This is a genomic window from Nocardioides sp. PD653-B2, assembly GCF_002117935.1.
In the GTDB taxonomy this organism is placed as follows: domain Bacteria; phylum Actinomycetota; class Actinomycetes; order Propionibacteriales; family Nocardioidaceae; genus Nocardioides.
In genome coordinates this window covers 1-46,157 of record NZ_BDJE01000003.1, presented here as the reverse complement: position 1 = coordinate 46,157, position 46,157 = coordinate 1, and the positions used below count along the sequence as shown (strand labels likewise).

The following is a 46,157-nucleotide window of genomic DNA, read 5'->3' as shown; positions in this document are numbered from 1 at the left end:
ACGCGGGTACGGCGGGCGGGTGGGTGCGGTCGCTTCCCGGCCCACCGGTGGTTGAGGAAGGCGCCCTGGCGCCCGTCTCGAAACCCCCGGCCCACCGGTGGTTGAGGAAGGACGAAGTCCTGTCTCGAAACCCCGGGGACCCAGACAGGCGCGTGGGCTGCGGAAGTTTCGAGACGGTTGCTGCGCAACCTCCTCAACCACCGATGCTCTCTCCGAACCCCTGTGGACAAAGGCGAAACACTGTTACCAGACCGTGACCCCAGACCCCCGATATCCACAGGATTTCAGGGCCTGACTGTCGGTGGTCCCTGCTTGAGTGAACGGTATGGCGACCACCACGCACACCCCACCACGACACGTGATCTCCCGTGCCGTGGTGGGAATGCGCGCCCAGGTCGCCGACCTCGCCGACGCCAGCGTCTGGTCGATGGACCGCGACGAAACCGCCGCCACGCTGACCTCGCTCGCGGGTCTGAAAGCCAGCATCACCGAGCTCGAGCTCCGCGTCGCCGCCCACGCCGACGACGCCGCCGTGGGCGAGGCCTCCGGCGCGACCTCGACCGCGGTGTGGTGGGCGCACGCCACCAACCAGACCCGCCGTGAGGCGATCCGGCAGATGGGTCTCGCGACCGCGTTGAGTGCTGGTCATGAACCGGTCCGGGTCGCTCTCGCCGCCGGTGATCTCGTGGTGGAGCAGGCGCAGGTCATCGTGGCCGCGGTCGAGCAGCTCCCCGCCGACCTGGACACCGCTTTGGTCGAGCAAGCGGAGCGGCACCTGGTCGCCGAAGCCGCCCACCACGACGCGAAGACGCTGCGGATCCTCGGGCGGCGGCTGTTCGAGGTCATCGCCCCCGATCAGGCCGACGCCCGCGAAGCGAAACTGCTCGAACGCGAAGAACGTGCGGCCCAGGAGTCGTTGCGGTTCACGATGGCCGAGGACGGCCACGGCCGCGTGCACGGCCGGTTCACCCTCGACGCCCTGACCGGCGCCATGCTCAAGAAGGCACTCCTCGCCCTGGCCGCCCCCAAGCACCAAGCAGCCCAGGGCCCGCTCGGTGAGCGACGACCGGGACCCGAACGCATGGGCCGGGCGTTCGCCGAGCTCATCCAGCGCTACCCGGTCGACCAGCTCCCGAACGCCGGCGGGCTGAACGCCACCGTGGTCGTGACCATGACCCTCGACGCCCTGGAAGGCCGCCTCCAGGCAGCCCACCTGGACACCGGTGAGCGCATCTCCCCCGGACTCGCCCGCCGCCTGGCCTGCGAAGCCGGCATCATCCCCGCCGTCCTCGGCGGACCCTCCGAAGTCCTCGATGTCGGCCGCAAGACCCGCTTCCACACCACCCCCATGCGCATCGCCATGGCCCTCCGAGACCAGGGCTGCACCGCCACCGGCTGCGACTGGCCACCCGGACTCTGCCACGCCCACCACGACCACCCCTGGTCGAAGGGCGGAGGCACCAGCGCCAAGGACGGCAGGCTGCTGTGCCCCAAACACCACACCCGAGCCCACGACCCCAGCTACACCACCACCCAGCAACCAGACGGGAAGATCAGCTTCACCCGACGCATATAGGCCGGCGCCGTTGCCCGGTCCGTAGGGTTCGGGCATGAGCTCACCGACCAGCGGCCGGTTCACGTGGACGACCCTGGCCCCGATCCTGGCTGCCGTCGTCCTGGTCGCTGCCTGGGGCCGGCACCCGGGCCCCGTGGTCGCGGCGGTGATCGCGGTGTTCCTCGTCGCCGCCGTTCTGGCGGCGGTCCACCACGCGGAGGTGGTCGCGCACCGGGTGGGCGAACCGTTCGGGTCGCTGCTGCTGGCGGTCGCGGTGACGGTGATCGAGGTGGCGCTGATCGTCACGCTGATGGTCACCGGCGACAAGGACACCTCGACGCTGGCGCGGGACACGGTCTTCGCCGCAGTGATGATCAGCGTCAACGGCATCGTCGGCCTGGCGCTCGTCGTGGGCGCGATCAAGCACCACCTCGCCGTGTTCAACCCCGAGGGCACCGGGTCGGCGCTGGCCACGGTCATCGCGCTCGCAAGCGTGACGCTGGTGCTGCCCCGGTTCACGACCAGCTCGCCCGGTGCGGAGTTCACGGCGTCGCAGCTCGCGTTCGCGGCGGTGGCGTCGCTCGTGCTGTACGGGATGTTCGTCTTCACCCAGACCGTGCGGCACCGCGACTTCTTCCTGCCCGTCGACACCGGACCCGGACCACGCGACGACGACCACGACGGCCACGCCGATCCGCCGAGCAGCCGGGCGGCGCTCACCAGCCTGGGCCTGCTCGTGGTCGCGCTGGTCGCCGTCGTCGGCCTCGCGAAGGTCGAGTCGACGCCGATCGAGGACGCGGTCGCGGCGGTCGGCTTCCCGCACGCCTTCGTCGGTGTGGTGATCGCGCTGCTGGTGCTGCTGCCCGAGTCGATCGCCGCGGTGCGCGCGGCCGCGCGCAACGACGTCCAGATCAGCCTCAACCTCGCCTACGGGTCGGCGATGGCGTCCATCGGCCTGACGATCCCCACGATCGCGCTGGCATCGATCTGGCTCGACGGTCCCCTGGCGCTCGGCCTCGAGCCGATGCAGATCGTGCTGCTCTTCATCACCGTGATCGTCGCGGTGCTGACCGTCGTGCCCGGGCGCGCGAAGCCGCTGGCCGGTGGTGTGCACCTGGTGCTGCTCGCGTCGTACATCTTCTTGTCGATCCAGCCCTGAATCCGAAGTTATCGTTTATCGTTGTTATCGAACGTCGATAACAACGGGAGTGGTCATGGCCGTCGGCATCACCCGGACCCAGCGCGTCCTCCTGCGCGGAGCCCTGCGCTGCATGGTGCTCTTCGGCCTGCTCGTGGTGTTCCTCCAGATCGCGAACGCCGTGGGCGACGGAGTGCTCAGCCGCTCGATCGACGTGGCCGACGGGGACCGGGTGGGTCTCCGGCAACGCGGTGTGTACGTCTACGAGAGCGCCGTCCGGGTCGATCTGGACCACGCTTCCACCCAGCTCTGGGTGGAGTCCCTGCTCCCGACCGTGCTGCTCGCGCTCGCGGTGGCGGCCATCGGGTTCATGCTGCTGCGGGTCTTCCACGAGACCGACGCCGGACAGCCGTTCTTCGACTCGAGCGCACGCCGACTGCGCGTGGTCTCGGCGGTGATCGCGGTCGCCGCGATCGTCGTGCCCCTCGCGGCCGCCTTCGCGGACAGCGAGGTGCTCGCGGTCGCGCAGCCCCGCCTCGAGACCGGCGGACCCGACGTCGCCGCCGTCGCCCTCTGGCTCGTCATCGCGCTGGTCGTGCGGGTCATCGCCGAGGCGTTCCGCATCGGCACGCAGCTGCGCGACGACACCGAGGGCCTGGTCTGATGCCGGTCGAGGAGCCGCACCGCATCGTCTGTCGCCTCGACGAGCTCCTCGCCGCGCGCGGCATGACGCTGACCGCCCTCGCCGACCGGATCGGCGTGACGATCGTCAACCTCAGCATCCTGAAGAACCAGCGCGCCAAGGCGGTGCGCTTCTCGACGTTGACCGCGCTCTGTGAGGCCCTGGACTGCCAGCCGGGCGACCTGTTCGAGCTCGAGCAGCGCTAGCGCGAGGCGAGCACCCGCACCGGCATCGTGTAGCGGGTCGGGAGCGTCGCGGTCGAGCGCAGGTGGATGTTCTGCAGCAGGCCGATGGCGAGCATGCCGGCGAACATCGAGCTGCCGCCGTACGACACGAACGGCAGGGGTACGCCGGTCACCGGCATGATGCCCAGGCACATCCCGACGTTCTGGAAGGCCTGGAAGCCGAACCAGCAGGCGATGCCGGCCGCGGCGAGACGGCCGAAGACGTCGTCGGTGTGGGAGGCGATGGTCAGCGCACGCCAGATCACCACGGCCAGCAGGGCGATCAGCACGCCGGCGCCGAGCAGGCCGAGCTCCTCCCCCGCGACGGTGAAGACGAAGTCGGTGTGCTGTTCGGGCACGAAGCCCGCGCGAGTCTGGGAACCGTCGAAGAGGCCCTGCCCGAAGAGCCCGCCGTTGCCGACCGCGATCCGGGCCTGCTCGACGTTGTAACCGGCGCCGCGCGGGTCGAGGTCCGGGTTCGTGAAGGCGAGGAAGCGGTCGACCTGGTACTGCTTGAGCACGCCACCCGCGATGGCCGCCGCGGCCGCGGTCACGCCGCCGGCCGCGAGCAGCGCCAGCCAGCGACGGGGGGCTCCGGAGACCGCGAGCACGCCGAAGACGGTCGCGGACAGCACGAGCATGGTGCCCAGGTCGGGCTGGAGCAGGATCAGGGCCGCCGGCAGCCCCGCGATGGCGAGCATCCCGATCACGTCGCCGGCGCTGCCGCCTCCCCCAGATCCCGGGGAGCGCCCACGCCGTACGTCGGCGCGCTCGGCCACCCACAGCGCCATGCCGATGACGACCGCGAGCTTGGCGAACTCCGAGGGCTGGATCGACATGCCGCCGAGCTCCAGCCAGGAGCGGGACCCGTTGATCGTGGAGCCCATCATCAGCACCATCACCAGGCCGATGACCGAGCCGAGGTAGACGAACGGCGCGACGATCCGCACCCACCGGTGGTCGGTCGCCAGCACGATCACCATCAGCACCAGGCCGATGGCGACGTTGACCAGCTGCTTCTTGAGGTACGCCGTGGGGTCGCCGCCGGTGAGGTCGTCGCGGTGCGTGGTCGCCGACCAGACGAGCAGACTGCCGAGCGTGACCAGGCCGAGCACGGCCAGCAGCAGGATCCAGTCGATGCGAGGCGCCTTGGTCATCTCAGTCCTCCTCGGCCGGCGGCAGGATGGTGCCGTCCTTCATGAACGTGGGGAGACCGGCCGGCGGGGTGGTGCCCGGGATCGCGGCCTTGCTCGGCTCCACGTCCATCCCGTCGACGCCGTAGAGCGCCTCCCAGATCTTGCGCACCGCGGGGCCCGACGTCCCGGACCCGGTGCCGCCCTGGCTGACCATCATCACCACGACGTAGTCATCGGAGTAGGACGCGACCCACGAGGTCGACTGCTTGCCGTAGACCTCCGCGGAGCCGGTCTTGGATCGGATCACCACGTCGTCGAGGGGGAAGCCGCCCATCCGCCAGGCCATCGTGCCCTGGCGGGTGACCCCCTTCAGCGCGGTGTCGATGTAGCCGAGCACGCGCTTCGGGAGGTCGACGGTGCCGACCTTCTTGGGCTTGATCTCGCGGATCAGGGTGCCGTCGGCGGCCACGATCGCCTTGCCGACCCGCGGCGCGTAGAGCGTGCCGCCGTTGGCGAGGGCGGCGTACGCGCGGGTCAGCTGGAGCGGCGTGACGATGGTGTCGCCCTGGCCGATCGCGAAGTTGACGGCGTCACCCGCCCGGTAGGCGTAGCCCTCGACGCAGAACTCCCGCGAGAACTGGTAGACGAAGTCGCTGGTGTCGGCGTCCTGCGGCTTGTCGGCGATGCCGCAGTAGTAGTCCTTCATCGACGAGTAGTAGGCGCGCTTCCACTTCCGGTCCGCGATCCGGCCGGATGCCTCGCCGGGCAGGTCGATGCCGGTCTCGGAGCCGAACCCGAAGGTCTTGGCCTCGGACACGAGCGGGTCCTTGGCGTTGACGTCGGCGACGTCGGAGCCGTACTTCTGCCAGAACGAGTAGCCGACCCGGTAGAAGAAGGTGTTGCAGGAGACCTCGAGCGCCTTGTCGAAGCCGATGTAACCGTAGGCGCCGGACTCGTAGTTCTTGAAGTCGCGGTTGCCGACGCGGAACGACGAGGAGCAGTTGAGCCGGGTGTCCTCGGAGAAGCCGTGCGTGAGGGCGCCGGCGGTCATGAACGGCTTCCACGTCGAGCCGGGCGCGAACTGGCCCTGCGTCGCGCGGCCGAGCAGCGGCGTGCCGGCGGCCTCGGAGTAGAGCCGGGCCAGCTGCTTCTTGGTGATGCCGCCGACCCACACGCTCGGGTCGTACGTCGGCTGGCTCGCCATCGCGACGATGCGGCCGGTGTCGGCCTCCATCACGATCGCGGCGCCGGAGTCGGCGGCGTAGTTGCGGCCGGTGACGGTGTCGCGCGTGGCGCGGGCGGTCGCGATCGTCTCGGCGAGCTGCTTCTCGACGACGCCCTGCACCTTGGCGTCGATCGAGGTGACCAGGGTGTCACCGGGCTGGCCGGCGACCTCGCTGTCGTCGCCGAGCACCCGGCCCATCGAGTCGACCGCGACGCTCTTGTAGCCGGGCATGCCGCGCAGCCAGCGGTCGTACTCCTTCTCGACGCCGGCCCGGCCGACCGAGGAGGCACCGTTGACGGACTTGTCGCCGTCCTCGGTCGCCCGGTCGTACTCGGACTCGGTGATCGGGCTGAGGTAGCCGAGCACGTGCGCGAGGTTGATGCCGTACGGCGCGGGGTAGGCGCGCACGCTCTGCTGCTCGGCCAGGATCGCCGGGTAGTCCTCGGGCTGTTCGAGGATCCGCAGCGCGACGGCCTGCTTGACGTCGGACGCGACCGGGACGGGCTGGTACGGCGAGCCGTTCCAGCACGTGCCGGCCACGCTGCCCGGGTCGCCACAGGTCACCAGCTTCTCGAGGATCGCGCGGCGTGGGACGTCGACGACGTCGGACAGCCGGCCGACCAGCACCTCCTGCTGGTGCTCGGTCATCTTGGCGAGCATGGACCGGTCAACCGAGACGACCCACGAGGTGCGGTTGGCGACCAGCGGCCGGCCCAGGTCGTCGACGATCAGCCCGCGCTGGGGCTGCACGACGATCTCGCGGACGGACTGCGACGCGGCCTGCGCGTGGTACTCCTCGCCGCCGACGACCTGGAGGTAGTAGAGCCGCGCGAAGAGGGTCACGAACAGTGCGAACACGAGGGCCTGGATGACGACCAGGCGGAGCCGGCCGGAGCGCTTGACCATGACCGGGACCTAGGCCAGCGCCCGGTCGGGCTGGAGCCGCCGGAACATCGCCATCACCGATGGCAGCACGAACGGCGTGAGCAGGATGTCCCAGAGCAGGGCCACGCCGATCACCTGGAGCAGCTCACCGATGCTGAGTGACGGGTCGCGCAGCAGGATGCCGCTGATCGCGAAGACCGAGGTGCCGACGAACGACGAGGCCGCGACCGTGGCGACGACGGCCGTCGCGGTCGGCCGGACGTCCTGGCGGACCCGGCCGGCGACGTAGCCGACGACGACGAGGGCGAGCGCCCAGCGCCCGGCGATGTGGTCGGCGGGCGGCGCGAGATCGAGCGCGACACCGGCGACGAAGCCCAGCACCGCCGCGAACTGCGGACCCCGGGTGAGCGCGGCGCCGACGACGACGAGCAGGCAGAGGTTGGGGACGATGCCGTCCCACGCGAAGTGCGGGAACACCGACACCTGGAGCACCAGGGCCAGCGACACCGCGACGACCGCGACCAGCGCACGCACGGCACTCATCCCAGGCTCCCGTCGGCCTCGATGACAGCCCGTTCGCTCGTCGTGCCGGACGGGACGACGACGCCGACCAGGTCGAGAGCGCCGAAGTCGACGAACGGCCGGATCACCGCGCGCTGCGAGGTCTCGCGCAGGCTGCTGTAGACGCTGGTCACCTCGCCGACCGGCACCCCGGAGACGTAGGGCCCGCCGGCCTGGCTCCCCCAGGTGACGACCGTGTCGTGCTTGGCGGGCACGGCGGTGTCGTCGACCAGCTCGAGGTCGAGCCGGCCGTCGCTGCCGAGCACCCCGCGCCCGTGCAGGAAGCCGACCTCCATGCTCCGGCCGACCCGGCCGCCGACGACCGAGTCGGAGTCGACGATCAGCAGCACGGTGGCGGTGGTGCGGGTGACCCGGAGGACCCGGCCGACCAGCCCGTCGTTGTTGACCACGGTGAGGTCCGGGCGCAGCCCGGCGTCGGAGCCGGCGTCGATGGTGACCGTGCTCGAGAACGACTGCGACGAGCCGAGGCCGACCACGCGCGCCGGGACGAGCGAGTAGCCGAGGCTCTGCGCGGCGGCGGTGAGGCCGTCGTACTCCTCCAGGCGGTTGCGGTCGTAGTCCTGGCTGTTGACCTGGCCCTTCAGCCGGGAGTTCTCCGCCTGCAGGGCCATCAGGTCGTCCTGCATCGAGTCCTTCGAGCGGAACCAGTGGGGTACGGCGGTGAACGGCCGCACCGCGGCGGCCGTCGCGACCTCGACGGGCCCGAAGACCTCCCCCGCGGCCCGGCGGGCCGGCTCCAGCGGCGAGTCGGAGCCACCGCGGTAGTCGAGGGTGATCAGGGTCAGGCAGGCGAGCACCAGTGCGACCAGCAGCGCCGGCGACGGGCGGAAGCGGTCGTCGAGACTGCCGCGCCAGCGGCGTTCGCGTGCCATCAGGCGCGCCTCCGGTCGCTGACCAGGACCTGCTGCAGGGCCTCGAACTCCTCGACGCACTTGCCGGCACCGAGGGCCACGGAGGTGAGCGGGTTCTCGGCGACGTGCACGGGCATGCCGGTCTCGTGGCGCAGCCGCTCGTCGAGGCCGCGCAGGAGCGCACCGCCGCCGGTGAGCACGATGCCGCGGTCCATGATGTCGCCGGCCAGCTCGGGCGGCGTCTGGTCGAGGGTGCTGCGGACGGCGTCGACGATCGCGTGCAGCGGCTCCTCGATGGCCTGGCGGACCTCGGCGCTCGAGACGACGACCGTCCGCGGGAGACCGGAGACCATGTCGCGGCCGCGGATCTCGGCCTCGGGCTCGTCGGGCAGCGGGAACGCCGAGCCGAGGGTCATCTTGACCTCCTCGGCGGTGCGCTCGCCGAGCATGAGGGAGTACTCCTTCTTCATCCACGCGACGATCGCGGCGTCCAGGTCGTCGCCGGCGGTGCGGATCGACAGGCTGGTCACGATGCCGCCGAGCGAGATGACCGCGACCTCGGTCGTGCCCCCGCCGACGTCGACGACCATGTTGCCGGTGGCCTGGTGGACGGGCAGCCCGGCGCCGATCGCGGCGGCCATCGGCTCCTCGACGATGTAGACCCGGCGGGCGCCGGCCTGGTAGCCGGCCTCCTTGACCGCGCGCTGCTCGACGGCGGTGATGCCGCTCGGCACGCAGATGACCATCCGCGGCTTGGCGAAGTAGCGCCGGCGGTGCACCTGCTGGATGAAGTAGCGCAGCATCTGCTCGGTCGCCTCGAAGTCGGCGATCACGCCGTCCTTGAGCGGCCGGACGGCGGTGATGTTGTCGGGGGTGCGCCCGATCATCCGCTTCGCCTCGTGGCCGACGGCGAGGATCTCGCCGGTCGTGTCGTTCAGCGCGACGACGCTCGGCTCGTCGAGCAGGACGCCCTTGCCGCGGACGTAGACCAGCGTGTTGGCCGTGCCGAGGTCGACGGCCATGTCACGGCCGATGAAGCTGTTCGCCATGCTGTCGCCTTGTCACTGGGTGCACGGGTGGTGCTCGTGGGGAAGAAGTGACAACAGGCTACGAAGCCCGGGCGGGGCTCAGCGGCAGGACACGCGGCCCCACCTGCGGGAATTCACTCGGGCGGCGGGTCACCGAGGGCCGGCCCGGGGTCCTCGCGGCGCATCCAGTCCCGCCAGTCGTCCTCGGGGACGTCGACGCACGGGTCGGCGACCAGCTGGATCGCCACGTCCCCCCGGGTGTTCACCCGAGGGAGGTCCCACAGGCGCGCCGACACGTCGCCGTCGCGGACCAGCACGTCGTCGCCGCCGGTCCCGGTGATCTCGAGTCCGCTGGCCTCGGCGGCCGCCCGGAGCCGGTCGACCAGGCGCTCCGGTGCACCCGGCCGCGCCGTCAGCTGGACGCTCGCGACGTACTGGAAGTCGGCGTAGCCCTCCGGGAAGATCGAGGTGCACCCCTCCCAGCCGCCCTGCGTCTCCACGACCTCGCCACCCACGGCCTCCTGGGTGGCGGCGACCAGGCCCGCGGCGGTCGCGGCGACGTCGTCGCGCTGCGCGAGCAGCGCGGTCTCGGCCTCGTCGGGGTCGACGTCGTCGCCGAGGAACGGCGGCGTGCACGCGGCCACGAGCAGCACCACCGACCCGGCCAACGCCAGGGCCGGCCACCCCGGCCCGCGGCTCACGGCTTGCCGTCGGTGTCGGGTGCGGTGGGGTCGCGGTCCCACTCGGGGTCCTGCGGGCCGTCGTACCAGGGATCGGTGACCGGGTCGGCGGTGAGCACGTCGTCGTAGTTGCCGCTGACGATCTGGCTGAGGTTGTAGAGCGACTCGGTGTCGGGGTTGAAGTAGGTGGAGTGCTCGCCGAAGTCGAGGTGGTCGGGCCGGTCGATCGACTCGGCCTCGAAGCGGATCGCCCCGAAGTCGTCCTCGGCCGGGTCGTCGCCGAGCCCGGCGCCGTCGAGCACCGACTCGAGGTGGACCCAGCCGTGGTTGCCGAGGTCGGCGACCGGGTCGCGGCTGTTGGACCCCGCCCACACGTGGCCGGGATCGACGCCGGTGTCGGCCGCGCTGTCGGTGTCGCCACCGACGCCGGGGCTGCCGACGAAGACCAGGTCGTCGACGGGGATGCCGTGGTCGTGGGCGGCCAGACCGGTGGTCGTCGACCCGTAGCTGTGACCGATCACCGTGACGTGGGCCGGGTCGCCGTCGCGCGAGTCGCGGAGGCCGTCGAGCATGTCGGCGAGCCGGTCGCCGCCTGCCGAGGCCATGCCCTCACCGGCCACGCCGGCCGCGTCCCAGCCCTCGCCCGCCCAGGGCAGGTTGTCGGGAGCGTCGTACCCGATCCAGCACATGGTCGCGACGCTTCCGGTCCCGTCGACGTTGCGGGTCGCCTCGTAGAGGTCGAGGGTGCGGTCGGCATGGAAGGGCGCGCTCTCGCCGTCGGTTCCGAAGCCCGGCACGGTGATCGCCACGTCCTGGGCGGTGCCGAGGTCGCCGGCCGCGACCGCGACGGCCCCGTCACCGTCGAAGGCGCTCGGGTCGTAGACGTAGAGGGTCGTGGAGACCGGGAGGCCGGTGACCGGGTCCGTGCCGTCCTCGATGGTTGTGATCGCGTCCTGCGCGGCCCGGGCGTTGTCGAGCCACTGCCGCTCGTCGTCGGTGAGCAGCCCCTGGTCCTCGAGGTTGCCCCAGTCGGCGAGGTCGCGGTCGAGGGAGACGGTGTTGGCGGCGTCGCGCGCCCACGGCGGGATGCCGTCGCGGTTGCCGATCGAGCCGGGCGACGCGGCGATGATCGCGAGCTGCTGCTCGCGGGTCAGCCCGTCCCACCAGCTCTTGACCTCGCTCGGAGGAGCGCCGGACCCGGGCATCGAGTCGAGGGCGCCGTCCGCCGGGTCGGCGACCCCGCCGTACCGGCGCTCGACCTGGTCGAGCGTCTGCACCCGGGCGAAGGCCTCGCGCATGGCCTCCTCCTCGGCCATCAGGTCGGTCGCCCAGCGGTCGAGGTCGGTCTCGTAGGTCCGCACCCGCGCGGCGCAGTCGTCGCAGGCCGCCTGGATGGCGGCGGCGTCGGCCGCCGTGCCGGCGGCGACGCGGTCGCGCAGGCCGGCGATGGTGGTGACGAGGTGGTCGTGCTCGCCGGCGAGGGTGGTCCGGCGCTCGACGAGGGCCTGCATCGCGTCGGCGTGCTGGTCGACCCTGCGCGCGACGCCCCGCAAGGCGAGCGACATCGCGTCGGCCAACCGGCCGGTGGGCCGGATCGCGTCGTGGTACGCCGTGGCGCCCAGCCCGGTCCAGCCGGCGATCCGGGCACTACCGGCCGCGAACGTGCCGAGGTCGTCGACCTGGGCCGAGGCGGCGAGCAGGTCGGCGCCGTACGCGCGGATCCCGCCCGGGTCGACCTCGAGCTCGGGGACGGCCCGCGGTGCGGGCGGCAGGGTGACGACGACGGTCATCGGGCCTCCCGCAGCACGGCGTCGAGGAGGAAGCGGTTGTCCGAGGCCACGGCCTGGTCGGTGCGCACGTAGTCGGCGGCGCTGGTGCGCAGCCCGTCGGCGCGGGCCTCGGCGGTGTCGCCGAGCTCGGTCGCGTGCCGCTGCCACGCGCTCGCGAAACGGGCGGCCGCACCCGAGACGCCGGCCGTGAAGCCGCCGGTCGGGGCGTCGGCGATCTGGCCCGCGGCGGCCTGGAGGTCGAGGTGCTGCTCGTCCCACGACCGGGCAGTGGCGCCCATCGCGAACGGCACGACGTCCATCAGCGGCGAGCCAGCTCGCGGGCGCGCTCGGCGCCGACGGGCAGGGGGTCGGAGGTGACGGTCAGGACGAAGGTGCCGGTCTCGGGTGCGTACGACGCGACCAGCTGGCTCGGGCCGCGGCGGCCGAAGAGGACGTCGACCGCGCCGGACTCGTGCCCCAGCGCCCAACCGCCCTCGCTGAGCGCGGCGGCGAGCGGCACGAGCGGGGAGGTGTCGAGGACGGTGGAGGCCCGGGCCCGCGCGACCACGCTCGCCGGGTCGGGACCGAAGACGAACCGGCTCTCCGGCAGCTGGCCGTCGCCGACCGCGGAGGCCCACGCCCGGGTGGCGATCCCGGTGACCAGGTCGAGGGCGTCGGCCAGGATGCGGCCGGAGACGGGCTCGAGGAGAGGCGCCTCCGGAGGCGTCTCGTCCGGCAGCAGCACGATGTCGACGTCCGGGTGGCGGCGTCGTACGGCGGCGAAGAACGGCGGGAGCGGCGTGCCCCGAGTCTGGAGCTCCATGCCGGGAGGCTGCCCGCCCCGGGCCCCCCGAAACCGTCAGGGCCGGATCGGGCCCGATCGGCGGCCGGTCAGAGGTGCGGGAACCAGATCCCGATCTCGCGCTCGGCCGACTCCGGGGAGTCCGATCCGTGCACGAGGTTCTCGCGGTTGGAGAGCGAGAGGTCGCCGCGGATCGTGCCGGGCGCGGCCTTGCGACCGTCGGTGGCGCCGTTGAGGGCGCGCACCACGTCGATCGCCTCGTCACCCTCGAGCACCAGCGCCACGAGCGGACCACTGGTGACGAACGCGCGCAGCGGCGGGTAGAAGTCGCGTTCGACGTGCTCGGCGTAGTGCTCGTCGGCCTTCGCGGCATCGATCGTGCGGTGCTCCATCGCCACGATCGTGAGCCCCTTGGCCTCGAAGCGGGAGAGCACCTCCCCCACGAGTCCACGGCGGACCGTGTCGGGCTTGAGGAGGACGAGCGTGCGCTGGGTCATGCCTCGCACCCTACAAAGAGGCCGCCCGCCGTACGACGTCGGCCGGGGCGGGTCCGTTCGCGTCCTCCCCGGTGACCGGCTCCCCGGCCACCCGGTGGAGCGGGATGTGGCCGCCCCAGACACCGGCGTCGACGTCCTCGGGCTCGTCGACCGGACCACCGGCGCGGGCCTTCATCGACGCCTCGCGCAGGGGGACGGCGAGCACCGCGGTCGCGGCCAGCTCCTTGCGGGTGCTGGCTCGCAGCGTGGCCGAACGGCCCGGGATCATGTGGTCGACGACCAGGTCGAGCGCGTGCTGACGCTCGCCCGGGTCGTCGACGACCCGCGCCGGCCCGATCACGACCGCCGAGCGGTAGTTCATGGAGTGGTGGAAGGCCGAGCGCCCCGCGACCAGGCCGTCGAGCTCGGTCACGGTGACGCAGACGGTGGCGTCCTGGGCGGCGCGCAGCCAGCCCGCGGCGACCGAGCCGTGCACGTAGAGCGTGCCGTCGGGGTCGGGCCCGTCGAGGTCGATCGCGAACGCGGCGGGCAGCACGACCGGGTGGCTCTGCCCGTCCTCGGCCACGACGACGCCGATGTGGGCGACCAGGGCGTCGGCCAGGAAGGCGTGCAGCTGGTCGCGGTCGGCGACCGAACGGTTGCGGCCGCGGTTGACGGTCGTGCGGGCGGTGGGTTCCAGCGGCGTCGAGGTGGTCACCCCCCTAGGCTGACGCAGAAGTGGCCCGGCCACACGGGCCAATCCAGCACCATTTCGACAGGACACCCGATGACCACGCTGCCCGTCCGGCTGGACCGCTCGCGACCCGGCCCGCTCGGCGCCCAGCTCTCCGCTCAGATCCGCGAGCTGGTCACCACGGGCACGCTCGGGCGCGGCGACCGGCTCCCGAGCAGCCGGGCGCTGGCCGCCGAGCTCGCCGTCAGCCGCTCGGTCCCGGAGCAGGCCTACGAGCAGCTGGTCGCCGAGGGCTGGCTCGAGACCCGGCACGGCGCCGGCACCTTCGTCGCCTCCGGCAGCACCCGTCGTACGCCGGCTCCCCGGCGTCGCGGCGTCACCGCCCCCGCCGAGCTGGTCCGACTCGACGCCGGGACCCCCTGGATCGACCCCCGGCACGCGGCCGGCTGGCGGCGCGCCTGGCGCGACGTCTCGACGGCCCGGCCGCCCCGGGGCTACGACGACCCGCGCGGCATCCCGGAGCTGCGCGCGGCCCTCGCCGACCGACTGGCCCGCACCCGAGGCGTCGTGGTCGACCCGGACGAGGTGGTCGTCACCAGCGGCACCACCGACGGGCTGCGGCACGTCCTCACCGCGCTGCGCCCCGGACCGGTCGGCCTCGAGGACCCCGGCTACCGGGCCGCGGTCGAGACGGTCCGCGGCCTCGGCCGGGAGGTGCGCGACCTGCCTGCGGCCGCCACCATCAGCGACCTGACCGGCCTGGTGGCCGCCTACGTGACGCCGGCCCACCAGCACCCGCTCGGCCGGGTGATGCCGGCGGCGGACCGGCTGACCCTGCTCGAGGCCGCCCGCGCCGAGGACACGATCCTGGTCGAGGACGACTACGACTCGGAGTTCCGCTACGACGTCGCCCCCGTCCCGGCGCTGGCCACGCTCGACCCGGCCCGGGTCGCCTACCTCGGCACCGCCGCGAAGTCGGTCGCGCCCTCGCTGCGGCTCGGCTGGCTCGTCGCGCCCCCGGACCTGCTCGACAGGGTCAACGCGCGCCGTCTGGTCACCCACGACGGCGCCCCGTGGCCGGTGCAGCGCGCCTTCCTCTCCCTGCTGCGGGACGGGTACGTCGACAAGGTCGTCCGCACCGCCCGCCGGGTCTACGCCGAGCGCGCCCCGCGGGTCGCGGCGGCGCTCGCGCCGTACGCCGAGCTGGCCGGACCGCTCGCCGGCATGTACTCGACCTGGCTGCTCCCCCAGGCCGACGCGGTCCGCGCGCAGGAAGCGGCGCGACGGGCCGGCTTCGAGGTCAACCTGCTCTCCGGCTACTGCCGGTCGGCGAGGCTGACCGGCCTGGTGGTGGGCTTCGGTGGTGTCACCGACGAGGAGCTGGACGCGGCGCTGGCCGCGCTGGTGTCAGCCCTCCGCTGAGCTGTCGAAGGCGGCGTAGGCCGCCGCCCGCTCGCGCTCGATCTTGAGCCCGAGGAAGTAGGCCGTGCCCCACAGCAGGGCGAAGACCGCACCCAGGAAGAACATCAGCGGGATGACCACGCCGAGCGCGATCGCGGCGCCCTGCACCACCCAGCCGGCGCCGTACGCCCACTCGCTGCGGAGCAGGCCGGCGAGCAGCAGGCACGCGGCGGCGAGGCCGAGCCCGATCCAGAGCGCGGTCGAGACCGCGACGTCGGCGACCGACACCATCACGGGTGTCGTGAGGCCGAGGGTGATCGCCTCGAGGCAGAGGATCGCGGCGCACATGCCGCGGCGCGGCGACCGCGCGGGAGCCTCGCTCATCGGGGTCCCCGCGGCGTTGTCGGACGGACGAGCAGGGCGCGGGCCTCCCCGACGGTGACGACCGAGCCGGTGACGAGCACGGCACCCGAGCCGAGCCCCTCGCCGAACGCGGCTCCGGCCTCGGCCAGGGTGGCGGCGGCCTCGATCGCGCTGCCGAGGTCGGGGGTCACCGAGACCCGGTCCTCGCCGAAGACCTCACGGGCGACCGCGGCGAGCTGCTCGGCCGGGAGCGAACGCTCCGTGGAGTTCTGGGTGCAGACGACGTGGGCGAGGTGCGGCTCGAGGGCCGCGAGCAGGCCCTCCTGGTCCTTGTCCGCCATCACGCCGACCACGCCGATGAGCGGGTTGAACGTGAAGGAGTCCTCCAGCGCCGCACCCAGAGCCTCGGCACCGTGCGGGTTGTGCGCCGAGTCGAGCACCACGGTGGGGCTGCGGCGCACGATCTCGAGGCGGCCGGGCGAGGTGACCTCGGCGAAGGCGGCGCGGACGACGTCCTCGTCCAGCGGCTGGTCGCCCACGAAGGCCTCGACCGCGGCCAGGGCGACGGCGGCGTTCTGGGCCTGGTGGGCGCCGTACAGAGGCAGGAACACGTCGTCGTAGCGGGCCCGCAGCCCCTGCAGCGACAGCATCTGGCCGCCGACCGCCGGGGTGCGCGCGGCGACGCCGAAGTCGAGCCCCTCGCGGACCGCGGTCGCGCCGACCTCGGTGATCCGCTCGAGGAGGACCTCGTCGACCTCGGGCGACTGCTGGGCGAGCACGGCGATCGAGCCCGGCTTGATGATCCCGGACTTCTCGACCGCGATGTCGGCCGGCGTGCTGCCGAGGTAGGCCGCGTGGTCGACGGCGACCGGCAGCACCACGGCGACCGCGGCATCGACGACGTTGGTGGCGTCCCACGACCCGCCCATCCCGACCTCGACGACCGCGACGTCGACCGGCGCGTCCGCGAACGCGGCGTACGCCATGGCGACGACGGTCTCGAAGAACGACAGCGGGTGCTCCTGGCTGTTGTCGACGATGTGGGTGTACGGCGCGACGTCGTTGAAGGCGTCGACGAACTCCTCGTCGGTCAGCGGCTCCCCGTCGATCGAGATCCGCTCGCTCATCCGCTCGACGTGGGGGCTGGTGAACCGGCCGGTGCGCAGGTCGAGCGCGCGCAGCAGGGTGTCGATCATCCGCGACGTCGAGGTCTTGCCGTTCGTCCCGGTCAGGTGGATCACCGGGTAGCCGGCCTGCGGGTCGCCGAGCAGCTCGACGAACGCACGGATCCGGTCCAGCGAGGGCTCGAGCTTCGTCTCGGGCCAGCGGGACAGGAGGGCGTCCTCGACCTCGTCGAAGGTCGTGGCGAGTCGGGGGGTGTCAGGCGCGTCAGTCATGTCTCGCCGATTCTAGGGCGCGCACAGGCGCGCACCCCGGTCGAGGCGGTTGAACCCGCAACCGGTTTCTCGGCGAGACCTGTCGCAAACTAGGATTTCGCGCATGACCGAGACACAGAGCAAGGCACCGGAGCCGACCCACGCCGAACGGCGCGCGGTCGTCGTACCGGACAAGCCCGCGCTCGAGGGTCTCGAGGCGACCTGGAGCGAGCGCTGGAGGGCCGACGACACCTACGCCTTCGACCGCACCCAGCCGCGCGAGAACGTCTACTCGATCGACACGCCGCCGCCGACCGTGAGCGGCAGCCTGCACGTCGGCCACGTCTTCTCCTACACGCACACCGACCTGATCGCGCGCTTCCAGCGGATGCGCGGCAAGTCGGTGTTCTACCCGATGGGCTGGGACGACAACGGGCTGCCGACCGAGCGCCGGGTGCAGAACTACTACGGCGTCCGCTGCGACCCCTCGCTGCCCTACGAGGCCGGCTTCACGCCGCCCGAGAAGCCCGACCCGAAGAAGCAGGTGCCGATCAGCCGGCCCAACTTCATCGAGCTCTGCGAGCAGCTGGTCGTCCAGGACGAAGAGGTCTTCGAGTCCCTGTGGCGCACCCTCGGCCTCTCGGTCGACTGGAAGCAGCACTACACGACCATCGGCGCCAAGGCGCAGACCGTCAGCCAGCGCGCGTTCCTGCGCAACTTCGCCCGCGGCGAGGCCTACCTCCAGGAGGCGCCGACGCTCTGGGACGTCACGTTCCAGACCGCGGTCGCGCAGGCCGAGCTCGAGGCCCGCGAGTACGCCGGCGCCTACCACCGCATCGCCTTCCACCGGCCCGACGGCACCCCCGTGTTCATCGAGACGACCCGGCCCGAGCTGATCCCGAGCGTGGTCGCGCTGATCGCGCACCCCGACGACGAGCGCTACCAGCCGCTCTTCGGGACCACGGTCACCAGCCCCGTCTTCGGCGTCGAGGTCCCGGTGGTCGCCCACCCGGCCGCCGAGATGGACAAGGGCGCGGGCATCGCGATGTGCTGCACGTTCGGTGACCTCACCGACGTCACCTGGTGGCGCGAGCTCGCCCTCCCGGTCCGCACCGTGATCGGCCGCGACGGCCGGCTCTCCCGCGAGACCCCGGCCTGGCTGAGCAGCGAGACCGCGGCCGCGGCGTACGAGGACCTGAAGGGCAAGACCACCTTCTCCGCCCGCGAGGTGATGGTCGCCAAGCTCCGTGAGTCCGGCGACCTCGACGGCGAGCCGAAGCCCACGCAGCGGATGACGAACTTCTACGAGAAGGGCGACAAGCCGCTCGAGATCGTGGCGACCCGCCAGTGGTACATCCGCAACGGCGGCCGCGACGCCGGCATCCGCTCGGAGATGCTCGCACGCGGTGCCGAGATCCAGTGGTTCCCGGCCCACATGAAGCACCGCTACGACAACTGGGTCGGCGGCCTCAACGGCGACTGGCTGATCTCACGCCAGCGCTTCTTCGGCATCCCGTTCCCGGTCTGGTACCCCCTCGACGCCGAGGGCGAGCCCGACTACGAGCACCCCCTGCTCCCCCGCGAGGACGAGCTGCCGATCGACCCGTCGACGGTCGCGCCGAGCGGCTACAGCGAGGACCAGCGCGGGAAGCCGAACGGCTTCCTGGGCGACCCCGACGTGATGGACACCTGGGCCACCTCGTCGCTGACGCCGCAGATCGCCGGCGGCTGGGAGTCCGACGACGACCTCTGGCAGCGCGTCTTCCCGATGGACCTCTGCACCCAGGCGCACGACATCATCCGCACCTGGCTGTTCTCCCGCGTGGTGCGAGCCGACTACGAGCACCACGTCGCGCCCTGGTCGCACGCGCTCGTCTCCGGCTTCATCCTCGACCCCGACCGCAAGAAGATGTCGAAGTCGAAGGGCAACGTCGTGGTCCCGACCGACATCCTCGACAAGTTCGGCGCCGACGCCGTCCGCTGGCGGGCGGCGATGGCCCGCCCGGGCCTGGACTCGCCGTTCGACGAGACGCAGATGAAGGTCGGGCGCCGGCTCGCGATGAAGGTCCTCAACGCGTCGAAGTTCGTCCTCGGCGGTGTGGGCGCGACCAGCGTCAACCCGTTCGAGGTCTCGGAGGCCATCGACTGCTCGCTGCTCGGCCGGCTGGCCGAGGTCGTGACGGCGGCCACCGACGCCTTCGAGGCCTACGACTACACCTCGGCCCTCGAGACCACCGAGAAGTTCTTCTGGGAGTTCTGCGACGACTACCTCGAGCTGGTCAAGGAGCGCGCGTACGACGAGGACGGCGGCGCGGCCACCGCATCGGCGCGGGCCACCCTCGCGATCGCGCTCGACGTGCAGCTGCGACTGCTGGCGCCGTTCCTGCCCTACGTCACCGAGGAGGTCTGGTCGTGGTGGCGCTCTGCTGACTCCGGGGGGAGCTCGATCCACCTCGCCGCCTGGCCGACCGTCGTCGAGCTCGGCTCGGCCGCCGCGGCCGACCCGAGCATGCTGGACGCGGTCGCCGCCGCCCTGATCGGCATCCGCGGCGCGAAGTCCAGCGCCAAGGTGTCGATGCGCGCCGAACTCTCGCGGGTGGAGATCTCCGGACCCGAGGCGCTGGTGCGGGCCGCGGAGCTGGCGGCCGACGACCTGCGCAAGACCGGCAAGATCACCGGCGACCTGGTCTTCACGCCCACCGAGGGCTCGACCGAGCTCGCGGTGGCCGCGGAGCTGGCGCCCGTCGCGGAGTGACCCGCCGGCGTCAGTGACCCCGGTCGTGGCCGTGCTCGGGGGCTGCCCCCGATCGACGAGTCGGCTTCGCCGACTCGTCAGGCAGACTTCTTCTTCTTCTCGGTCTCGCGCGGGATCAGGGTCGGGGCCACGTCGTCGAGGACGACCTCGCCGGTCACGATCACGCGGGCGATGTCGCCGCGCGAGGGGACCTCGTACATCACGTGGAGGAGGACCTCCTCGATGATGGCGCGCAGACCGCGGGCGCCGGTGCCGCGCTCCATCGCCTTGTCGGCGATGGCCGCGATGGCGTCCTCGGTGAACTCGAGCTCGACACCGTCGAGCTCGAAGAGCTTCTGGTACTGCTTGACCAGCGCGTTGCGCGGCTCGGTGAGGATCTGGATCAGCGCCTCCTGGTCGAGCTTGGTGACGCTCGCGATCAGAGGCAGCCGGCCGATGAACTCGGGGATCAGGCCGAACTTGGTGAGGTCTTCGGGACGCACCAGCGACAGCAGGTCCTCGGCCTCCTTCTCGGCCGCGCCCCGCACCTCCGCGGTGAAGCCGAGGGTCTTCTTGCCGACCCGCTGCTCGACGATGTGCTCGAGCCCGGCGAAGGCGCCGCCCACGACGAAGAGGATGTTCGTGGTGTCGATCTGGATGAACTCCTGGTGCGGGTGCTTGCGACCCCCCTGCGGCGGCACCGAGGCGGTCGTGCCCTCGATGATCTTCAGCAGCGCCTGCTGGACGCCCTCACCCGAGACGTCGCGCGTGATCGAGGGGTTCTCGGCCTTGCGGGCCACCTTGTCGATCTCGTCGATGTAGATGATGCCGGTCTCGGCCTTCTTGACGTCGTAGTCGGCGGCCTGGATCAGCTTGAGCAGGATGTTCTCGACGTCCTCGCCGACGTAGCCCGCCTCGGTGAGCGCGGTCGCGTCGGCGATCGCGAACGGGACGTTGAGCATCCGGGCCAGCGTCTGCGCGAGGTAGGTCTTGCCGCAGCCGGTGGGGCCGATCACGAGGATGTTGGACTTCGCGACCTCGACGACCTCCTCCTTGCTGTGCTTGCCCGAGATGGGCTGGAGGCCGGCCTGGACCCGCTTGTAGTGGTTGTAGACCGCGACCGCGAGCGACTTCTTGGCCTGCTCCTGGCCGATGACGTAGGAGTTGAGGAACTCGAAGATCTCCTTGGGCTTGGGCAGCTCGTCGAGGCTGACCTCGGTGCCCTCGCTCAGCTCTTCCTCGATGATCTCGTTGCAGAGATCGATGCACTCGTCGCAGATGTAGACGCCGGGGCCGGCGATCAGCTTCTTGACCTGCTTCTGGCTCTTTCCGCAGAAGGAGCACTTCAGCAGGTCGCCTCCGTCACCGATACGTGCCACGGGGTCATCCTCCGGTTGGTCGAGCTCTGCGGGTCGTACGAAAACCTGTCCGACGGTACTCCGTGCCGCCCCCGGTTCGTGGCCGGACACGACGAACGGTGTCGGAGCGTCAGCCGGTCACCGCGGGGGTGCCCTTGAGGGACTGGAGCACGGCGTCGATCAGGCCGTACTCCACCGCTCCCTCGGCGGTCAGGATCTTGTCGCGCTCGATGTCGCGGCTGACCTGCTCGATGTCGCGGCCGCTGTGGTCGCTGATCATCTTCTCGAGCAGCTCGCGCATGCGCAGGATCTCGTTGGCCTGGATCTCGATGTCGGACGTCTGGCCGAACGTGCCCTCGGTGTAGGGCTGGTGGATGAGGATCCGGCTGTTGGGCAGCGCCAGCCGCTTGCCGGGGGTGCCGGCCGCGAGCAGGATCGCAGCCGCCGAGGCGGCCTGCCCGATGCACACGGTCTGCACGTCGGGCTTGATGAACTTCATCGTGTCGTAGATCGCCGTCAGCGCGGTGAACGAGCCACCGGGGCTGTTGATGTAGATGCTGATGTCCTGGTCGGGGTTCATCGACTGGAGGCACAGCAGCTGGGCGATGACCGCGTTGGCCACGTCGTCGGAGATCGGGGTACCGAGGTAGATGATGCGGTCCTCGAACAGCTTGGCGTAGGGGTCGATGCGGCGGAAGCCGTACGACGTGCGCTCCTCCCACTGCGGGATGTAGTAGTTCATCGAGGGGCTCAGCTCAGGGGTGGGTGCAGACACGCGGATCAGTCCTTCTGCCGGGCGGGCCGGCCGTCGTCGGCGGCTTCGCGGGCGCTCTTGACGACCTGGTCGACCAGGCCGTAGTCCTTCGCCTGCTCGGCGGTGAACCAGCGGTCGCGGTCGGCGTCGTTCTCGACCTGCTCGACCGTCTGGCCGGTGTGCTCGGCGATGAGCTCGAGGAGCACCTTCTTGATGTGCAGCGACTGCTGCGCCTGGATCTTGATGTCGGAGGCGGAGCCACCCATGCCGGAGGACGGCTGGTGCATCATGATCCGCGCGTGGGGCAGGGCGTAGCGCTTGCCCTTGGTGCCGGCGCAGAGCAGGAACTGGCCCATGGACGCGGCCAGGCCCATGCCGACGGTCGCGACGTCGTTGGGGATGTAGTTCATGGTGTCGTAGATCGCCATGCCCGCGTCGACCGAGCCACCCGGCGAGTTGATGTGCAGGAAGATGTCGGCCTCGGGGTCCTCGGCCGAGAGCAGGAGCAGCTGGGCGCAGATCGCGTTGGCGTTCTGGTCGCGCACCTCGGAGCCGAGGAAGACGATCCGCTCGCGCAGCAGCCGCTGGTAGATGTGGTCGTCGAGGACGTTCATCCCGCCGCCGCCGTTGAGCTGCGGAGCGTGGGTCCCCGGGTCAGAGGCAGGCCTGGAGTTCTGGGTCACGATGCGACCCTAGCCGGAAGGATCGACAGTTCCACGGCCAATCCCCCGGTGTTCGCCGACAGCAGATTTACGAGCGCCCCGCGGGCTCGACAGCGGCCTTGAGCCGGGAGACGGTCTCGGCCATGCCGGCCTCGAGCTCGTCGGCGTGGCTCTCGCTGCCGCCGAGGGCGAGCGGGGCGAAGACCTTGCTCATCCGGGTCACCCGCTTCGGCACCGGCCGCCGGTGCACGACCTGGGTGCCCTCGCCGTCGGGTGCCAGCTCCCAGATCCACCGGGCGCCGCTCGACGTCGTGTCCCAGGCGACGACGCGGCCGGGCTCGAGCTGCGACACGACGCTGCGCGTGGGCCAGACCACCGCCTTGCGCCGGTTGATGCCGAGGTACCACTGCCCGACCCGCAGGCCGCCGGGCTTGAGGGCCACCATCCGCACCAGCTCGGGGCTCCAGTCGGGCATCCGGGCGAAGTCGGTGAGCAGCGCCCACACCCGGTCGGGGGGCGCGGCGATCATCGCCTCGGCCCGGAGCTCTCGGTCGGCTCTCATGCCCGGATCATGCCAGCCACTCGCGCAGGGCCCGGTGGACCTCCGGGTGGTTGAGCAGGCCGAAGTGGTCGGTGCGGCCGAGGTGCAGGACGGTGGCGCCCGGGAACAGCTGCTGCCCGTGGCGGTCGCGGCCGTACGCCGACGGCACTCGCACCAGGAAGTCGCCGACGACGTGGCCGACCGGGTGCCGCTTGTCGGCGGTCACCGTGGCGGCCACGAGCCGGTAGCGCGCGTGCGGCAGCGGCGGCACGTCCTCGGCCAGCCCGGCGACCAGGTCGTGGACGCCGACCGAGCGCCAGTCCAGGATCCGCCCGAACGGCGCGGTCTCCGGCAGCTTGCCGAGCCCGCGGCTGCCGTGCCCGATGCCGCGGGCGATCGGCGCGCCGAGGTGGGGCGTGCCGAGGGTGACGACGTCGGAGACCAGGTCCGTCCACGGCGTCTCGACCGGGCTCGCGACCGCGCCGGCCGCGCGCACGATCAGGCCGCCCATGGAGTGGCCGACCAGGGCGATCCGGGTGACCGGGACCGGCCACTCCTCGACCAGCCGCTGCATCAGCGCGGAGAGAGCGACGCCGTTCGCCCGCAGCCCGAGCCCCGTGTTGACGCGCAGGAAGACCGGCGTCCACCCCTCGTCCGTGAGCATCTCGCCGTACGTCGTGCCGGCGCGCTCGCGCCCGCGGTCCCAGTAGGACTCGTTCTCGCAGAGCCCGTGCAGGAACACCGCGACCCGGCCGGTGGCCTCGGGGAACGTGCCGGCGAGACCGTCCCGGTCGAGCGGCACGTCGGCGCCGTGCGCCCGCACCGCCATCGAGATCGCCATCCGCGGCCGTTCCTCGACGAGGCGGTCGCCGATGAGGCCGTTGACGGCCGAGCTGACGAAGCGCCCGCGCGGGCCGTCCTCGAGCCGTGGGCCGACTCCGGTCCCGGCGACCTTGCCGAGCCCGGCCGAGGCGGCGCGCAGCCCCAGGCTCATGCCGCCGTACACCGCCGACGTGATCGACCGCCCGGGGTACCCGCCGAACCGGTCGGCCCACGCGTCGTGGGTGTCGCGCACGCTGCGGACCACCAGCTCGTCGGCCACCTCGGACAGCAGCGAGAGGGCGTCGAGGACGCCGGGGCCACTCGGGGCTCGAGTCCGGGCTCGGGTCTGGGCGCGGGTCGGGGCCATGACGGGAGCATAGGCGCTCAGTGAACGGTCGTGCACTAACCGCACCGGGGTGTGGTTCCTGTGGTTGGATTTGCCCATGGTGCGGCCATGCTCCGGGTGACCCTGCGCGGGTCAGGTCTGCCGACGGTGACCCTCGGCTCGGGCGAGACGCTGCTCTTCGGCCGCTCCCCCCACCAGTCGATCCCCGACGGTGACGCCGACGACGCGCTCCGCACCACCGCGATCGCGCTCCCCCGCTGCGCGCCGCACGTCTCCCGGCTGCTGGGCGAGCTCGTCGTCGGCGAGGAGATCGCCCGGCTGCGCTGGCACGGGTCGGGCGAGACCCAGGTGTCCAGCCTCTTCGACGCGCCCGGCGGCGCGCGGCGGGTCACGCTCGCGGAGGGCATGTCGCTGCTCCTCGACGAGGGCGAGAACCAGCTCGTCGTGATGCGCGGGCGCCAGACGTCGGCCACGACGTACGACGACCTCGCGATCGTCGTCGAGGTCACCTCGTCGGTCCCCGAGCCCGCGCCCCGCCCGGCGCCGTCCACCGAGGACCTCGCCGGCGAGACGGTCACCGCGCCGGCGCCGCACCTGCCGCGCGAGTCGCGCGAGTGGTACGTCGCGCTGGCGCTGGCCGAGCCGTGGCTCTCCGGCACCGACGACTACCCGCGCCCGCCGTCCAACCGGGAGATCTACGAGCGCATCCTGGAGTGGCACGGCTACGCCTGGAACCTCGAGCGCGCGCAGCGGGTCGACGACGCCATCCGCTCGATCTCGGCCCTCGCGTTCGGCCCGAAGGACGACCCGTTCCGGGCCGGCACGGGTCGCGCGCAGAACGTCCGCTTCGCGATCGGGCGTCGTACGGCGGAGGTCCGGCTGGTCACCGTCGAGGACCTCGAGCTCGCCGACCGGGCCGCAGCACGGCGGAACGTTCCACCCGCCTCGCCCTAGTCGCCCGGCTCCGGCCGTGCCTACCGTCCGTGAGGACCCCAAGCACAGACAGGAGCAGGCCGATGAGCCAGAGCATGCAAGGGATGGACACCGAGCACGGCCGCGAGGTCGGGCAGAACATGGGCCAGCAGGCCGGCCAGGTCGCCGGGATGGTCGCCAACATCAGCGCGATGATCCAGGGCCTCACGTGGCAGGGCAGCGACCGGCAGAACTTCGAGAGCGACTGGCACGGCAGCTTCGCACCCCAGGCCAACAACGCGGCGCAGACCCTCGACGAGCAGGGCCGCGTGCTGATCGTGCACGCCGACCGGCAGGACGCCGCCAGCAGCTGACGCACCCGCACGCACCTCCCGACAGCAGGGCCGCCGGACCGCCGGCGGCCCTGCTGCCGTGTCGGGAAGGCCTCGAATCCCTGTCTACAGAGCGGAACCTTCCACCCCTCCAGCCATCGACGCGGTGCGGCCGGCGTGCCTACGGTCCGGGGCATCGCCACCCATCGGGGGGTGGCACGGACGAAGGAGCAGCCGATGTCGTTCCTCGGCGCAGACACCGACGAGCTCAGGGATGCGGGCCAGGTCTGCCAAGACGGCAAGGAGACCACCGACCAGGTGATCACCTACCTCAAGGCCCTGATCGCGATCCTCCGGGCCGCGTCGTTCTTCAGCGGCGGCGCGAGTGCCGCCTACGCCACCTACCTCGAGACCGTCGTGGTGCCGTGGCTGCAGAAGATCTCCATGGCGCTGGGCATGTTCGCCCAGGTCCTCAACGCCAACGCCGAGGCACAGGACCAGGCCAGCCAGGGCGAGTCGGTCGACTTCGGGTCGCTGCCGACCTACACCCCGCAGGCCACCGGCGACACCGCGGTCCAGCCGTTCGCGGGCACCATCATCGGCGACGCCCTCCAGGGCATCGCGATCGTCAACGCGATCGCCGACGCCGTGGACGGCGACGGCAGCACGGACACCGGCACCGCCGCGTCGGTCGACCCCGCCATGTGCGGCACCCCCACCGCGATCGGGTCCGCCACCGGCCTCGACGGCGCGCTCGACAAGGGACAGGCCCACGTCGCCCACACCCCGGACGGTGGTCAGGGCATCGGCGGCGCCACGCCGGGCGGCGGCAGCGCGGGCGGCGGGAGCATCCCGGCCGGTGGGGGCGACACGTCCACCCTCGGCTCCAGCACCATCGGCGGTGGTGCGGACGGCGGCGTCAACAGCGACGGCTCCCCCGCCTCCCACACGTCCGGCTCGACGGCCGGTGGCTTCGGCGGCGCGACCCCGGGCGCCGACAGCCTCGGCACGATGGGCCACACCGGCACGGCCGACGCCGCGACCGCGGGCACCGGCTCGCCGTCGTACGGCGCGGCGGCCGGCATCGCCGGTGGCGCGGCGGCGGCCGGCCTCGGTGGCGCGGCCCTCGCGGCCCGCGGCTCCGGCGGCAACGACCCGGCGATCGACCAGCTCGCCAGCCGGAACGGGCGCGGCAGCAGCGGTCCCCAGGTCAAGGAGCTCCAGGACAAGCTCACCGCGGCCGGCTACGACACCCGCGGCTCGGACGGGCAGTGGGGCTCGAACACGCAGGCGGCGTACAACGCGTACCGCGCCGACCACCCGCTGCAGATCACGCCGGGCAGCGGCTACACCGCACCCAGCGGGTACGACTACACCCAGATCAGCGGCGTGCGCGGCAACGCCAACGTCACCCCGGAGTTCCTCCGTGGCGTCGAGGGTGTCGCTCAACGGGTGGGTGCCCGGCCCGAGCACCTGCTGGCGGCGATGAGCTTCGAGACCGGCGGCACCTTCGCGGCCGACGTCAAGAACCCGCACAGCAGCGCCACCGGGCTGATCCAGTTCATGGACGGCACCGCCAAGGGCCTCGGCACCACGACGGCCGACCTGGCCCGGATGACGCCGACCGAGCAGCTGCCGTACGTCGAGCGCTACTTCGAGCCGTTCCGAGGTCGCCTGGGCGATCTCGAGAGCGTCTACACCTCGATCCTCTCCGGGCACCCGCACGCCGCCGGCGAGACGTTGTTCAGCCAGGGCACGGCGGCCTACTCCGCCAACGCCCCGCTGGACTTCGACCACGACGGCCGGATCACCACCGACGAGGCGACCTCCGCGGTCCGCAACCGGATGGGAGGCCGCTAGTCCCCCACGAGCAGTCCCTCCCACCAGAACTCAGTAGAAGCAACGAACGAGACGAAGGAGCAGAACCATGGCCATGAAGGGTATGGATGTCGAGGCCGGCCGTCAGTCGGCCCAGCAGATCACGCAGGGTGCCTCCGAGCTCGAGCAGCTCACGGGCCGCCTGACCCAGGTGATCGAGGGCTTCGAGTGGATCGGCCCGGACGCCGAGCGCACCCGTCAGTCCTGGCAGTCGGACTACCGCACGATGCTCACCCAGGTGACCAACTCGCTGCAGGAGTTCTCGACGCTGATCAACAACCAGGCCCAGGAGCAGGAGCAGGTCTCCAACTAGGACCTGCTCTCCCACTCGACCGACGGAGGCCCGACATGCAGAGCTGGATCCTGTCGCTGCGACCAGCTCCCGAGTCGGGCCTCCCGTCGGTCGACGTGCACGTCCAGGCCCGGCCGGGGGCGACCGTCGCCCACCTGGCCCGGGCCTTCGGCCGGCACGTCGCCCCGGACCAGCCCCATCTCCACCTGGTGCCCTGCGACGGCACCAGCCCCTGGCCGGCCGACCGGCCGCTCGCCGAGTGCGGTCTGCGCACCGGCGACCTGGTCGACGTCGTCTCGGCCCCCGCCGCCTGGCTGACCCGGGTGAGCAGCACCGCCCGGCCGCGCGCGGTCCTCCGCGTCACCGAGGGCCCCGACCGCGGCCAGCGCGTGCACGTCCGCACCACCTCGATGACCCTCGGCCGGGCCGCCACCTGCACGCTGCGACTCACCGACCCCCTGGTCTCCCAGCAGCACGCACGGATCATCCTCGGTGCTCGCCCGACCGTGTACGACGAGGGCTCGGCCAACGGCACCTCCGTCGCCGGCGAGCGGCTCACCAGCGCCCGCGAGATCGACTGGGGCACCCCCATCCGGCTGGGCCGGAGCACCCTGGTCATCGACGCCGGCGAGGTGCCCGGCGACGACGTCGAGGTCTCCGTCTACCGCCCGCCGCGCTTCGGCGACCCGCTCGTCGACGAGGTCCTCGACCTCCCGTCACCGCCCTCGAAGAACCGCCCGTCGCCGCTGCCGTGGGCGATGCTGATGCTGCCGATGGTGATGGGCTTCGCGATCCTGATGCGTTCGCACAGCATGTACGGGCTCGTCTACATGTTCGGCTGGCCGGTCCTCGGCGGCCTGGGCTGGTGGCAGCAGAAGCGCCAGGCCCGCAAGCAGTTCGAGGAGGAGCTCGCCGAGTGGCGCCAGGACGTCGACGACATGCTCACCCTGCTCGACGACCAGGCCGCCCGCCAGCGCAGGCAGTTCCACGACGACTACCCCGACCCGGAGACGGTGCGGGCCCGCGCCGCGTCCCGCGACAAGTACCTCTGGGCCCGCGCCGAGGACCGCCAGGCATTCCTGGTCACCCGGCTCGGCATCGGCTCCGTGCCCGCGATGCTGCGCGGCGCGATCAAGGACGGTGGCGACCGGCCCGCACGCCGCGAGGTCGCCGCCGAGCTCGCCGAGCGCGACACCCTCGAGGACATGCCCGTGCTGGCGGACCTCTCCCAGCACACGGTGGTCGCGCTCACCGGCCCGGACGACCACGTCGACGCGCTGGCCCGCTCGATGATGCTGCGGCTGGGTTTCGACCACTCGCCCTCCGAGGTCACCGTCGCGGGCTGCTTCGGCCGCGGTCGCAAGAGCCACGAGGCCTGGCTGCGCTGGCTCCCCCACGCCACCACCCGCGTCGGCGGCCAGCCCCCGGTCGCGATCGGCTCCCGGGACGCCACCTCGCTGCTCGACCACCTGGTCGCCGAGGACGGCAACAGCGGCCACACCATCTGCTTCGTCGACGAGCTCGCCGGCATCGCGCGCCGTACCGTCGAGGCCGTCGCCGCGGCCGCCCCGGAGCGCAACCTCCACCTGGTCTGGCTGGGGTCGAACCCCGACGAGGTCCCGGCGGCCACCGGGCTGCGGATCGACCTCGCCACCGGCGAGGTCGGTGTCCGCGACCGCGGCGGCATCAGCCGGATCGACACCGCCGACGGCGTCACCCTCGACCACGCCTGGCGCAGCGCCCGCTCGATGACCGGCTACGTCGACGAGGCCGCCGTGCTGCCCGCGTCGACCGCGATCCCGTCGGTGGTGCGGCTGCCCGAGGTGAGCAGCGACTTCGAGGACCTCGACGACATCGTCGCGGTGCTACGTCGCTGGAGCCAGTCGTCCGGGCTGCGCGCCCAGATCGGCTCCGGCATCGACGGCACCGTGACCATCGACCTGCGCGAGGACGGCCCGCACGGCCTGGTCGCCGGCACCACCGGCTCCGGCAAGAGCGAGCTGCTCCAGTCGCTGATCTGCTCGCTGGCCCTCAACAACCCGCCGAGCCGGATGAACTTCCTGCTCGTCGACTACAAGGGCGGCGCGGCGTTCCGCGAGTGCGCCGACCTGCCGCACACCGTCGGCTACATCACCGACCTGACGCCCGCGCTGGTGCAGCGGGCGCTCACCTCACTGGGCGCCGAGATCACCGCCCGCGAGCACCTCCTGGGCCAGTACGGCGTGAAGGACCTGGTGCAGCTCGAGCGCGAGCACCCGGAGGCCGCCGTCCCCAGCGTGCTGATCTGCGTCGACGAGTTCGCGGCGCTCACCCAGGAGGTGCCGGAGTTCGTCGACGGCATCGTCAACCTCGCGCAGCGCGGCCGGTCCCTCGGCATGCACGTGCTGCTCGCGACCCAGCGCCCGGCCGGCGTCGTGACCGGCCCGATCCGCGCCAACACCGACCTGCGCATCGCGCTGCGCGTCTCGTCGGCGGACGACTCCCGCGACGTCATCGACTCCCCCGAAGCCGCGCGGATCTCGCGCCGCACGCCGGGCCGGGCCTGGATCCGGCGCACCGGGCACGGCACCGCCGAGCTCGTCCAGTCGGCCTGGACCGGTGCCCGCCAGCCGGTCGACGCGGGCGAGAACCCGGTCCGCGTGCAGCCTTTCTCCGCGTCCGGATCCCTCGAGAGCGGCCTCGGCGAGGAGGTCCGGCTCGACCCGCGCACCGACCTGGTCCGCTGCGTCACCACCATCCGCACGGCGTTCGCCCGCACCGAGGCCGCGCCCCCGAAGCGGCCCTGGCTGCCGCCGCTGCCCGCCGAGCTGCTGCTCGAGCCGGACCGGCTGATGGCCGAGTCCGTCGACCGCCCGTCCGGCCGCGTCGTCCTCGGTCGCATCGACGAGCCGGCCGCCCAGCAGCAGCCGCAGCTCCTCGTCGACTTCGCGTCCGTCGGCCACGTGCTGGTGTACGGCGCGTCCGGCTCCGGCAAGACCGAGCTGCTGCGCACGACGGTCCTCGCGGCCTCGCTCGGTGACGCGTTCGGCGCCCACGGCGTCGCGCCGTACGTCTACGGCATCGACTACGCCGGCGGCGGCCTCTCCGCGATCGCGGGACTCCCGACGGTCGAGGCGGTCGTCCCGGAGAGCCACCAGGGCCGGGTGCTGCGCCTGCTGCGGCTGCTGCGGCGCACCGTCGCCGACCGCACCTCGGCGCTCGCCGCCCACGGCTGCTCGGACCTCGACGACCTGGCCCGGATGGGCACCGTGCTGCCGCGGGTCTACGTCGTCATCGACAACCTCCCCGCACTGGTCGACGGCCTCGAGTCGGCGGGCGGCGTGGCTCGCAAGCACCTCGAGCACATCCAGAACGTGCTCCAGAACGGCCGCCGCGTCGGCATCCACGTGGTCGCGACCGCCCCCGGCCGCACCGGCGTGCCGACCGCGCTGGCGGCGACCTTCGGGCGCCGCCTCGTGCTGCGGATGACGACGACCGACGACTACCTGATGCTCGGCGTCCCGGCCAACGTGGTCGACGGCGACAGCGCCCCCGGTGCGGGCATGCTCAACCGGTCCTCCGTGCAGATCGCCACCACCGGCGGGGCCGGCACCCCGGTGCAGACCGAGCGGGTCCGGGCGATCGGCGACCTGCTCGCCCCGCGGGTGGCCGGCCGTGGTGCCGCGCCGGTGCCGCCCATGCCGGCCCGTCTCGACCACGGCTCGCTGCCCGCGCCGACCGGCAGCCGGGTGCCGCTGGCCGTGGACGCGGACGCCGTCGCCGTGGTCGAGGTCGACCTGCTCGGCGCCCCCGTCATCATCGCCGGCCGGTCCCGCTCCGGGCGGACCAGCGCCCTGGACGGCATCGAGGCGCTGGTGGGCCGCGGCGAGCACCCGCCGGTGGTCATCCGGTCGACCGACCCGGTCACCGCGGCGGCCGAGGTCGGCGCCTGGCTCACCGGTGAGCGCGACCCCGCGGACTGGGCGCTCCTCCTCGTCGACGACGCCCACCAGTGGGACACCCGCGCGGTGTCCGACGACGTGACCCGGACCGCCACTGCCTCGTTGGTGAAGGCGATGGTCGACCCGGGCAGCCGGCTCGGAGCGGTCGTCACCGCAGAGATGACACAGGCCAAGCAGCGCGGCGGACCCGAGGGTCTCGTGAGCGTCGCACGCCAGGGTCGCCGAGGTTTCGTGCTCCAGCCGGAGTGGAACGATGGCGATGTCCTCGGAGTGACGGTGCCGAGCAAGACCACGGAGCCGCTCTCGGGCCCCGGTCGGGGCCTGTGGTGCGAGGCCGGGTCGACGTGGGTCGCTCAGCTCCTCACTCATCCAGGACATGAACCAGGCACCACACCGCTGACTCGGGAGGCGGAATGAACGGGCTCACCCGTGCCACACACGGCATCGCGGCTCGACTGCGTGCCCTGGCACCCGGCAAGCACCAGCGCAGCGCGCGTGGCGCCGCCGAGCTCTCGGTCGTGGTGGTCGCCGCCTCGCTGGTGGCCGGCGTCCTCTTCGGCAACGGGGTCACCCGCACCGCCGTCGACATCGCCGACGGGCTCACCTGGTTCACCGACGACCCGACCGGCGAGGTCATCGAGGTCAACCCCGCGACCGGCCGGCCGGAGGCCCGCCTCCCCGTCGGCGCCGACGGCGACCAGCTCGACGTGGCGCAGTACGACGGCCGCCTGATCGTCACCAACCGCACGACCGGCACGCTGACGTCCTTCGACCTCACCAGCATCCTGGCGTCCGGCCAGCAGCGCATCACGCCCGGCGGCGCCACCGACGTGCTCCACCACGGCGACACGGTGTTCCTCCTCGACCGCGAGCGCGGCACGATCGCCGACGTCGACCCGGTCACGACCGAGGCGATCGGTGAGATGTGGAGCTCGCCCGAGGGCATCGCCGACGCCGCCATCGACGGCCGGGGCCACCTCTGGGCGATCGACCCCCAGGGCCTCCTCACCGAGCTGCGCTGGTCGTCCTCGAGCCAGCAGTTCGTGGTCGAGGACGACCGCCAGATCGACCACAGCGGCGCGCGCTCCGTGGTCGTCGGGCACGAGCGCGGCGTCACCGTCTTCGGCCCCGACGAGGGCATCGTCGTCCAGGTCGGCACCGGTCACGACGTGGTGGCCGACGCCGCCCGCATCTCCGGCGAGCTCGCCGTGCCCACCTCCTCGCCCGGCGATCTGGTGCCCGCGTCGTCGCCCGACACCGGCACCGTCGCGATCGTCGGCGACGGTCAGGTCCGCGAGGTCGAGATGAGCGCGATCGGCTGCGAGAAGCCCGGCCGCCCCGAGGTCTTCGAGGGGCTCGTCTACGTGCCGTGCACCGGGGCCGGACGGGTCGTCCGGCTCACCCCCGACGGCCGCCGCGCCGGCGCCGACATCGAGGTCGCGGCCGACGACGGCGACCCCGACCTGGTCCTCGACGACGGCAACCTGCTGATCAACGTGCCCGGCGCGACCAAGGGCGCGGTCGTCCACTCCGACGGCACCGTGTCGACCATCGTCCGGTACGACGAGTCGCTGCAGCCGTCGTCCGGCGGCGCGCACTCCCTGGTCTCCCCGCCGGCCATCCAGCCCATCACCGCCACGGTCACGTCCGGACCCGCGGTCCCGCCCACGAACGTGGCGACCACACCGCCCAGCGGACCACCGACGGAGCAGCCCGACACCTCGCCCTCCACGGGGCCGACCGGCGAGCCGGAGTCCCCGGGCCCGCACGAGACCCGCAACCCGAGCACGACGGGCAACCCCAACGCCCCGCACCCGCTCCAGGCACCCCGCACCGTGACCGCCGCCGAGCTCCCCTCCGGCAGCGTCCAGGTGACCTGGACCCATGCGGGCGACCCGGCCGACTCGTTCACCGTGCAGGAGGAGGACGGCCCGGTCCTGGTGACGGTCTCCGGCGAGGAGCGGCAGACGACCGTCTCCGTCGCCCCCGGCCCCCACCGCTTCACCGTCACCGCCATCCGCGAGGGCGACCCCTACGAGACGTCCGCACCCTCCAACGCGGTCAACACGTCCGGGCGGCCCTCGGCGGTCACCGACGTCGTCGGCCACGTGAGCGGCAACCCCGACGACACCTCGGCCGCGGTCAACGTCAGCTGGAGCCCCGCGACCGACAACGGCTCCCCGGTCGTCAGCTACACCGTCGTGATGTCCGATGCCTACGGCACCCAGACCCAAACGTTCACGACCACCAGCGCGACGTTCACGACGTACTGCCAGTCGACCTACTGCAACCCGAGCCCGGTCACCGTGCGGATCACCGCCACCAACGCCAAGGGAGACGGGCCTCCGGCCAACGCGACGCTGTCGTACGACGGCCCGGTGCCGCCGGTGCTGCCGGCCGCCGGCAAGCAGCTGGTCCGCGACGACGACACGACCTGGACCGGCTTCTCCAGCGCCGGCCTCGGCACCACCACGCTGACCCTGGCCCCGCCGCCCGACTGGGTGCAGTTCCAGGGCACGTGCACGTGGACGCACAGCGGCAACCGCACCGGGGACGTCACGACCGAGTACCCCTGCAGCAGCAAGAGGATCAGCGTCGCGATCGACAACGGCCCCGCTCGGGCTCCCGACGACGGCAGGTTCGACCACTCGATCCTGTTCACCGCCAGCAACGGCGTCGCGACCGTCACGAGCGCGACGTACGAGTGGGAGACGGAGCAACGAGTGCTCTGCGACCGCTGCTCGTGACTCCCCCGAACCAGTCCAGACCCAGGAGACTCCCGTGACCGCAGTCGTCGCACCGTTCAGTCCCACCGAGGACGACATCGCCGAGTTCCGGCGCCTCCACCAACGGCTCGGCGACGCGGTCGAGTCCTCGATCCACGGCAAGCGCGGCGTCATCGACCTGGTCCTGGTCGCGACGTTCGCGGGCGGCCACGTGCTGCTCGAGGACATCCCCGGCACCGGCAAGACCACCCTCGCCCGGTCCGTCGCACGAGCGCTCGGCGGGCAGGTGCGCCGCGTCCAGTTCACCCCCGACCTGCTGCCGAGCGACGTCACCGGCACCACCGTGTTCGACCCGCGGGACGGCCAGATCCGGTTCCGCCCCGGGCCGGTCTTCGCCAATGTCGTGCTGGCCGACGAGATCAACCGGGCCTCGGCCAAGACCCAGTCCGCGCTCCTCGAGGTGATGGAGGAGCGCACCGTCACCGTCGACGGCGCGGCGCACCCGGTGCCCGACCCGTTCGTGGTGATCGCCACCCAGAACCCCATCGACCTCGACGGCACCTACCGGCTGCCCGAGGCCCAGCTCGACCGGTTCCTGGTCCGCACCTCCTTGGGCTACCCCGACGCCGAGCACGAGATCGACGTGCTCCGGCCCGGCTCGACCGCGGGCCGGGTCGCCGACGTCCCGGTCGTCACCACCCCCGACGAGGTCGCCGCGCTGGCCGAGCGGCTCTCCGGCCTGCACGTCGCCGACCTCCTGCTGCGCTACGTCCGCGACATCGGCCTCGCCGTCCGCACCGACCCGCGGGTCCGGATCGGCGCCAGCACCCGGGGCCTGCGGTCGCTGGTCCGCTGCCTGCAGGTGTACGCCGCCGCGCAGGGCCGCAACTACGTCGTACCCAGCGACGTGCAGCGGCTCGCCGAGTCGGTGCTCGCGCACCGCACCGTGCTGACCCGCGACGCCGTCCTGGCCGGCCACACCGCCGGGTCGATCGTCCAGGAGGCGCTCGAGACGGTGCCGCCACCGCAGCCCGACCAGGACTAGGAGCCCGCCGATGGCCTCCCCCGCCGCCGCCTGGTCGGTCGCGACCGCGCGCGGCCGGATGACCGCGCTGCTGGGGCTGCTGCTGCTCGTCGCGGGGATCGGCTGGCGCTACCCGCTCACCGCCGGCCTCGGTGCGGTGCTCCTGGTCGTCGTGCTCGCCGAGGTCGTCTCGGTCCTCGCGACCGCCGACGTCGAGGTCCACCGCGAGGTGCAGCCGAGCGTCGTCGTCCGACACGAGCCCTGCACCGGCACCCTCCGGGTCACCGGCCGGCGCCGCCGCGGCCTGGTCCGCTTCGACGCGATGGACGAGGTCGACGGCAGGCTCGTACCGGTCCAGCTCCCCGACACAGCCGGCGCGACCACCGTGTCGGTCAGCTATCCCATCCCCACCCCGCGCCGCGGCCTCCTGCCGGTCGGGCCGGTGCACCTGCGTCGCTACGGGCTCGCCGGCATGGCCGCCACCTCCACGGCGACCGGCCGGGTCGAGGAGGTGCGGGTGCTCCCCCGCCGGATCCCGCTCGGCACGATGATGCCCGGGCACCGCCGGGCCCCCGCCGGCACCGACACCAGCGTGGAGTACGGCGGCACCGACCTGGTCGGTCTGCACGAGTACGCCATGGGCGACGACCTGCGCCGCCTGCACTGGGCGACCAGCGCCCGCTCCGGCACGCTGATGGTCCGCGAGGACGCCGACCCCGCCGAGCCGCACGTGTGCGTGCTGCTCGACGACCGCGTGCCGAGCTACGACGGGTCGACCAGTCCGGGCGAGCTCTTCGAGGAGGCGGTCGAGCTGGTCGCGGCGCTGTGCCGCGCGGCCGTCGACCGTGGCAATCCGCTCCGTTTCTCCTCCCTGAGCGGGCGGCACCGTGTCGTGGTGCCCGGCTCACCCACCCGCCACCCGCAGCGCGAGGCCCGCGACCTCGAGTGGCTGCTCGCCGAGATCGGCCAGACCGTCCAGTCGACCGTGACCCGCGACGCCGTGCCGGGCCTCGACGTCACCGTCGTGGTCACCGGCGCCTCCGCGGACCGGCACGAGCTCGGCCTCCTCCTCGGCGGGAGCGTGACCCGCGTGGTCGCGGTCGTCGACCCGATGCCGCTGGTGAGCGCCGAGCAGCACGCCGGCGTCACCCTCCTGCGCGGCGCGAGCTCCCTGTCGCTGGCCGCCGCCTGGGACGAGGCCGCCGCCCGATGAGCCCCGCGACGAGGACGCCGGTCCGTTCCCCCTGGCTGCTGACCGCGTGGGCGGCCGGGCTGGTCGCGGTCGGCGGCATCGCCCTGGCCGGTGCCTGGCACCACTGGCTCCCGGTCGTCCTGCTCCTGGTCGCCGGGGTGGTGCCGATGCTGCTCCTGCGGTCGGTCGTCTCGCTCGGGGTGTCGCGCTGGGCGGCCGCGTCGGTGCTGGCGCTGCTGCTCGTGCTCGTGGCGTACCTGATGTCGGCTCGCAGCGGGACCTCGCTGGCCGGCACCCTGAGCGACTCCGTGCCGCTGCTGCTGACCTCGCCGCAGCCCTACCCGGTGCGCGCCGACCTGCTCGCCGCCCCGATCCTCCTGACCGGGCTGATCTCGCTCTTCGCCGGGCTCCGCGCCGAGAGCCGCACCCGCGTCGCGCCGGTCGCCGCCGGGGTGCTGCTGTACGTCGCGGCCGCCCTGCTCACCAGCGGCGGCGCCGACCCGGCGGGGATCCTGGCCGTGCTGCTCGTCGTGCTCGCGGTCCTCGGCTGGGTGCTGCTCGACGAGCACCCGGAGCCGGCGCGGCGTCGGCTGGCGATCGCCGCCCCGGCCCTGGTCGTCCTGGTCGGCGCCCTCGCGTCCGTGGCGCTGCTGCCGAGCCAGGACCCCTACGACCCGCGGGTCCTCGTGGACCCGCCCGTGACCGTGGTCGAGACGTCGAGCCCGCTGCCCCAGCTCGGCGCCTGGGCGGCCAACCCCGACGCGGAGCTGCTGCGGGTCACCGGCGACGCGGTGCCGCTGCGCCTGGTCACCCTGGACGACTACGACGGCGCGCAGTGGCGGGCCGCGACCCGCTACGCCCCGCTCGGCACGACCTCCCCCGAGCCGCTGACCGGGGAGCGGCGCCGGACGTCGACGGTGACCGTGACCCTGGCGGGTCTCGGCGGCAACTGGCTGCCGTCACCGGGCGACCCGACCCGGGTGAGCGAGCCCGACGCGGTCGTCGACACCGGCACCGGCACGCTCTACGACCCGGTCGCGGCCGCCGACACGTCGTACGACATCACCGGCGTGGTCGACCGCCCGGACCCGGCGGACCTGGTGAACGCGACGGTGCCCACCTCCGGGCCGGCGCTGGCCTACCTCCGCCAGCCCGACCTGCCCTTCGAGCTGGCGCGCTACGCCGAGCAGGTCATCCCCGACGCGACCACGCCGTACGAGCAGGCGCTGGCGATCGAGGCTGCGGTGCAGGGCGACCGGCGGCTGTCACCGCGGGCCATCTCGGGCTCGGCCTTCTGGCGCATCGAGCGTTTCCTGCTCGGCCGCGGGTCCGGCGGGCAGGTCGGCACGTCCGAGCAGTTCGCGACGTCCTTCGCGATCCTCGCCCGGCAGGCCGGCCTCCCCACGCGCGTGGTGGTCGGCTTCCGGCCCGGTCACGAGCAGCCCGACGGCAGCCGGATCATCCGCAGCCGCGACGCGCTGGCCTGGCCGGAGGTCTACTTCAACCGGCTCGGCTGGGTGCCCTTCTCCCCCACGCCCCACGACGACACGTTCAGCGACGGCCGCCCCGAGCTCGGGGAGATGCCGGAGGTCGACCCGGCTCCCGCCCCGACCGCCCCGGTCCCCTCCGACGGCACCGCACCCGGGCCGGTCGACGCCGACGCGACCCCGCCCTCCGACGCGACCGCCGAGGCCGCCCCCTGGGTGCCGGCCGTGATGGCCGGCGGGGTGCTGGTGCTGCCGCTCCTGCTGCTCGGCGGCGCGCGCCAGGTCCGCAGCCTGCGCCATCGGCGCCGCGGCGCGACCGGCGCGTGGGCCGAGGTCTACGACGCCCTGGTGCTGGCCGGGTCGACCCCGCCGCGCTGGGAGACCGCGCCCGACGCCGCCGACCGGGCCGACCGGCGCTTCGGCACCGACGCGGCCACCCGCGTCGCGGTCCGCGCCGAGCGGGCGGCGTTCGGCCCCGCGCCGGCGCCGACGGCGGCCCCCGCCGACGAGGTCCGGGCCGTACGCCGGGCCGCGCGCGCCTCGCTCCCGTGGTGGCGGCGCTGGTGGTGGTCGTTCGACCCGCGCGTGCTGGGCCGTTGACGGGCTGCGGCGCTAGCGGGTGACGCAGCGCGAGTCGGTGATGCCGATCTCGCCGGTGGGGAGATGCACCGTCATCACGAAGCAGGCCCTGCTGTGGTCGGGGATCACGAAGGGCACCGTCGCCTCCGTCGTCCCGGCCCGGAACTCGAACTCCGGCACCTCCTCGGGCGACGTCTGCGACAGCACGAAGTCGCCCTCCCCGTCGCTCGGGTCGTTCCACTTCAGCGCCAGCGAGGTGCCGTCGCTGCGGAGCTTCAGGAAGTCGAATGCGAGCCGGGGGTCGGCCCGCCGCAGCTGCGCCTCACCGGACTCGGTGGGTGCCGAGCTCAGCGACGGCACCGGCGCCCCGAGGTCGGCGGCGGGGGTCTCGATCGGGGGGGCGTCGCCGTCGGAGCGGAGCACCGCACCGACGATCCCGAGCACCAGACCGATCAGGAGGGCCGCACCGCCGAGCCCGAGCAGCAGCCAGCGTCGGCCGTGGTGGGGGCGCTCGGTCGACGGGGCAGCGGGCGGAGCGGGCTCGCGGTGCTGGAGCGAGGGTGCCGGATCGCTGGTCGGCTCCACCGGCCGGAGGCCGGTCGGTGACTCGTCGACCACCGGTCGCGGCGCGTGGGCCAGCACCGAGAGGGCGACGGGGTCCGGCGCGACCGGGGGCGGCGCCTCGGCCGGTGCCGCGGCCGGCGCGGAGGCGAGCGGCGACCGGGCGGCGCCGGGCTCCCAGGCGGTCACCCGCAGCCGGGACAGGGCGTCGCGCAGCTCCGCCGCCGACTGCCAGCGCCTCTCGGGGTCCTTGGCCAGGCAGCGATCGACGACCGCGGCCAGCGCGCCCGCGTCCGTCCCGGACAGCGCGCGGTGCGGCTCGGTGCGGGCCCGCCGCAGGTAGGCGAGCGCGGAGTCGTCGTCGGGGTCGTCGCTCGCGAACGGCGGGCGGCCGTCGACGAGCGTGTAGAGGGTGGAGCCCAGGGACCAGAGGTCGTCGGCGGCTGTCGGCGGCTGGCCGTCGAGGATCTGCGGCGAGGCGTGCCGGTAGGTGAACGTCTCGACCGACGAGGTGTGCTCGGAGTCGACCAGCCGGGCGATCCCGAAGTCGGCGAGCACCCACGAGGTCGGCAGGACGAGCACGTTCTGCGGTTTCACGTCGCGGTGCAGCACCCCGTGGCTGTGGGCGAACGCGAGCGCGTCGGCGAGCACCGCACCGATCGTGACGACCTCGTCGACCGGCAGCGGCCCGTGCGACCGGAGCCGGTCGTCGAGCGACCCGCTCTCGTAGAAGTCCATGACGATCGCCGGGTGACCGGACTCGGTCGTGCCGGTGGTGAGGATGTTGACGATGTTGGGGTGCTGGCGCCCCAGCGCCACGGTGATCTCGATCTCCCGGACGAAGCGCGCCGCGGCCCGCTCGTCGTCGGTCTGCAGCACCTTGACGGCGACGTCGCGGTTCATCGCGACGTCGCGGGCGCGAAACACCACGGAGTCGCCGCCGCGGCCGACCTCCGTGAGGTGGTCGTACCCGGCGAGCGACTCCGTGGTGGTGGTGCCCGTCTGCGCAGGGGGACGCCAGGCGGCGTCCTCGCCACCGATGACACCCGAGTGCCTGGTCACGCTGGGGTTCTACCCAGGACCAGACCGGCTCACTCCTCGGTCTTGTCCTCGGCAGCGTCGTCCGCAGCGTCGTCCGTGGCGACCTCGGCCTCGGGCTCACCGATGGTGCCGTCGGGGCGCAGGTTCTTCAGCTCGACCACGTTGCCCGAGGCGTCCTTGACGACCGCGCTCTCGACGATCCGGGCCAGCGCCTTGCCACGCAGGATCTCCTGGACCAGCTCCGGGATGTGGTTGTGCTCGAACATGTGGTTCGCGAACTCCTGCGGGTCCTGGCCGGACTGCTGGGCGCGGCGGACGAGGTGCTCGGAGAGCTCGGCCTGGTCGATGCCGAACTCCTCGGCCTTCGCGATCTCGTCGAGGATGAACTGCGCGGCGACCGCGTCCCGGACCCGGCGGTCGAGGTCGGCCTCGAACTCCTCCAGGGTCTGGCCCTCGTCCTCGAGGTACTTGTCCATCGTGATGCCGGCGTACGCGAGCTGCTGCTCGATGTTCGTGCGGCGGGCGTTGAGCTCGTCGGTGACGACGACCTCGGGCAGCGGGACGTCGACCTTCTCCAGCAGCTGCTCGAGCACGGCGTCACGGGCGGCCGCGGCCTGCTCGAGGCGCTTGCCGCGGCCCAGGCGCTCGCGCACGTCGTCGGTGAGCTCGCCGACGGTGTCGAACTCCGAGGCCATCTGGGCGAACTCGTCGTCGAGGTCGGGGAGCTCCTGCTCCTGCACCTGGCTGACGCTGACGGTGACCTCGACCTCCTCGCCGATCAGGTCGCCGCCCACGAGCTGGGACTGGAAGGTCTTCTCGTCGCCCGCGGCCATGCCGGTCAGCGCCTCGTCGAGGCCGTCGAGCATGCCGCCGCGGCCCACCTTGTAGGACATGCCGGACACCTCGGCGCCCTCGAGCACCTCGCCGTCCTTGGTGGCCTTGAGGTCGAGCACGACGAAGTCGCCGTCGGCGGCCGGGCGCTCGACGTCGACCAGGGTGGCGAACCGCTCGCGCAGCGCCTCGACCTGCTCGTCGACCTCGGTGTCGGTCAGCTCGATGTCGTCGACCTCGGCCTCGAGGCCGTCGTACGACGGCAGCGTGATCTCGGGACGGATGTCGACCTCGGCGGTGAACTCGAGGGTCTCGTTGTCCTCGAACTTGGTCACCTCGATCTCCGGCTGGGCGATCGGCTGGAGCGAGTTCGCCTCGAGCGCCTCCAGGTACTTCTTCGGCAGGACCTCGTTGATCGCCTCGTCGAGCACCGCACCGCGGCCGACCTGACGGTCGATGACCATCGGCGGGACCTTGCCGCGGCGGAAGCCGGGGACGTTGATCTGCTGGGCGATCTTCTTGTACGCCGCGTCGAGGCTCGGCTTGAGCTCCTCGAAGGGCACCTCGACGGTCAGCTTGGCCCTGGTCGGGCTCAAGGTCTCGACGGCGCTCTTCACAGGTGTTCTCCTCATTCGTTCGTGGTGGTGCATCTGGTGTCTCTGGGTCTGCTGCTGGGCGTCGGGGCGACAGGACTCGAACCTGCGATCTCCTGCTCCCAAAGCAGGCGCGCTAGCCACTACGCTACGCCCCGCCAAACGGGACCCCTGGGGCGTGATCGGCACGCTCCTGGCCCTGCTTGGAGCGGATGACGGGAATCGAACCCGCGTAGCCAGTTTGGAAGACTGGGGCTCTACCATTGAGCTACATCCGCGCGCACACATCCGCCGTGAACATGGGTGGGGTTCGCAGGCGTAAATGTGCGGTGTCATGGTGCCACACCGCGACCCCTCCGCCCCAACCGAGGGCTCCCCGGTGAGCAGGCTCAGCGCCGGTGGACCAGCACCAAGGCGCGGTCGTCGTTCTCCGAGCCCAGCGCGTCGACCAGACGGTCCGCGCCTCCCTCGAAGGTCCCGCGCAGCAGCTGCTCGGCCTGGCCGAGCATCCGGTCGATGCCCAGCGCGATGTCGCGGCGGGGTGTCTCGACCATGCCGTCGGTGTAGAGCAGCAGCGCGTCGCGGTGGCGCATCACGCCGGCGACCATCTTGAACTCGGCGTCCTCGATGAGGCCGAGCACCGGGCCGTCGCCCTCGTGGACCGTCCAGCGACCGGAGCCCGCATCGAGCTGGGCGGCCGGCGGGTGGCCCGCCGTACGCACCTCGAACTGGCCGGTCTCGGTGTCGAGCGAGAGGTGCAGGGCGGTCGCGAAGCCCTCCTCCCAGTCCTGGCGCAGCAGGTAGTCGTTGGCCGCCGGCAGGAACTCCTCCGGCGGCAGCGCGCCGAGCAGCCCGCCGAACGCGCCGGACAGGAGCAGCGCTCGGGTGCCGGCCTGCTCGCCCTTGCCGGACACGTCGACCACCGCGATCTCGACCCGGTTGCTGTGGCGGGGCCGGGTGGAGACGACGAAGTCGCCGGCGAACGGCGTACCCCCGGCGGAGCGCAGCGCGATCTCCACCAGCCACTCGTCGGTCAGCGACGGGACACCGCCCTGGTTGAGGATCCGGTCGCGCAGGTCGACCAGCATCGACTCGCCGAGCACCCCCGCGACTCCCAGGCGGGAGCGGCGGAACGACGTGACCAGGACGATGAAGCAGAGCAGGAAGAGGATCGCGATCGCCACCACGGTCCGCGGGGTGATCTCCTGCTGGCGGGCGATGGCGAGCATCAGCATCACCATCAGGAAGACCACGAACCACGGGAGCTGGCGCGGGCCCAGGAGGAGGCTGCCGAGCAGCAACGGCACCATCAGCGTGGTCATCGGGACGACGGTCGGCCAGGCCACGATGGCGGCGGTGACGGCCGCCGTGAGGGCGACCAGCCAGGTGATCGTCCGGTTCTGCGGGGCGACACCGTGGCGCAGCGTCCGGCGCAGGCCGGACTTCCTCCACGAGGACCGGGCGGGCCGGACTGCCTCAGGGCGAGCGGTCATCGTGGTCGGTCCTCGTTGATCGGGTGGCGTCATCGTAGTGCTCGCGACCGGAACCGAGGTTGGCAATGCGCGCACCAGAACAGGTTTCTCGTCTGGAGCACCTCGGTGCGGACCGGGGTCCCGCAGAGGTGGCAGGGCTGGCCCGTGCGCCGGTAGACGTAGACCTCACCGCCGTGGTCGTCCTTGCGCGGGGGGGCGGCCCATGGCCTCGGGCAGGTGCTCGGGGCGGACCGTGTCGATCCGGCCGGTGCGGACCCCCTCGCGCATCAGCTCGACGAGGTCGTCCCACATCGCGCGCCACTGGCCGACCCGGAGCGTGTGGCCCGGGCGCAGCGGGTGCATGCGGTGCCGGAACAGCAGCTCGGCGCGGTAGACGTTGCCGACCCCGGCGAGCACGGACTGGTCCATGAGCAGCCCGCCGATGGGCGCCTTGCTGCGCCGGATCCGCTCCCACGCGAGCATCGGGTCGGCGTGCTCCCGCAGCGGGTCGGGCCCGGAGCGGTCGAAGACCGCCTGCCGCTGCTCGCGGGTGACCAGCTCGCACGTGGTCGCACCGCGCAGGTCGGCGTAGGCGTGCCGGTCGCGGTCAGCTGCCACGAGGCGGAGGCGGACCTGGCCGACCGCCTCCGGCACGTGCTCGACACCGGAGTGGACGTCGAACTTGCCGTAGAGCCCGAGGTGGACGTGCACGAAGCGGTCGTCGGGGAAGCCGATGAAGAGGTGCTTGCCCCAGGCCTCGGCGCCGACCAGCACCTGACCGTCCACGAGCGCGGCCGAGTCGGCGAAGCGGCCCTGCGGGCTGCCCGCCCGCACCACGCGGCCGGCGAAGGTCGCGGAGATCTCGTCGGCGAGGCGGTGGAGGGTGTGGCCCTCAGGCATCGGCCGGGGCGTCGCCGGACAGCTGTGCCGACGCGGGGAGCGGCGGGAGGACGCCGGTCTCCTCGTAGGACGTGAGCTGGCCGATCCGGCGTACGTGCCGCTCGTCGCCACTGAACGGCTCGGCGAGGAAGACCTCGACGAAGCGGGTCATGTCCTCGCGCGAGTGCATCCGGCCGCCGACCGACACGACCTGCGCGTCGTTGTGCTCGCGGGCGAGCCGGGCCGTCTCCTCGGACCAGACGAGGGCGCAGCGGATGCCGCGCACCTTGTTCGCCGCCATCTGCTCGCCGTTGCCCGACCCGCCGATGACGACGCCGAGACTGTCGAGGCCGGCGGCCCGGTCCTCGGCCACACCCGCGGCGGCGCGGAGGCAGAAGACCGGGTAGTCGTCGACGGCGTCGTAGACGAACGGGCCGTGGTCGACCGGCTCGTAGCCGTGGGCGGTCAGCCAACCCGTGAGGTGTTCCTTGAGATCGAGTCCGGCATGGTCGCAGCCGAGGTGCACGCGCATGGCACCATCCTGTCAGCAGGGACCTTCAGCCGTGCAGCCGGAGGAAGCCGGCGACCTGGCGCATGAGCGGCTCGGCGGGTGTGAAGACGCGGTCGTGGCGCCAGAAGCCGTGGATCTGACCGAGGTAGCGGGTGGCGGTCACCGCGACTCCCTCCTCGGCCAGCCGCTGCGCGAGCGCCTCGCCCTCGTCGCGCAGCGGGTCGTGCTCGGCGGTCACCACCAGTGTCGGCGGCAGGGTGCCGAGCCGGTCGGACAGGAGCGGGGCCAGGTCGGGGTCGGTCAGGTCGGCGGGCGCGGCGGCGTACTGCTGCCAGTACCAGGCGGCCTCGCGCGGGTCGAACCCGTCGGCGGCGGTCCGGTAGGACTCGAAGCCGGCGGTGGGGTCGAGGAAGGGGTAGATCAGTGCGACCGCCGCGAACGCGCCCGGGTGGCGCAGCGCCGCGACCAGGGCGAGGTTGCCGCCCGCGCTGTCGCCGTGCGCGAACAACGGCCCGTCGGTGCTGCGCCGGGCCCAGGCCACCGCCGCGGACACGTCGTCCGGCGCGGCCGGGAACGGGTGCTCGGGCGGCCTGCGGTAGTCGACGCTCAGCACCGACATCCCGGACCGGTTCGCGAGCCGTCGCGCCCCCGCGTCGTGGACGTCGATGTCGTGGAACACGAAGCCACCGCCGTGCAGGTGAATCACCAGACCGGCGTCCGCGCCATCGGGCACGTAGACCCGGCAGCGGACCCCGTCGGCGTCGACGTCACGGACCTCGCCGACCTCCTCGCGCGGGTCGGCCGCGGCCGCGGCCCGGGCCTCCGCCCGGGCCGCGTCGATGTCGTAGCCCTCGGTCCAGACGGGGACGTCGGTGGCCGCGGCCTCGACGGCGCGACGGGCTTCGGGAAACAGCATGGTGAAACCGTAGTGACCCGCGAGGATGTGCCCATGGTGTTTCTCGGATGGTGGGTGCTGGCGCTCGTCTTCCTCGACGAGCTGCTCGCGGTCGCCGCCTTCGGTGTCTGGGGGTGGGCGCACGACCCCCGCTGGCTGCTCGTCTGGCTGCTTCCGCTCGCCGCGATGACGGCATGGTTCCTGGTCGCGTCGCCGAAGGCGACGTACGGCGGGCCGGTCCGGCGACCGGTCGTGAAGGTGATCGTCTTCGGGCTCGCCTCGTGGGCCCTGTGGGACGCCGGGCACCCGGCGTGGGCGCTCGCGCTGCTGGTCTTCTCCGTGGTCGTGAACGCGCTCGCGCTGCTCCCGTCGATCGCGGCCCTCCCGGGTCAGGTCAGCGGGGCTCGGCCGCCGGCCGGGCGCTGAGCGCGCCGGTCCCCGGCGTCGCCACGGTCACGAACACCTCTGCCGAGCCGGGTACGGCGGACGCCCACCCCGGTAGTACCGCGCCGTGCCACGAAACTGACTGGGGTCGTACTCCACCCCACGAGTCTCCCAGCGTCGGCATGGTTGTGGCCCCGTCGGCCGTGGCCGGCGGGGTCGGTGGGTCAGGTATGTCGTGGGTGGGTGAGGTCGTGGACGTACACGTGCCCGCGGGGGCTGGTCCAGCGGAACACCCGGGCTGTGGTGCGTTGGTAGGTCCAGCCGCCGTGGGTCTTGAGGCGGTGGTGGTGGCGGCACAGGGGGGCGAGGTTGCAGGAGCAGGTGGGTCCGCCGGAGTCGTAGTCGATGATGTGGTCGGCGTCGCAGGACCTGGATGGTCGGGTGCAGTGCGGGAACACGCAGGTGGGGTGGGTGAGGTTCACCTGTTCGCGCAGCAGTGGGGTGGGGTCGTGGCCCTGGTTCCAGCGGTGTTCGTTGAGGTCG

The 46,157-nt window shown here is 72.7% G+C and carries 40 protein-coding genes, 2 tRNA genes and 1 pseudogene; 16 read left to right on the top strand and 27 right to left on the bottom strand.

Annotated elements, in window-relative coordinates; all coding sequences use genetic code 11:
• Positions 1-325: 325 nt before the first annotated feature.
• Genes PD653B2_RS00740 through PD653B2_RS00725 form a run of 4 tightly spaced genes read left to right on the top strand, consistent with a single transcriptional unit; the run spans position 326 to position 3,581 of the window.
• Positions 326-1,576 carry an HNH endonuclease signature motif containing protein gene (locus PD653B2_RS00740; RefSeq protein WP_085870418.1) on the top strand — a complete coding sequence of 417 codons (1,251 nt, stop codon included), beginning with the start codon at positions 326-328 and terminating at the stop codon, positions 1,574-1,576.
• A gap of 34 nt (positions 1,577-1,610) precedes the next feature.
• Positions 1,611-2,714 (top strand): calcium:proton antiporter, encoded by a 1,104-nt coding sequence (locus PD653B2_RS00735; RefSeq protein ID WP_085870417.1) that lies wholly within the window; start codon positions 1,611-1,613, stop codon positions 2,712-2,714.
• A 55-nt stretch (positions 2,715-2,769) separates the two neighbouring features.
• Entirely contained in the window at positions 2,770-3,357 is a 588-nt protein-coding gene (locus PD653B2_RS00730; protein ID WP_133058899.1) for a DUF2975 domain-containing protein, read from the top strand.
• Positions 3,357-3,581 carry a helix-turn-helix domain-containing protein gene (locus PD653B2_RS00725; RefSeq protein WP_085870415.1) on the top strand — a complete coding sequence of 75 codons (225 nt, stop codon included), beginning with the start codon at positions 3,357-3,359 and terminating at the stop codon, positions 3,579-3,581. The genes PD653B2_RS00730 and PD653B2_RS00725 overlap by 1 nt, the downstream gene beginning before the upstream one ends.
• Here PD653B2_RS00725 and rodA read toward each other — a convergent pair.
• The 11 genes from rodA to PD653B2_RS00670 all read right to left on the bottom strand — a co-directional run bounded on the left by rodA (position 3,578) and on the right by PD653B2_RS00670 (position 13,751).
• Entirely contained in the window at positions 3,578-4,756 is a 1,179-nt protein-coding gene (rodA, locus tag PD653B2_RS00720; protein WP_085870414.1) for a rod shape-determining protein RodA, read from the bottom strand. The genes PD653B2_RS00725 and rodA overlap by 4 nt on opposite strands.
• Before the next feature lies 1 nt (position 4,757).
• Positions 4,758-6,866, bottom strand: coding sequence for a penicillin-binding protein 2 (mrdA, locus tag PD653B2_RS00715; RefSeq protein ID WP_085870413.1), 2,109 nt, complete (start codon positions 6,864-6,866; stop codon positions 4,758-4,760).
• Positions 6,867-6,875: 9 nt separating this feature from the next.
• Positions 6,876-7,388, bottom strand: a complete 513-nt coding sequence (gene mreD, locus PD653B2_RS00710; RefSeq protein ID WP_085870412.1) for a rod shape-determining protein MreD — start codon at positions 7,386-7,388, stop codon at positions 6,876-6,878.
• On the bottom strand, positions 7,385-8,299 hold the full coding sequence (gene mreC, locus PD653B2_RS00705; protein WP_085870411.1) for a rod shape-determining protein MreC: 915 nt from the start codon (positions 8,297-8,299) through the stop codon (positions 7,385-7,387). Before mreC ends, mreD begins: the two co-directional genes overlap by 4 nt.
• Positions 8,299-9,327, bottom strand: a complete 1,029-nt coding sequence (locus PD653B2_RS00700) for a rod shape-determining protein (protein WP_085870410.1) — start codon at positions 9,325-9,327, stop codon at positions 8,299-8,301. The genes mreC and PD653B2_RS00700 overlap by 1 nt, the downstream gene beginning before the upstream one ends.
• Before the next feature lie 113 nt (positions 9,328-9,440).
• A complete protein-coding gene (locus PD653B2_RS00695; RefSeq protein ID WP_085870409.1) occupies positions 9,441-10,007 on the bottom strand; it encodes a hypothetical protein in 567 nt (188 codons plus the stop codon).
• Positions 10,004-11,776: an alpha/beta hydrolase gene (locus PD653B2_RS00690; RefSeq protein WP_085870408.1), complete on the bottom strand. Its 1,773-nt coding sequence runs from the start codon at positions 11,774-11,776 to the stop codon at positions 10,004-10,006. The genes PD653B2_RS00695 and PD653B2_RS00690 overlap by 4 nt, the downstream gene beginning before the upstream one ends.
• Positions 11,773-12,075, bottom strand: coding sequence for a hypothetical protein (locus tag PD653B2_RS00685; RefSeq protein WP_085870407.1), 303 nt, complete (start codon positions 12,073-12,075; stop codon positions 11,773-11,775). The genes PD653B2_RS00690 and PD653B2_RS00685 overlap by 4 nt, the downstream gene beginning before the upstream one ends.
• Complete coding sequence (locus PD653B2_RS00680) at positions 12,075-12,578, bottom strand: hypothetical protein (protein WP_085870406.1); 504 nt, start codon at positions 12,576-12,578, stop codon at positions 12,075-12,077. The genes PD653B2_RS00685 and PD653B2_RS00680 overlap by 1 nt, the downstream gene beginning before the upstream one ends.
• 68 nt (positions 12,579-12,646) lie before the next feature.
• Positions 12,647-13,054 carry a nucleoside-diphosphate kinase gene (gene ndk, locus PD653B2_RS00675; RefSeq protein ID WP_085870405.1) on the bottom strand — a complete coding sequence of 136 codons (408 nt, stop codon included), beginning with the start codon at positions 13,052-13,054 and terminating at the stop codon, positions 12,647-12,649.
• Positions 13,055-13,064: 10 nt separating this feature from the next.
• Positions 13,065-13,751: a pyridoxamine 5'-phosphate oxidase family protein gene (locus PD653B2_RS00670; RefSeq protein WP_085870404.1), complete on the bottom strand. Its 687-nt coding sequence runs from the start codon at positions 13,749-13,751 to the stop codon at positions 13,065-13,067.
• A gap of 69 nt (positions 13,752-13,820) precedes the next feature.
• Between PD653B2_RS00670 and PD653B2_RS00665 the strand changes: the two genes are divergently transcribed.
• The gene (locus PD653B2_RS00665) at positions 13,821-15,149 is read left to right on the top strand and encodes a PLP-dependent aminotransferase family protein (RefSeq protein ID WP_085870403.1); all 1,329 of its coding nucleotides are present in this window, start codon (positions 13,821-13,823) and stop codon (positions 15,147-15,149) included.
• Here PD653B2_RS00665 and PD653B2_RS00660 read toward each other — a convergent pair.
• Both PD653B2_RS00660 and folC read right to left on the bottom strand, forming a co-directional pair.
• Complete coding sequence (locus PD653B2_RS00660; RefSeq protein ID WP_085870402.1) at positions 15,135-15,512, bottom strand: DUF4233 domain-containing protein; 378 nt, start codon at positions 15,510-15,512, stop codon at positions 15,135-15,137. The genes PD653B2_RS00665 and PD653B2_RS00660 overlap by 15 nt on opposite strands.
• Complete coding sequence (gene folC, locus PD653B2_RS00655; RefSeq protein ID WP_085870401.1) at positions 15,509-16,888, bottom strand: bifunctional tetrahydrofolate synthase/dihydrofolate synthase; 1,380 nt, start codon at positions 16,886-16,888, stop codon at positions 15,509-15,511. Before folC ends, PD653B2_RS00660 begins: the two co-directional genes overlap by 4 nt.
• A 94-nt stretch (positions 16,889-16,982) precedes the next feature.
• Between folC and valS the strand changes: the two genes are divergently transcribed.
• Positions 16,983-19,622 (top strand): valine--tRNA ligase, encoded by a 2,640-nt coding sequence (gene valS / locus PD653B2_RS00650; RefSeq protein ID WP_414689145.1) that lies wholly within the window; start codon positions 16,983-16,985, stop codon positions 19,620-19,622.
• A gap of 77 nt (positions 19,623-19,699) precedes the next feature.
• Here valS and clpX read toward each other — a convergent pair whose 3' ends face one another.
• The 5 genes from clpX to PD653B2_RS00625 form a co-directional block, all read right to left on the bottom strand.
• Complete coding sequence (gene clpX, locus PD653B2_RS00645; RefSeq protein WP_085870399.1) at positions 19,700-20,980, bottom strand: ATP-dependent Clp protease ATP-binding subunit ClpX; 1,281 nt, start codon at positions 20,978-20,980, stop codon at positions 19,700-19,702.
• Positions 20,981-21,089: 109 nt separating this feature from the next.
• Positions 21,090-21,701, bottom strand: a complete 612-nt coding sequence (locus tag PD653B2_RS00640) for an ATP-dependent Clp protease proteolytic subunit (RefSeq protein ID WP_085870398.1) — start codon at positions 21,699-21,701, stop codon at positions 21,090-21,092.
• A 38-nt stretch (positions 21,702-21,739) separates the two neighbouring features.
• Positions 21,740-22,327, bottom strand: coding sequence for an ATP-dependent Clp protease proteolytic subunit (locus PD653B2_RS00635; RefSeq protein ID WP_085870397.1), 588 nt, complete (start codon positions 22,325-22,327; stop codon positions 21,740-21,742).
• A gap of 136 nt (positions 22,328-22,463) precedes the next feature.
• The gene (locus tag PD653B2_RS00630) at positions 22,464-22,937 is read right to left on the bottom strand and encodes an SRPBCC family protein (RefSeq protein WP_085870396.1); all 474 of its coding nucleotides are present in this window, start codon (positions 22,935-22,937) and stop codon (positions 22,464-22,466) included.
• Between the two features lie 7 nt (positions 22,938-22,944).
• Positions 22,945-24,105: a lipase family alpha/beta hydrolase gene (locus PD653B2_RS00625; RefSeq protein WP_165763270.1), complete on the bottom strand. Its 1,161-nt coding sequence runs from the start codon at positions 24,103-24,105 to the stop codon at positions 22,945-22,947.
• A gap of 87 nt (positions 24,106-24,192) precedes the next feature.
• On the opposite strand from PD653B2_RS00625, the gene PD653B2_RS00620 reads away from it, so the two are divergent.
• The 9 genes from PD653B2_RS00620 to PD653B2_RS00580 all read left to right on the top strand — a co-directional run bounded on the left by PD653B2_RS00620 (position 24,193) and on the right by PD653B2_RS00580 (position 38,468).
• Entirely contained in the window at positions 24,193-25,038 is an 846-nt protein-coding gene (locus PD653B2_RS00620; protein WP_085870394.1) for a hypothetical protein, read from the top strand.
• Positions 25,039-25,100: 62 nt separating this feature from the next.
• Positions 25,101-25,370 (top strand): hypothetical protein, encoded by a 270-nt coding sequence (locus tag PD653B2_RS00615; protein ID WP_133058900.1) that lies wholly within the window; start codon positions 25,101-25,103, stop codon positions 25,368-25,370.
• Between the two features lie 195 nt (positions 25,371-25,565).
• Complete coding sequence (locus PD653B2_RS00610; RefSeq protein ID WP_085870392.1) at positions 25,566-27,188, top strand: peptidoglycan-binding domain-containing protein; 1,623 nt, start codon at positions 25,566-25,568, stop codon at positions 27,186-27,188.
• Between the two features lie 67 nt (positions 27,189-27,255).
• The gene (locus PD653B2_RS00605; protein ID WP_133058901.1) at positions 27,256-27,519 is read left to right on the top strand and encodes a hypothetical protein; all 264 of its coding nucleotides are present in this window, start codon (positions 27,256-27,258) and stop codon (positions 27,517-27,519) included.
• A 35-nt stretch (positions 27,520-27,554) separates the two neighbouring features.
• Positions 27,555-31,856: an FtsK/SpoIIIE domain-containing protein gene (locus PD653B2_RS00600; protein ID WP_085870390.1), complete on the top strand. Its 4,302-nt coding sequence runs from the start codon at positions 27,555-27,557 to the stop codon at positions 31,854-31,856.
• A complete protein-coding gene (locus PD653B2_RS00595; RefSeq protein ID WP_085870389.1) occupies positions 31,853-34,186 on the top strand; it encodes a hypothetical protein in 2,334 nt (777 codons plus the stop codon). The genes PD653B2_RS00600 and PD653B2_RS00595 overlap by 4 nt, the downstream gene beginning before the upstream one ends.
• A gap of 34 nt (positions 34,187-34,220) precedes the next feature.
• On the top strand, positions 34,221-35,210 hold the full coding sequence (locus PD653B2_RS00590) for an AAA family ATPase (RefSeq protein WP_085870388.1): 990 nt from the start codon (positions 34,221-34,223) through the stop codon (positions 35,208-35,210).
• A 10-nt stretch (positions 35,211-35,220) separates the two neighbouring features.
• Complete coding sequence (locus PD653B2_RS00585; protein WP_085870387.1) at positions 35,221-36,402, top strand: DUF58 domain-containing protein; 1,182 nt, start codon at positions 35,221-35,223, stop codon at positions 36,400-36,402.
• On the top strand, positions 36,399-38,468 hold the full coding sequence (locus PD653B2_RS00580) for a transglutaminaseTgpA domain-containing protein (RefSeq protein ID WP_085870386.1): 2,070 nt from the start codon (positions 36,399-36,401) through the stop codon (positions 38,466-38,468). The genes PD653B2_RS00585 and PD653B2_RS00580 overlap by 4 nt, the downstream gene beginning before the upstream one ends.
• Positions 38,469-38,480: 12 nt before the next feature.
• Here the strand turns inward: PD653B2_RS00580 and PD653B2_RS00575 are convergent, their stop codons facing one another.
• The 8 genes and pseudogenes from PD653B2_RS00575 to PD653B2_RS00540 form a co-directional block, all read right to left on the bottom strand.
• Positions 38,481-40,070 (bottom strand): serine/threonine-protein kinase, encoded by a 1,590-nt coding sequence (locus tag PD653B2_RS00575; protein WP_085870385.1) that lies wholly within the window; start codon positions 40,068-40,070, stop codon positions 38,481-38,483.
• A gap of 29 nt (positions 40,071-40,099) precedes the next feature.
• The gene (gene tig, locus PD653B2_RS00570) at positions 40,100-41,497 is read right to left on the bottom strand and encodes a trigger factor (protein WP_085870384.1); all 1,398 of its coding nucleotides are present in this window, start codon (positions 41,495-41,497) and stop codon (positions 40,100-40,102) included.
• Positions 41,498-41,558: 61 nt separating this feature from the next.
• Positions 41,559-41,631, bottom strand: a tRNA-Pro gene (locus tag PD653B2_RS00565).
• Between the two features lie 46 nt (positions 41,632-41,677).
• Positions 41,678-41,751 (bottom strand) — tRNA-Gly (locus PD653B2_RS00560).
• Between the two features lie 111 nt (positions 41,752-41,862).
• Positions 41,863-42,966, bottom strand: coding sequence for a PP2C family protein-serine/threonine phosphatase (locus tag PD653B2_RS00555; protein WP_085870383.1), 1,104 nt, complete (start codon positions 42,964-42,966; stop codon positions 41,863-41,865).
• A gap of 29 nt (positions 42,967-42,995) precedes the next feature.
• Positions 42,996-43,845: pseudogene (locus PD653B2_RS00550) on the bottom strand (Fpg/Nei family DNA glycosylase).
• The gene (locus tag PD653B2_RS00545; protein ID WP_085870382.1) at positions 43,838-44,356 is read right to left on the bottom strand and encodes a ribose-5-phosphate isomerase; all 519 of its coding nucleotides are present in this window, start codon (positions 44,354-44,356) and stop codon (positions 43,838-43,840) included. The pseudogene PD653B2_RS00550 and the gene PD653B2_RS00545 overlap by 8 nt, the downstream one beginning before the upstream one ends.
• A 25-nt stretch (positions 44,357-44,381) precedes the next feature.
• Positions 44,382-45,251, bottom strand: a complete 870-nt coding sequence (locus PD653B2_RS00540; protein WP_085870381.1) for an alpha/beta hydrolase — start codon at positions 45,249-45,251, stop codon at positions 44,382-44,384.
• A gap of 33 nt (positions 45,252-45,284) precedes the next feature.
• Between PD653B2_RS00540 and PD653B2_RS00535 the strand changes: the two genes are divergently transcribed.
• Complete coding sequence (locus tag PD653B2_RS00535) at positions 45,285-45,656, top strand: YrdB family protein (protein ID WP_085870380.1); 372 nt, start codon at positions 45,285-45,287, stop codon at positions 45,654-45,656.
• A 182-nt stretch (positions 45,657-45,838) separates the two neighbouring features.
• Here the strand turns inward: PD653B2_RS00535 and PD653B2_RS24660 are convergent.
• Positions 45,839-46,157: HNH endonuclease signature motif containing protein (locus PD653B2_RS24660; RefSeq protein ID WP_165763269.1), on the bottom strand; the 319-nt coding region annotated here is incomplete at its 5' end.

Bases quoted from the DNA above. Each gene is read 5' to 3' on its own strand.
- PD653B2_RS00740 (WP_085870418.1), top strand. From the start codon at position 326: ATGGCGACCACCACGCACACCCCACCACGACACGTGATCTCCCGTGCC.
- PD653B2_RS00735 (WP_085870417.1), top strand. From the start codon at position 1,611: ATGAGCTCACCGACCAGCGGCCGGTTCACGTGGACGACCCTGGCCCCG.
- PD653B2_RS00730 (WP_133058899.1), top strand. From the start codon at position 2,770: ATGGCCGTCGGCATCACCCGGACCCAGCGCGTCCTCCTGCGCGGAGCC.
- PD653B2_RS00725 (WP_085870415.1), top strand. From the start codon at position 3,357: ATGCCGGTCGAGGAGCCGCACCGCATCGTCTGTCGCCTCGACGAGCTC.
- rodA (WP_085870414.1), bottom strand. From the start codon at position 4,756: ATGACCAAGGCGCCTCGCATCGACTGGATCCTGCTGCTGGCCGTGCTC.
- mrdA (WP_085870413.1), bottom strand. From the start codon at position 6,866: ATGGTCAAGCGCTCCGGCCGGCTCCGCCTGGTCGTCATCCAGGCCCTC.
- mreD (WP_085870412.1), bottom strand. From the start codon at position 7,388: ATGAGTGCCGTGCGTGCGCTGGTCGCGGTCGTCGCGGTGTCGCTGGCC.
- mreC (WP_085870411.1), bottom strand. From the start codon at position 8,299: ATGGCACGCGAACGCCGCTGGCGCGGCAGTCTCGACGACCGCTTCCGC.
- PD653B2_RS00700 (WP_085870410.1), bottom strand. From the start codon at position 9,327: ATGGCGAACAGCTTCATCGGCCGTGACATGGCCGTCGACCTCGGCACG.
- PD653B2_RS00690 (WP_085870408.1), bottom strand. From the start codon at position 11,776: ATGACCGTCGTCGTCACCCTGCCGCCCGCACCGCGGGCCGTCCCCGAG.
- PD653B2_RS00685 (WP_085870407.1), bottom strand. From the start codon at position 12,075: ATGGACGTCGTGCCGTTCGCGATGGGCGCCACTGCCCGGTCGTGGGAC.
- PD653B2_RS00680 (WP_085870406.1), bottom strand. From the start codon at position 12,578: ATGGAGCTCCAGACTCGGGGCACGCCGCTCCCGCCGTTCTTCGCCGCC.
- ndk (WP_085870405.1), bottom strand. From the start codon at position 13,054: ATGACCCAGCGCACGCTCGTCCTCCTCAAGCCCGACACGGTCCGCCGT.
- PD653B2_RS00665 (WP_085870403.1), top strand. From the start codon at position 13,821: ATGACCACGCTGCCCGTCCGGCTGGACCGCTCGCGACCCGGCCCGCTC.
- PD653B2_RS00660 (WP_085870402.1), bottom strand. From the start codon at position 15,512: ATGAGCGAGGCTCCCGCGCGGTCGCCGCGCCGCGGCATGTGCGCCGCG.
- folC (WP_085870401.1), bottom strand. From the start codon at position 16,888: ATGACTGACGCGCCTGACACCCCCCGACTCGCCACGACCTTCGACGAG.
- PD653B2_RS00640 (WP_085870398.1), bottom strand. From the start codon at position 21,701: ATGAACTACTACATCCCGCAGTGGGAGGAGCGCACGTCGTACGGCTTC.
- PD653B2_RS00635 (WP_085870397.1), bottom strand. From the start codon at position 22,327: ATGAACGTCCTCGACGACCACATCTACCAGCGGCTGCTGCGCGAGCGG.
- PD653B2_RS00630 (WP_085870396.1), bottom strand. From the start codon at position 22,937: ATGAGAGCCGACCGAGAGCTCCGGGCCGAGGCGATGATCGCCGCGCCC.
- PD653B2_RS00625 (WP_165763270.1), bottom strand. From the start codon at position 24,105: ATGGCCCCGACCCGCGCCCAGACCCGAGCCCGGACTCGAGCCCCGAGT.
- PD653B2_RS00620 (WP_085870394.1), top strand. From the start codon at position 24,193: ATGCTCCGGGTGACCCTGCGCGGGTCAGGTCTGCCGACGGTGACCCTC.
- PD653B2_RS00615 (WP_133058900.1), top strand. From the start codon at position 25,101: ATGAGCCAGAGCATGCAAGGGATGGACACCGAGCACGGCCGCGAGGTC.
- PD653B2_RS00610 (WP_085870392.1), top strand. From the start codon at position 25,566: ATGTCGTTCCTCGGCGCAGACACCGACGAGCTCAGGGATGCGGGCCAG.
- PD653B2_RS00605 (WP_133058901.1), top strand. From the start codon at position 27,256: ATGGCCATGAAGGGTATGGATGTCGAGGCCGGCCGTCAGTCGGCCCAG.
- PD653B2_RS00600 (WP_085870390.1), top strand. From the start codon at position 27,555: ATGCAGAGCTGGATCCTGTCGCTGCGACCAGCTCCCGAGTCGGGCCTC.
- PD653B2_RS00595 (WP_085870389.1), top strand. From the start codon at position 31,853: ATGAACGGGCTCACCCGTGCCACACACGGCATCGCGGCTCGACTGCGT.
- PD653B2_RS00585 (WP_085870387.1), top strand. From the start codon at position 35,221: ATGGCCTCCCCCGCCGCCGCCTGGTCGGTCGCGACCGCGCGCGGCCGG.
- PD653B2_RS00580 (WP_085870386.1), top strand. From the start codon at position 36,399: ATGAGCCCCGCGACGAGGACGCCGGTCCGTTCCCCCTGGCTGCTGACC.
- PD653B2_RS00555 (WP_085870383.1), bottom strand. From the start codon at position 42,966: ATGACCGCTCGCCCTGAGGCAGTCCGGCCCGCCCGGTCCTCGTGGAGG.
- PD653B2_RS00545 (WP_085870382.1), bottom strand. From the start codon at position 44,356: ATGCGCGTGCACCTCGGCTGCGACCATGCCGGACTCGATCTCAAGGAA.
- PD653B2_RS00540 (WP_085870381.1), bottom strand. From the start codon at position 45,251: ATGCTGTTTCCCGAAGCCCGTCGCGCCGTCGAGGCCGCGGCCACCGAC.
- PD653B2_RS00535 (WP_085870380.1), top strand. From the start codon at position 45,285: ATGGTGTTTCTCGGATGGTGGGTGCTGGCGCTCGTCTTCCTCGACGAG.